This window comes from Pseudomonas hamedanensis (assembly GCF_014268595.2).
GTDB lineage: Bacteria > Pseudomonadota > Gammaproteobacteria > Pseudomonadales > Pseudomonadaceae > Aquipseudomonas > Aquipseudomonas hamedanensis.
In genome coordinates this window covers 2,553,675-2,610,870 of sequence record NZ_CP077091.1, presented here as the reverse complement: position 1 = coordinate 2,610,870, position 57,196 = coordinate 2,553,675, and the positions used below count along the sequence as shown (strand labels likewise).

General features: G+C 61.1%; 50 protein-coding genes (2 of these 50 only partly in view). 32 read left to right on the top strand and 18 right to left on the bottom strand.

Annotation, left to right across the window (positions count from 1 at the left end; all coding sequences use genetic code 11):
* Positions 1–1,633: the 5' portion of a hypothetical protein gene (locus HU739_RS11230; protein WP_186552001.1), read on the bottom strand. Its footprint begins 566 nt before the window's first position; 1,633 of the gene's 2,199 nt are visible here — the first part of the coding sequence; its start codon is at positions 1,631–1,633; its stop codon lies beyond the left edge, outside the window.
* A 193-nt stretch (positions 1,634–1,826) separates the two neighbouring features.
* Between HU739_RS11230 and HU739_RS11225 the strand changes: the two genes are divergently transcribed.
* Positions 1,827–2,723 (top strand): NAD(P)-dependent oxidoreductase, encoded by an 897-nt coding sequence (locus tag HU739_RS11225; protein ID WP_186552000.1) that lies wholly within the window; start codon positions 1,827–1,829, stop codon positions 2,721–2,723.
* Here the strand turns inward: HU739_RS11225 and HU739_RS11220 are convergent.
* Entirely contained in the window at positions 2,614–4,896 is a 2,283-nt protein-coding gene (locus tag HU739_RS11220) for a putative bifunctional diguanylate cyclase/phosphodiesterase (protein ID WP_186551999.1), read from the bottom strand. The genes HU739_RS11225 and HU739_RS11220 overlap by 110 nt on opposite strands.
* A gap of 150 nt (positions 4,897–5,046) precedes the next feature.
* On the bottom strand, positions 5,047–5,415 hold the full coding sequence (locus tag HU739_RS11215) for a YkgJ family cysteine cluster protein (protein ID WP_186551998.1): 369 nt from the start codon (positions 5,413–5,415) through the stop codon (positions 5,047–5,049).
* A gap of 301 nt (positions 5,416–5,716) precedes the next feature.
* On the opposite strand from HU739_RS11215, the gene HU739_RS11210 reads away from it, so the two are divergent.
* Positions 5,717–7,066 (top strand): spinster family MFS transporter, encoded by a 1,350-nt coding sequence (locus HU739_RS11210; RefSeq protein WP_186551997.1) that lies wholly within the window; start codon positions 5,717–5,719, stop codon positions 7,064–7,066.
* 164 nt (positions 7,067–7,230) lie between these two features.
* Here HU739_RS11210 and rapA read toward each other — a convergent pair whose 3' ends face one another.
* The gene (gene rapA / locus HU739_RS11205) at positions 7,231–10,077 is read right to left on the bottom strand and encodes an RNA polymerase-associated protein RapA (protein WP_186551996.1); all 2,847 of its coding nucleotides are present in this window, start codon (positions 10,075–10,077) and stop codon (positions 7,231–7,233) included.
* A gap of 240 nt (positions 10,078–10,317) precedes the next feature.
* On the opposite strand from rapA, the gene HU739_RS11200 reads away from it, so the two are divergent.
* From HU739_RS11200 to ccoM, 3 genes are all read left to right on the top strand, one after another.
* The gene (locus HU739_RS11200) at positions 10,318–10,659 is read left to right on the top strand and encodes an aspartate-semialdehyde dehydrogenase (RefSeq protein WP_085581675.1); all 342 of its coding nucleotides are present in this window, start codon (positions 10,318–10,320) and stop codon (positions 10,657–10,659) included.
* A 32-nt stretch (positions 10,660–10,691) separates the two neighbouring features.
* Complete coding sequence (locus HU739_RS11195; RefSeq protein WP_186552034.1) at positions 10,692–10,916, top strand: hypothetical protein; 225 nt, start codon at positions 10,692–10,694, stop codon at positions 10,914–10,916.
* A gap of 144 nt (positions 10,917–11,060) precedes the next feature.
* A complete protein-coding gene (gene ccoM / locus HU739_RS26920) occupies positions 11,061–11,174 on the top strand; it encodes a cytochrome c oxidase subunit CcoM (protein WP_016771346.1) in 114 nt (37 codons plus the stop codon).
* A gap of 1,034 nt (positions 11,175–12,208) precedes the next feature.
* Here ccoM and HU739_RS11190 read toward each other — a convergent pair.
* Positions 12,209–13,684: an inorganic phosphate transporter gene (locus HU739_RS11190; RefSeq protein WP_186552071.1), complete on the bottom strand. Its 1,476-nt coding sequence runs from the start codon at positions 13,682–13,684 to the stop codon at positions 12,209–12,211.
* A gap of 372 nt (positions 13,685–14,056) precedes the next feature.
* A complete protein-coding gene (locus HU739_RS11185; protein WP_008080067.1) occupies positions 14,057–14,257 on the bottom strand; it encodes a hypothetical protein in 201 nt (66 codons plus the stop codon).
* Between the two features lie 649 nt (positions 14,258–14,906).
* Between HU739_RS11185 and pcaR the strand changes: the two genes are divergently transcribed.
* From pcaR to pcaC, 11 genes are all read left to right on the top strand, one after another.
* On the top strand, positions 14,907–15,749 hold the full coding sequence (gene pcaR / locus HU739_RS11180; protein ID WP_186552072.1) for a pca regulon transcriptional regulator PcaR: 843 nt from the start codon (positions 14,907–14,909) through the stop codon (positions 15,747–15,749).
* Between the two features lie 291 nt (positions 15,750–16,040).
* Positions 16,041–17,387, top strand: coding sequence for an MFS transporter (locus tag HU739_RS11175; protein WP_186552073.1), 1,347 nt, complete (start codon positions 16,041–16,043; stop codon positions 17,385–17,387).
* A gap of 275 nt (positions 17,388–17,662) precedes the next feature.
* Positions 17,663–18,520, top strand: coding sequence for a CoA transferase subunit A (locus HU739_RS11170; protein ID WP_186552074.1), 858 nt, complete (start codon positions 17,663–17,665; stop codon positions 18,518–18,520).
* A complete protein-coding gene (locus HU739_RS11165) occupies positions 18,520–19,299 on the top strand; it encodes a CoA-transferase subunit beta (protein WP_186552075.1) in 780 nt (259 codons plus the stop codon). Before HU739_RS11170 ends, HU739_RS11165 begins: the two co-directional genes overlap by 1 nt.
* Entirely contained in the window at positions 19,296–20,501 is a 1,206-nt protein-coding gene (gene pcaF / locus HU739_RS11160) for a 3-oxoadipyl-CoA thiolase (RefSeq protein ID WP_186552076.1), read from the top strand. Before HU739_RS11165 ends, pcaF begins: the two co-directional genes overlap by 4 nt.
* 36 nt (positions 20,502–20,537) lie before the next feature.
* Positions 20,538–21,242 (top strand): protocatechuate 3,4-dioxygenase subunit beta, encoded by a 705-nt coding sequence (gene pcaH / locus HU739_RS11155; protein ID WP_186552077.1) that lies wholly within the window; start codon positions 20,538–20,540, stop codon positions 21,240–21,242.
* 1 nt (position 21,243) lies between these two features.
* Complete coding sequence (gene pcaG, locus HU739_RS11150; protein ID WP_186552078.1) at positions 21,244–21,810, top strand: protocatechuate 3,4-dioxygenase subunit alpha; 567 nt, start codon at positions 21,244–21,246, stop codon at positions 21,808–21,810.
* 252 nt (positions 21,811–22,062) lie between these two features.
* Positions 22,063–23,358: an MFS family transporter gene (locus tag HU739_RS11145; protein WP_186552079.1), complete on the top strand. Its 1,296-nt coding sequence runs from the start codon at positions 22,063–22,065 to the stop codon at positions 23,356–23,358.
* Positions 23,359–23,404: 46 nt separating this feature from the next.
* Positions 23,405–24,769, top strand: a complete 1,365-nt coding sequence (locus HU739_RS11140; RefSeq protein ID WP_186552080.1) for a 3-carboxy-cis,cis-muconate cycloisomerase — start codon at positions 23,405–23,407, stop codon at positions 24,767–24,769.
* An 11-nt stretch (positions 24,770–24,780) separates the two neighbouring features.
* Positions 24,781–25,572 (top strand): 3-oxoadipate enol-lactonase, encoded by a 792-nt coding sequence (pcaD, locus tag HU739_RS11135; RefSeq protein WP_186552081.1) that lies wholly within the window; start codon positions 24,781–24,783, stop codon positions 25,570–25,572.
* Between the two features lie 10 nt (positions 25,573–25,582).
* Positions 25,583–25,975 (top strand): 4-carboxymuconolactone decarboxylase, encoded by a 393-nt coding sequence (pcaC, locus tag HU739_RS11130; RefSeq protein ID WP_186552082.1) that lies wholly within the window; start codon positions 25,583–25,585, stop codon positions 25,973–25,975.
* Between the two features lie 105 nt (positions 25,976–26,080).
* Here the strand turns inward: pcaC and HU739_RS11125 are convergent, their stop codons facing one another.
* From HU739_RS11125 to emhA, 5 genes are all read right to left on the bottom strand, one after another.
* Positions 26,081–26,887: a methyltransferase domain-containing protein gene (locus tag HU739_RS11125; protein WP_186552083.1), complete on the bottom strand. Its 807-nt coding sequence runs from the start codon at positions 26,885–26,887 to the stop codon at positions 26,081–26,083.
* Between the two features lie 275 nt (positions 26,888–27,162).
* Positions 27,163–28,422, bottom strand: a complete 1,260-nt coding sequence (locus HU739_RS11120; protein WP_186552084.1) for an OprD family porin — start codon at positions 28,420–28,422, stop codon at positions 27,163–27,165.
* A gap of 413 nt (positions 28,423–28,835) precedes the next feature.
* A complete protein-coding gene (emhC, locus tag HU739_RS11115) occupies positions 28,836–30,296 on the bottom strand; it encodes an efflux RND transporter outer membrane subunit EmhC (protein WP_186552085.1) in 1,461 nt (486 codons plus the stop codon).
* Positions 30,293–33,457: an efflux RND transporter permease subunit EmhB gene (gene emhB / locus HU739_RS11110; RefSeq protein WP_186552086.1), complete on the bottom strand. Its 3,165-nt coding sequence runs from the start codon at positions 33,455–33,457 to the stop codon at positions 30,293–30,295. Before emhB ends, emhC begins: the two co-directional genes overlap by 4 nt.
* Positions 33,458–33,460: 3 nt before the next feature.
* Positions 33,461–34,618 (bottom strand): efflux RND transporter periplasmic adaptor subunit EmhA, encoded by a 1,158-nt coding sequence (emhA, locus tag HU739_RS11105; RefSeq protein ID WP_186552087.1) that lies wholly within the window; start codon positions 34,616–34,618, stop codon positions 33,461–33,463.
* Positions 34,619–34,884: 266 nt separating this feature from the next.
* On the opposite strand from emhA, the gene emhR reads away from it, so the two are divergent.
* Positions 34,885–35,517: an efflux system transcriptional repressor EmhR gene (gene emhR, locus HU739_RS11100; RefSeq protein ID WP_186552088.1), complete on the top strand. Its 633-nt coding sequence runs from the start codon at positions 34,885–34,887 to the stop codon at positions 35,515–35,517.
* A 211-nt stretch (positions 35,518–35,728) separates the two neighbouring features.
* On the opposite strand, the gene HU739_RS11095 is transcribed toward emhR, so the two are convergent.
* Genes HU739_RS11095 through HU739_RS11085 form a run of 3 tightly spaced genes read right to left on the bottom strand, consistent with a single transcriptional unit; the run spans position 35,729 to position 38,310 of the window.
* Positions 35,729–36,778: an alkene reductase gene (locus HU739_RS11095; RefSeq protein ID WP_186552089.1), complete on the bottom strand. Its 1,050-nt coding sequence runs from the start codon at positions 36,776–36,778 to the stop codon at positions 35,729–35,731.
* A 28-nt stretch (positions 36,779–36,806) separates the two neighbouring features.
* On the bottom strand, positions 36,807–37,973 hold the full coding sequence (locus HU739_RS11090; protein WP_186552090.1) for an MFS transporter: 1,167 nt from the start codon (positions 37,971–37,973) through the stop codon (positions 36,807–36,809).
* Positions 37,974–38,007: 34 nt separating this feature from the next.
* Entirely contained in the window at positions 38,008–38,310 is a 303-nt protein-coding gene (locus HU739_RS11085; protein WP_186552091.1) for an ArsR/SmtB family transcription factor, read from the bottom strand.
* 169 nt (positions 38,311–38,479) lie between these two features.
* Here HU739_RS11085 and HU739_RS11080 point away from each other — a divergent pair, with 169 nt between their 5' ends.
* On the top strand, positions 38,480–39,064 hold the full coding sequence (locus HU739_RS11080; RefSeq protein ID WP_186552092.1) for an acyl carrier protein phosphodiesterase: 585 nt from the start codon (positions 38,480–38,482) through the stop codon (positions 39,062–39,064).
* Between the two features lie 103 nt (positions 39,065–39,167).
* Here the strand turns inward: HU739_RS11080 and HU739_RS11075 are convergent, their stop codons facing one another.
* Positions 39,168–39,959, bottom strand: coding sequence for a lysophospholipid acyltransferase family protein (locus HU739_RS11075; protein WP_186552093.1), 792 nt, complete (start codon positions 39,957–39,959; stop codon positions 39,168–39,170).
* The gene (gene olsB / locus HU739_RS11070; protein ID WP_186552094.1) at positions 39,959–40,714 is read right to left on the bottom strand and encodes an L-ornithine N(alpha)-acyltransferase; all 756 of its coding nucleotides are present in this window, start codon (positions 40,712–40,714) and stop codon (positions 39,959–39,961) included. Before olsB ends, HU739_RS11075 begins: the two co-directional genes overlap by 1 nt.
* A 153-nt stretch (positions 40,715–40,867) precedes the next feature.
* Here olsB and HU739_RS11065 point away from each other — a divergent pair, with 153 nt between their 5' ends.
* The 5 genes from HU739_RS11065 (at position 40,868) to HU739_RS11045 (ending at position 45,267) form a co-directional block, all read left to right on the top strand.
* Positions 40,868–41,746, top strand: a complete 879-nt coding sequence (locus HU739_RS11065) for an acyl-CoA dehydrogenase middle domain-containing protein (RefSeq protein ID WP_186552095.1) — start codon at positions 40,868–40,870, stop codon at positions 41,744–41,746.
* A gap of 163 nt (positions 41,747–41,909) precedes the next feature.
* Positions 41,910–42,983 carry a serine hydrolase domain-containing protein gene (locus HU739_RS11060; RefSeq protein WP_186552096.1) on the top strand — a complete coding sequence of 358 codons (1,074 nt, stop codon included), beginning with the start codon at positions 41,910–41,912 and terminating at the stop codon, positions 42,981–42,983.
* The gene (locus HU739_RS11055) at positions 42,980–43,276 is read left to right on the top strand and encodes an amidase (RefSeq protein WP_186552097.1); all 297 of its coding nucleotides are present in this window, start codon (positions 42,980–42,982) and stop codon (positions 43,274–43,276) included. Before HU739_RS11060 ends, HU739_RS11055 begins: the two co-directional genes overlap by 4 nt.
* Positions 43,277–43,517: 241 nt before the next feature.
* A complete protein-coding gene (locus tag HU739_RS11050) occupies positions 43,518–44,108 on the top strand; it encodes a YceI family protein (protein ID WP_186552098.1) in 591 nt (196 codons plus the stop codon).
* A 1-nt stretch (position 44,109) separates the two neighbouring features.
* A complete protein-coding gene (locus HU739_RS11045) occupies positions 44,110–45,267 on the top strand; it encodes a phospholipase D-like domain-containing protein (RefSeq protein WP_186552099.1) in 1,158 nt (385 codons plus the stop codon).
* Positions 45,268–45,526: 259 nt separating this feature from the next.
* Here HU739_RS11045 and bglX read toward each other — a convergent pair whose 3' ends face one another.
* A complete protein-coding gene (bglX, locus tag HU739_RS11040; protein WP_186552100.1) occupies positions 45,527–47,818 on the bottom strand; it encodes a beta-glucosidase BglX in 2,292 nt (763 codons plus the stop codon).
* A 259-nt stretch (positions 47,819–48,077) separates the two neighbouring features.
* On the opposite strand from bglX, the gene HU739_RS11035 reads away from it, so the two are divergent.
* The 5 genes from HU739_RS11035 to HU739_RS11015 all read left to right on the top strand — a co-directional run bounded on the left by HU739_RS11035 (position 48,078) and on the right by HU739_RS11015 (position 52,155).
* A complete protein-coding gene (locus HU739_RS11035) occupies positions 48,078–48,686 on the top strand; it encodes a LemA family protein (protein ID WP_186552101.1) in 609 nt (202 codons plus the stop codon).
* Positions 48,687–48,699: 13 nt separating this feature from the next.
* On the top strand, positions 48,700–49,449 hold the full coding sequence (locus HU739_RS11030) for a TPM domain-containing protein (protein ID WP_186552102.1): 750 nt from the start codon (positions 48,700–48,702) through the stop codon (positions 49,447–49,449).
* A gap of 33 nt (positions 49,450–49,482) precedes the next feature.
* On the top strand, positions 49,483–50,100 hold the full coding sequence (locus HU739_RS11025; RefSeq protein WP_186552103.1) for a TPM domain-containing protein: 618 nt from the start codon (positions 49,483–49,485) through the stop codon (positions 50,098–50,100).
* A 256-nt stretch (positions 50,101–50,356) separates the two neighbouring features.
* Complete coding sequence (locus tag HU739_RS11020) at positions 50,357–51,583, top strand: class I SAM-dependent methyltransferase (RefSeq protein ID WP_186552104.1); 1,227 nt, start codon at positions 50,357–50,359, stop codon at positions 51,581–51,583.
* Between the two features lie 227 nt (positions 51,584–51,810).
* The gene (locus HU739_RS11015; RefSeq protein WP_186552105.1) at positions 51,811–52,155 is read left to right on the top strand and encodes a YegP family protein; all 345 of its coding nucleotides are present in this window, start codon (positions 51,811–51,813) and stop codon (positions 52,153–52,155) included.
* Positions 52,156–52,319: 164 nt separating this feature from the next.
* Here HU739_RS11015 and HU739_RS11010 read toward each other — a convergent pair whose 3' ends face one another.
* Positions 52,320–53,339 carry a DUF4917 family protein gene (locus tag HU739_RS11010; protein ID WP_186552106.1) on the bottom strand — a complete coding sequence of 340 codons (1,020 nt, stop codon included), beginning with the start codon at positions 53,337–53,339 and terminating at the stop codon, positions 52,320–52,322.
* Positions 53,340–53,494: 155 nt separating this feature from the next.
* On the opposite strand from HU739_RS11010, the gene yiaY reads away from it, so the two are divergent.
* The 4 genes from yiaY to HU739_RS10990 all read left to right on the top strand — a co-directional run.
* Positions 53,495–54,643, top strand: a complete 1,149-nt coding sequence (gene yiaY / locus HU739_RS11005; protein ID WP_186552107.1) for an L-threonine dehydrogenase — start codon at positions 53,495–53,497, stop codon at positions 54,641–54,643.
* Positions 54,644–54,712: 69 nt separating this feature from the next.
* A complete protein-coding gene (locus HU739_RS11000) occupies positions 54,713–55,639 on the top strand; it encodes a LysR family transcriptional regulator (RefSeq protein ID WP_217844313.1) in 927 nt (308 codons plus the stop codon).
* A 236-nt stretch (positions 55,640–55,875) separates the two neighbouring features.
* On the top strand, positions 55,876–57,069 hold the full coding sequence (locus HU739_RS10995) for a CaiB/BaiF CoA transferase family protein (RefSeq protein ID WP_186548962.1): 1,194 nt from the start codon (positions 55,876–55,878) through the stop codon (positions 57,067–57,069).
* Positions 57,066–57,196, top strand: partial view of a hydroxymethylglutaryl-CoA lyase gene (locus tag HU739_RS10990; RefSeq protein WP_186548960.1) — the beginning only. Its footprint extends 796 nt past the window's final position; the window shows 131 of its 927 coding nt (coding positions 1–131); its start codon is at positions 57,066–57,068; the stop codon falls past the right edge of the window. Before HU739_RS10995 ends, HU739_RS10990 begins: the two co-directional genes overlap by 4 nt.

The window sequence follows — 57,196 nt, the reverse complement described above, 5'->3', positions numbered from 1 at the left end:
CCACCGACGAGCAGTTCTTGAAGAAGTGCAGGTCGTGCAGTGCCGCCGCGTCGTAACCGGAATTCTTGTACTGCTCCAGCGAGGCGCGATAACGCTTGGATTCGATCGGCAACAAACTGATGCCTTCGATGGCTTGGGTAACCTTGTTGAAGTGCGGCAAGTCGATCGAGCGGAAGAACAGGTCATCGATGTTCAGACGCTGTGGCTCTTTATCGAAGACCTTGAACTTGTCGCTGCTCGGCGGCGGCGTTTCCGGCACCACCGATTCGGCGTAGGCAATCGCCACCGGGCCGGCCAAGCTCATGAACAGGTCGTTGGCATCCAGGCGAATGGTCTCGCCGATGTCGATGCCGGCGCGGCGGAAGTAGTTCTGGTCGTAGTCGGTGGTAACCGCCTGCGCCGTGAGAATGTTGAAGATCTGCTGCGAGATATACTGGTTGGCGTGCTTCTCCATCGCATTGACATCAATGTTCTGGATGTTGCCGTCATCGCTTTCTTCGGCGTAACGCATGATGTCGTTGGAGATCAGCATCATCGCGTTCCACGGGCGGATACGGCCCATGACGCTGGCTTCGCTGCTGTCTTCGTTGGCGAAGTTGTAGGAGAAGTCCCATTCCTCCGAAAGGTATTTGCACAGCAAACGCCCGGCGTTGATGTGCAGCGCCTCGGACATTTCGCTGCGGTGATCGGAAATATTCGGCAGCACGCAGATGCCGCTGGTGAAGATCGGCTCGAACACAAACGAATGACCGCTCTTGCCGTCGTGTTCATCCATCGGCTTGGTGTCGAACGTCTTGTTCATGTACGAGTGCTGCTGGGCCAGACCAAACTCCGAGGCCATGCCCGAACCGGTACCGCCGCCGGCACTGAAGATTGAAAAGTACAGGCGCGACTGGTTGGCTTTGATGCCGCAGCTGTCGATCAGGTACGAGTGGATCATTTTCCAGTCGGGGCTGGAGAAGCGCTGGGTGTCCTTATTGAGGATGATCTTCGCCAGGTACTGGCCGAGGATCGGCGCGTTACCGGCGCCACCGGCGTGGACTTCGGACAAGTCCATGATTTTCATTTTGCTGTAGTCGCGCAGGAAGCCGCTTTTCTCGCCCTTGCGCGAAAAACGGATGCGTCCGGCGATGTCCTTGTCGAGGTCGCCGAGCATCACCAGCGGTTCGACCAGAAACACCGGTTTGGTCGATTTGCTGGTGCCGATGCGCAGGTTGTTCTTGATCCACTGCGCCGGGCTGTAGCCCTTGTCGGCCAGACGCCGATCCGCCGGGCGGTCTTCGTTGTTGAATTCGTTGAGGTAGAACTTGCGCGCGTTGTACACCAGCTCCGCAACATCCAGGGCGATGTTGGAGCCGCAGCGACCGAGGCCGATCAGGCACACCGACGGAAATTCCTGATCGTTGTGCTGCTCGTTGTCGCCTTCCTGGTGAGGTGGGCGCGGGAACACCGAATCGCGCAGGCCGTCGAGGTTGTCGAGGATGCGGTCGGTGTTGGTTTCAGTGAAATACAGGTATTGCTGGGTCGACAGCGGGCGCGAGGGAGCCGATGGCCTGGACGGTGAAGCGCTGTTGGCGGCAGGATTCAGCGTCAGATCGGATACCGCCGTGGCGGGCTTGTTGTTAGAAGTCATTGCGCCATGCACCTGGACTGGGTTGGTTCGCCGACCAGTGCCGGTGAACCTCACGGAATAGGATCTCGCGTCTTTTGCGCGAATTAGGCCCGAGCGCCAGGGTGTTGGCCTGGGGTGATCGCTGGGCGGAATCCTTTCCTGATCGTTGATGAATCGGCCATTATTCGGCGATCTTTAATGGAAAAGAGGCAAAATGATGTCAACGCTACCTTCGTTGGGATTTGCCGGAATCGGCCTGATGGGCTTGCCCATGTGTCGACGGTTGTTGGCCGCGGGTTACCCGCTGGCCGTGTGGAATCGCAACCCGGACAAATGCGCGCCACTGGTTGAAGCTGGCGCCCGTCAAGTCGCGAGCCCCGCTGAACTGTGCGAGCACGCCGATATGGTCATGCTGTGTCTGGCCGATACCGCAGTGGTCCGTGAGGTGGTGTTTGGCGCTGGCGGTGTGGCTGAAGGGGCGAGAAAAGCTCAGTTACTGGTGGATTTTTCCAGCCTCGAACCGACCGCGACCCGCGAAATGGCCGCCGAGCTGGCCGAAAAAACCGGCATGCACTGGCTCGATTCGCCGGTGTCCGGCGGCGTGGTCGGTGCCGAAGCCGGCAGCCTGGCGATCATGGTCGGCGGTGCGGCGGAGCATCTTGAACGCGTGCGCCCGGTGTTGCTCACTCTCGGTCAGCGCGTCACGCACATGGGCGGCATTGGTGCCGGCCAGGTGACCAAGGCCTGCAATCAGATGATCGTCGCCTGCAATGCGCTGGTGATTGCCGAAGTGGTGGCGCTGGCTGAACAGGCAGGCGTCGATGCGCGCCTGATCGCCGAGGCGCTGGCCGGTGGCTTTGCCGATTCGAAACCCTTGCAGATCCTCGCCCCGCAAATGGCCGAGAGCCGTTTTGAGCCGATCAAGTGGCATGTGCGCACACTGCTCAAGGATCTCGACACGGCGGTGAAATTCTCTCGCGAGCAAGGCTCGGCCACGCCGATCAGCGGATTGGCCGCACAACTGATGCGCCTGCATGGGGCGCAGGGTTTTTTGGCGAAGGATCCAGCGACATTGGTGCAAATGTACCGTGCGCCAGACTCAACGGATTGACCGCGTGTGAAGGCTTGCGCTGGTTGATTTCCTCCAGCACCGGGCGCAATTCATCCAGCGGCACCGGGCGGCTGAGCAGGTAGCCCTGAATGAAATCGCAACCCGAGCGCTCGAGGAATTCGTATTGCTCCAGACTTTCCACGCCTTCGGTGACCACCTGCAAATGCAGGGTATGGGCCATGACGATAATTGCCTGAACGATTTCCATGTCGGCGGTGGCGGTGGGAATGTCGAGGATGAAAGAGCGGTCAATCTTCAGCGTATTGAGCGGCAGGCGTTTAAGGTAGGCCAGCGACGAGTAACCGGTGCCGAAGTCATCAATCGACAGCGACACGCCGAGGGCGCGGATCTGGCGCAACAGCACCAGAGTATTGGCGATATTGCCCATCAGGGCGTTCTCGGTGACTTCCAGCTCCAGCCGCTCCGGCGCGACGCCGGCAGTGCGCAACGCGCTTTCGATTTCGTCGGCCAGTTCCTCGCGGGCCAGGTTCAGCGGTGAGCAGTTCCAGGCGATTTTCAGGTCTTCGCAGCCATGGCGCGACAGCTCGCCCAGATCCTTGCAGGCCCGGCGCAGCACCCAGTTGTCCAGTTCGGCGATCAGGCCGTTGTTTTCGGCAATGCCGATAAAACGGTCCGGGGTCAGCAAGCCGTGGGTCGGATGTTGCCAGCGGATCAACGCTTCGAGCTTGGTCACGCGGCCGGTTTTCAGTTCAAAAATCGGCTGGTAATACAGCATCAGCGCGTGCTCTTCACGCAAGGCGTTACGCAATTCCTCTTCCAGTTGCAGCTCGAAGCTGGCGCGAGTCTTGAGGCTGGGACTGAAAAAGTGCAAACCGTTGCGCCCGGCGCCCTTGGATTGGTAGAGCGCGAGGTCGGCGTGCTTGAGCAACTCTTCGCAAGTGCTGCCATCGTGCGGAAACAGGCTGATGCCGATGCTGGTGGTCATCACCATCCGGCGCCCGGCCAGTTCAATGGGCTCTTTCATCTTGAGCATGATGCGCTGGGCCATGTTGCGCGCTTCCTCGCGGTCACGCAGGCTGATGAGGATGCAGAACTCGTCACCTCCGAACCTTGCGACCACGTCCTCATGGCTGCGCACCGAGCTTTTGATGTGACTGGCGATGACTTTGAGCAGCGCATCGCCGGCATCGTGGCCGAGGCTGTCGTTGATACGCTTGAAGTGGTCGATGTCGAGAAACATCACCGCCAGCATGCCGCCTTCGCTGGCTTTCTGGCTGAGCTTCTCGGCGAAGAGCTGATTGAAGCCACGGCGATTGATCAGGTTGGTCAGCGCGTCGTAGTTGGCCACTTGCTGCAACGACATGCGCGCCTGATCGAGCTGGCTGAGCAGGGCATTGACCCGGCGCAGGTCGTGTTCCTTGTTCTGCAGTTTTTTGTCGGCCATGGCGGCGCTGATGGCGCTGCCCAGAATCAGCAAGATGATCAACGCGACCGTCAGGCCCAGTTGCAGATGGCTGGTTTCCACGGCCATCGTCGGTGCGGCGCCGTCGGGCAGCACCAGTTGCAAGGCGGCCATGCCGGTGAAGTGCATGCTGATAATGCCGGCGCCGAGCATCAGCGCGGCGACGTATTTGAGCACCTGATGCGCCACGCCGCTGCCTTCACGCAGGTAGCCGGCCACCCACAACGCCGCAAAACTGGCGCCGACGGCGATCACGATCGACAGTCCGAATAGACTCGGTTGGTAATACGCCGTGGCGCTCGATTGCATGGCGGCCATGCCGACGTAATGCATGCTGGCGATCCCCAGGCCGATGACCACGGCAGTCCTCAGGCAACGCGCCAGACTCGGCTGCGCCACGCTCAGGGTGTGCATGGCCAGCGCCGAGGCGAGCAGGGCGATCAGCAGGGAAAACAGGGTGGTCGGCAGGTGGTAGTGGATCTCGATAGGGGCCTGAAACGCCAGCATGCCAATGAAATGCATGGCCCAGATCCCGCCGGCCAGGCAGGCGCCGCCGATCCAGCGCCAGACGCGTCGCGCGCCCGGGTTTTCGGCATGGCCGACCCGCTCGGCCATGTCCAGCGTGGCAAAACTGGCCGCGCACGCGACCAGATACGCCACCAGCACCAGCACGGGATCGTGGGTGCAATTGAGTATGACCTGTCCGCTCTCCGGCAGCTCGGTAACAAACTGCAAACCAAGCCACTCCATAGCGTGCCCCGTCTCGGATTCATCGGGCCGGTGCGTTCGTCAACGCCGGCGAATGCCTGGAGTATAGAGGCCGTTTCTGGGGCGCAAGGCGTAGTGGCACATTGGCGCGAATGATTTTGACATTAGCCTCATAGCGATTGGCGCTAAGGGTCAGGCAATACGTTCCAGAGGCAGGTCATTCCAGTGCGGCGGCAAGGGTGGCAGGCCGTGGGCGGCGCGGGCTTTGTCGCAGTCGCTGTTGTGTTCGCCGTTTTCCCATGAGGCCTCGAACTCGCGGCAGGGGCTGGAGCGCTGTTCATAGATCGTGCATTGCACGGCGCTACCGACCTCGCCCGCCAGCGATATGCAGCGCGTCGGCTTGCGGTCAGTGCCGATCATCGCTACCCGGCTCGGCGTGACTTGGGTCACCAGTTCATCGGGGACCGTACCGCCTGAGGATGAACACTCACCCCAGAAAAAAGACACGCGAAAATGGGAACAGCAGGCACCGCAATTCAGACACGGACTGGCTTCGGACATGGGCGGGGGTATCAAAGGGATTGATCGGAAGATCCGGACGGATCCGGCGGCCATTCTAGGCTTTGCCATGGCGTTGGGAAGGGGGGCGCGAAACTATTTTTTTGTGCCAGGGTTTTGCCGCAAAGCCCCCGGTTTTCGGGGGATTGCAGACTTATCAAGGGCTTACGTTTCGTTACAGTGCGATGGGCCGATATCAGGCTGACGAATGATGACAGACAGCCCTCGCGCGGCTGACTAGATTGCAGGTTCCGGGCTCGGATGCGTTGGCAGTGAAGCCCCATAACAATAAAGAGACGGACCCATGCAGAACTCGACCCAAGCGGCGAATGCCTGGCGCATTCTGTTCCTGCTGTTCCTCGCCAACCTGTTCAACTTCTTCGACCGCACGATCCCGGCGATCATCATCGAACCGATCCGCATGGAATGGCACCTCAGCGACTTTCAGCTGGGCATCATCGGTACCGCGTTCACCGTCGTTTACGCCATCGCCGGCCTGCCGCTGGGGCGCATGGCCGACACCGGTTCGCGCAGCAAGCTGATGGGCTGGGGCCTGGCGACGTGGAGCGCGCTGACCGCCGTCAACGGTCTGGTCGGCAGTTTCTGGAGCTTTTTGATCGTGCGCATGGGCATCGGCATTGGCGAGGCGAGTTATGCGCCGGCGGCCAACTCACTGATCGGCGACTTGTTTCCAGCCCACCGCAGGGCGCGAGCCATGGGCATTTTCATGCTTGGCCTGCCGCTGGGGCTGCTGCTGGCGTTCTTCACCATCGGTGCGATGGTCAAGGCGTTCGACAGCTGGCGGGCGCCGTTTTTCATTGCTGCGGTGCCGGGGCTGGTTCTCGCCATTTTCATGTTTTTCATCAAAGAACCAAAGCGCGGCGCGGCAGAAGCCGTGCAGGTCTCGCAAGAGAAGGTCGACAAGCCGATTCGCCGGGTACTCGCCGTGCCGACTTTTCTGTGGCTGGTGATGGCCGGGCTGTGTTTCAACTTCGCCACCTACGCCTGCAACTCGTTTCTGGTGCCGATGCTGCAACGTTACTTCCTGATGCCTTTGCAGGACGCGGCTGTGGCGACCGGGGTTATCGTCGGCGTGACCGGGCTGGTCGGGCTGACGCTCGGCGGCTGGATCGCCGACAAGATTCACCAGCGTTTCGCCAGTGGCCGGCTGTTGTTTGCCGCGTTCAGCCTGATTATCTCGACGCTGTGCACGGCGTGGGCGTTGCATGCCGGGCGTATTGAGATCGGCGTGTTCGTCGCGGTGTTCAGCGTTGGCTGGCTGTTCGCGTACAACTTTTACACCTGCGTGTACACGGCGATCCAGGACGTGGTCGAGCCGCGTTTGCGTGCCACGGCGATGGCGTTGTTCTTCGCCGGGCTGTATCTGCTCGGCGGTGGTTTGGGGCCGGTGGTGGTCGGTGGGTTGTCGGATCACTTCGCCCACACGGCGATGTTGTCGGCGGGGGCTGAGCAGATGACCGAAGCGTTCAAGGCCGTGGGTCTGCATGACGCGATGTACCTGATTCCGGTGGCGCTGTTTTTGACCATGGTCTTTCTGTTTCTGGCATCGCGGTGTTTTGTTCGCGATGCGCAGCGGATGAGGGATGGGTTGGTGGCGGTGGTTGAGCCAGAGGTTTCGGCGGCGACTGCTTAACGGCTATCGCGAGCAGGCTCATTCCTACAGGGGGAACGCTTTCCAACTGTAGGAGTGAGCCTGCTCGCGATAGGGTTATCAGCATCAGCTGATAAATAACTGACTTACAAAAAGGCCCGCATCACTGCGGGCCTCCTGGTTTTTCAACGGCGGAACAGGGCGGTTTAACCCGCCACCAACACCCGAATCGCTTCCAGGCGCAAAGCCGCTTTATCCAGCATCGCCAGACCCTGTTCACGCTGTGTACGCAGCGCTTCCAGTTCGCTGTCACGTACGCTCGGGTTGACCGCTTGCAAGGCGGTCAGGCGCGCCAGTTCTTCGTCGGTGTCGGCGGCCAGACGACGACGCGCTTCGGCCACGCGCTCGGCGTGACGCGGGGCGATCTTGTCTTCGCCGGCGTTGATCCGTGGCGTCAGCTGATCGCGCTGGGCCTGGATGAACTTGTTGGCGCTGGCACGCGGCACGCTTTCGAGCTGATCATTCAGGGTCTCAAACGAAACCCGTGGCGACAGGTCATTGCCATTGGCATCGAGCAGGCAGCGCAGCGCCGCCGGTGGCAAGTAGCGGCCCAGTTGCAGCGAACGCGGCGCGACCACTTCACTGACGTAAAGCAGTTCCAGCAATACGGTGCCCGGTTTCAGCGCCTTGTTCTTGATCAGCGCGACGGCGGTGTTGCCCATCGAGCCGGACAGCACCAGGTCCATGCCGCCCTGCACCATCGGGTGTTCCCAGGTGATGAACTGCATGTCTTCGCGCGACAGCGCCTGGTTACGGTCGTAGGTGATGGTCACGCCTTCGTCGTCGCCCAGCGGGAAACTGGCGTCGAGCATCTTCTCGCTCGGCTTGAGGATCAGGGCGTTTTCAGAATGGTCTTCGCTGTCGATGCCGAACGCGTCGAACAGGGTTTCCATATAGATCGGCAGGGCGAACTGGTCGTCCTGCTCGAGGATCGCCTCGACCAGCGCTTCACCTTCGCCAGCGCCGCCGGAATTGAGCTCCAGCAAACGGTCACGACCGGTGTGCAGCTCGGCTTCCAGGCGTTCACGCTCGGCGCGCGCTTCGTCGATCAGCGCTTGCCACTCGCCGTCGTCGGCTTCTTCGAGCAGCGGCAGCAGGCGCGGGCCGAACTGATGCTGCAAGGCGTTGCCGGTCGGGCAGGTGTTGAGGAACGCATTCAGCGCTTCGTGATACCACTGGAACAGGCGCGCTTGCGGGCTGGTTTCGAGGTACGGCACGTGCAGCTCGATGATGTGCTTCTGGCCAATCCGGTCGAGACGACCGATGCGCTGCTCGAGCAGGTCCGGGTGCGACGGCAGATCGAACAGCACCAGATGGTGAGCGAACTGGAAGTTGCGACCTTCACTGCCGATTTCCGAGCAGATCAGCACCTGCGCGCCAAACTCTTCGTCGGCGAAGTAGGCGGCGGCGCGGTCACGCTCGAGGATGTTCATGCCTTCGTGGAACACCGTGGCCGGGATGCCGGAACGCACGCGCAGGGCGTCTTCCAGGTCCATCGCGGTTTCGGCATGGGCGCAGATCACCAGCACTTTGGTGCGCTTGAGCATTTTCAGCTGATCGATCAGCCACTCGACGCGCGGGTCGAACTTCCACCAGCGCTCTTCTTCGCTGGCGTCCGGCTGGGCCTGGAAGCTGACTTCCGGGTACAGCTCGGCGTGTTCGCCCAGCGGCAGTTCGAGGTATTCGGCCGGGCACGGCAGCGGATACGGGTGCAGCTTGCGCTCCGGGAAACCCTGCACGGCGGCGCGGGTGTTACGGAACAGCACGCGGCCGGTGCCGTGGCGATCAAGCAGCTCACGTACGAGGCGGGCGCTGGCTTCGGTATCGCCATCATTGACCGCGGTCAGCAGGGCTTCGCCTTCATTGCCGAGGAAACCATGAATGGTCTTGTGCGCTTCGGCCGAGAGACGGCCCTTGTCGAGCAGCTCCTGGACGGCCTCGGCCACCGGGCGATAGTTGTCGCTCTCGGCGCGGAAGGCGGCCAGGTCATGGAAACGGTTCGGGTCGAGCAGGCGCAGACGGGCGAAGTGGCTGTCCTGGCCGAGTTGCTCTGGGGTGGCGGTGAGCAGCAGCACGCCCGGGATCACTTCAGCGAGTTGTTCGACCAGCGAATATTCCGCGCTGGCTTTTTCTTCGTGCCAGACCAGGTGATGCGCTTCGTCGACCACCAGCAGATCCCAGCCGGCGGCGAACAGCGCGTCCTGGGCCTTCTCATCGTCGACCAGCCATTCCAGCGCGACCAGCGCCAGTTGCGTGTCTTCGAACGGGTTGGTGGCATCGCTTTCGATGAAACGTTCTTCGTCGAACAGCGCGACTTGCAGATTGAAGCGGCGGCGCATTTCCACCAGCCACTGGTGCTGGAGGTTTTCCGGCACCAGGATCAGCACGCGGTTGGCGCGGCCCGAAAGCAGTTGGCGATGGATCACCAGACCGGCTTCGATGGTTTTCCCCAGGCCTACTTCGTCCGCCAGCAGTACCCGCGGCGCAATGCGGTCGGCGACTTCGCGGGCAATGTGCAACTGGTGCGCGATCGGTTGCGCACGCACGCCGCCCAAGCCCCACAGCGAGGACTGCAACTGGCGGCTGGTGTGTTCAAGGGTGTTGTAGCGCAGGGAGAACCACGGCAGCGGGTCGATCTGTCCGGCGAACAGACGGTCGCTGGCCAGACGGAACTGAATGAAGTTCGACAGCTGGGTTTCCGGCAGGGTAACGGCTTCGTTCTGGGCGTTGAGGCCGTGATAAACCATCAGTCCGTCGACATCGTCGACTTCCTGCACGGTCATCTTCCAGCCTTCGAAATGAGTAATGCTGTCGCCGGGCGAGAACCGCACGCGGGTCAGGGGCGCATTCCGTAGCGCGTACTGGCGGGTTTCGCCAGTGGCCGGGTAAAGCACGGTCAACAAGCGGCCGTCCTGTGCCAGAACGGTGCCTAAACCAAGCTCTGCTTCGCTGTCACTGATCCAGCGTTGCCCCGGTTGATACTGCTGCGCCATGCTGCCTGACTCCCACCTTGAAAAAGCGGGCTATCTTAACGGAATGCGGGCTTCAGGGCCAAAGGAATAGGAGCAGCGGCAAGCTTTTAGCTTCGAGCTGCAAGCTGAAACCGAGGCGTCATGTGTCGCTTTTTTAAAGCGGCAGGGCACCAGTCAGTGTCAACCGGGTCACAAGTTTGCGACAGGCGGCTCAAGGCGCCTGCACCCCAGCCGATAGCCTGCACACAGGAGACCCTTTATATGTTGCCACCGATGCTGCCCTTGAGCGCTGTGCCGATCACCTCCCAGCAGGATCCGATCCGCCAGCGGCCGGACATCCCGCCAGTGGTGCCGGTGCAGGAGAGCTCCAATGAAAGCACGATCGATCTGCAAAAGCGCGATCCCGAAGAGGATGGGCTGTTGCTGCGCGAGGAACAGCGCCGCCAGCAGGAGCGTGATCGCCGTCGTCGTGAGGCGGATGAAGACCCCGAAGAACACCTGGCCGTGCCCGGCACCGAGTTGAACGCTGACAACACCGTGCCGGTGGTGCCGCTGATGGAAGATCAGCCACGTCAGGGGTTGTGGGTCGATATCGAGATTTGAGCTGCGGCTGGTCAGCGGGCGCGTGAGGCGGCATGATTGGCGCAACTCTGCCGCTGATCGGCAGCTCTGATCTCTTTCGCGATGTGCCGGACGCCATGAGCCAAGACGACAAACTGATCGACCTCAGCACTGAACGCGCCAAGCGTGTGCATGACCTCAACGAGAAACGCTTGAACGAAGTGCGCAACGCCTTCGAGCAGGCTATGCCGTTGGGAAAAAGCAAAAAAAAGTCGAAGAACAAGCCGAAAAAGCGTTGATCTCCCGCTGCATTCGTTGATGCAGGTCAGTTATTTCCCCTCCTTTGTTCCCTTCGTTGCGGATATTGATCCCGGTCAATGTGTGCGCCTGTGTGTTTGCTAACTTGGCCCCATCGCAGCAAAGCAGGGGCCAGGAGGCCAGTCATGTTTTTCGATAACGTGGTGTTTGCCGGGGTTTTGACTGTAGGCCTCATGGTTCTGTTTTTTGCAGGGTTTGGATTTTTTATCTGGAAGGATGCGCATAAGCGGCGCAAGTGATTTCTTCTGGATTGATGAGCACGCAAGGCATTTTGGGGCGACTTCGGTTGCCCCTTTTTTTTGGGGCCGTGGCGGCCTTTGGGCCGACCAGGCTTTTGGGGTTTTGGGTGAATATCCGTTTTTGCGGTGCTGCGGCTGGCGGTTTCGCCCTTACGGCGAGGCACTTTTTCCAGACGCCGAAAAAGTACCCAAAAAGGCTTGCTCCTGCGTTCGGCCCTCGCAGGCTCGGGTTCCTTCGCTGCGGGATCGATCCGGGCGCAGCGGCTCCGGTTTGCTTCGCTGCACCTCCTTCCGCTGTGTCTGGCTGCGCCAGACGGTCGCTGCGCTCCCACGCCCGGATCAATCCCTCCACTCAGCCTTCCGAAGTCGCCCGTGGATCAAAAGCACTCGAGCTAACGCTCATTGTTGAGTGGGGCGGCTTCGCCGCGGGCAGCTGCGCTGCTTTGTTTTTCTGTGGGAGCGAGCCTGCTCGCGAAGGCGGCCTGACAGCCGACCTGTTCTCGCTGATGTACTCGATTCAACTGTAGGAGTGAGCCTGCTCGCGATGGCGGCCTGGTGGCCGACCAATTTCTATCAGATACACACGACCCAATTGTAGGAGCTGCCGAAGGCTGCGATCTTTTGATCTGGCTTCTGCTTCTGCTTCTGCTTCTGCTTCTGCTTTTGCTCTGGCTTTTGACCTTTAGCCCCATCGGCAGGCTTCGTTACGGGATCGATCCGGGCGTGGGAGCGCAGCGACCGTACGACGCAGTCGTACACAGCGGGAGGAGGTGCAGCGAAGCCAACCGGAGACGCTGCGCCCGGATTGATCCCGTAACGAAGGAACCCCGAGCCCCAGCGAGCGGGCCGTACGCCGGGGCAAAGCCTTTTGGGTTACCTTTTCGGCGTTTGGAAAAGGTGACTCGCTGTAAGAGCGAAACCATAAGAAGCCGTTACCGCAGCAACGGATATGCCCACAATTCCAATCTCAATCCCCAATAACAAAAAAGGCGTGATCCTCACGAATCACGCCTTTTCCATTCAACAGCAATAGATCAACTACCCAAAGCCTTCGAAGCCAGCCAGAACAACCCAGCCGACAGCGCCACAGTCGCCGGCAGGGTCAACACCCAAGCCAGCAGAATAGTCTTCACCGTACCACCTTGCAGGCCGCTCTTATTGGCAACCATGGTCCCGGCCACACCCGAAGACAACACGTGAGTGGTCGAAACCGGCAGGCTGAAAATATTGGCCATGCCAATCAAACTGGCGGTGGTGATCTGCGCCGACATGCCCTGTGAATAGGTCATGCCCTGCTTGCCGATCTTCTCGCCGATCGTCAGCACCACGCGCTTCCAGCCAACCATGGTACCCAGGCCCAGTGCCAGGGCGACCGCCAGAATCACCCAGAACGGTGCGTATTCGGTGGTGGTGGTCAGGTCTTTGCGCAGCTTGTCCAGGTCAGCCTTTTCACGGGCTTCCAGGCCAGGCAACTTGCCGACTTTCTTCGCCGTGTCGTCCAGGCAGAGCAGGTAGCGACGCACTTCGATGCGGCTTTCCGACGACAGCGAATGGTAGTCCGCTACGCCTTTAAGGGTGTGCAGCAGGGCGGAAATGGTCGGTTCGGTCTGCTGCGGATTGCAGCGGAATTTCTCCGGCAGGTCGCCTTCCACGCTCTTGCCCAGGGCCAGGAACTCGCCCAGCGAATCGGCGTTGCGCTGGTAGAACTGGCTCAGGTGCAGGGTCGCGTCGCGGGTGCGTTCGATCTGGTAGGTAGTGCTGTTCAGGTCGAGAACGAACTGCGCCGGCACGATACCGATCAGCACCAGCATGATCAGGCCGATACCTTTCTGACCATCGTTGGAACCGTGCACGAAGCTCACGGCCATCGCTGAGATGACCAGGACCAGGCGGTTCCAGAACGGCGGGTGCTTTTTGTCGTCGATCTTGCGGCGCTGTTCCGGCGTCTTGTGCATCTTCGACAGCGGGCGCCACCACTTCAGGCCGATCAGCACCAGCGCGGCAATCAGGAAGCCGGCCATTGGCGAGAACACTAGCGAGGCGCCGATATCCATTGCCTTGCGCCAGTTCACACCGTCGGCCAGCGGGATGTCGTTGATCAGGGCGTTGGCCAGGCCGACACCGAGGATCGAGCCGATCAGTGTGTGCGAGCTGGAAGCCGGGATACCGAAGTACCAGGTGCCAAGGTTCCAGGCGATTGCCGCGGCGAGCAACGAGAACACCATCGCCAGGCCATGGCCGGTGTTCACATTGATCAGCAGCTCAACCGGCAGCAGGTGGACGATGGCATACGCCACGCCCACGCCGCCCAGCAGAACGCCGAGGAAATTGAACACACCGGAAAAGAACACCGCCAGGTGCGGCGGCATGGCTTTGGTGTAGATAACAGTGGCTACCGCGTTAGCGGTGTCATGAAATCCATTGATGAACTCGAAGGCGAGGACAAACGTCAGGGCGAGCAAGAGGCTCACAAGCACCCAAGCATCCAGTCCGCTGAATAAATCGATCATGAAGGTTTTCTGACCCGGTCGTAAGGGGGCGCGATTATGCCAGAAAAGAGTGGAAATCGATGCCCTGTCTGCTCATCGGTCACACTCTTCTTCAATTTAATTTGTTGCAGGGCGTTAAAGCCAAGGGCGCTGCATGGTTTTCTAACTAATTGATAGCAAAGAGAAAAAATGTTTTTTATGAGGTTTTTTCAGGTGCGCTGACCCCTCAAACGCTTGTCTGAAATATCTCTGAAACCTGTAGGACGGTCGCTTTCAGTCTGCGCTGTGCAGAGATTGCCGCTGCCCGCGGGTAGCGGGCGCGCAAGGCATCGTCGTTGCACCGCGCTTGTAGCGGGTGTGGACGCCAACCTTCGAAAGATGCAAAAACCTGCTTCAAGGCTCTTCGGCTTTGAGTTCCTTTTCGATCTTTTCGATTTCCTGCTTGAAGACCTGATCCTGAACGGTGGGGCGTTTACGCCAGGCCTTGCGTTCCGGTTCGGGCTGAGCGGCGTAGGTGGTGACTTCCCCGCCGTAAACTTCCTTGTAACGTTGTTCCTGGCGCTCAAGTTCCGCGCGCAGTTCGTCTTTCGTCACAGTGCTACCTGTATGAGTTGGGATAAATGTCCGGTGATACGCGCTGCAACGAATTGATTGAGCGGCCTCGACGAACTCCCGACACCTGAACAGGCATTGGGGCAATCGGCGGGGCGATCAAGACTTCCGTGTTACAGGCGGCTACGACACCAGATTAAAACTGACGCAGCATCAGCTTCCTGTTTCGGCGAGCGTTGGCGTTGTGAAGGATCAAGAGTGCCAGGCGCTGGCCGGGGCCGACGGCGATTGAGATCGCCTCAGCGGGTGGCAACCGCACAGTAAGGCGAGGTTGCACTGAGGTGCATTATAGCGGCCGATTCAGGAATGACTATCTTTGCCAAGTTAAAAACGGTTCTGGATGTGTGATTGTTTTGTTACTCGCAAGTTTTACGGCGAGTTGAAACGCTAACAAACTGTTAGAGGACAGCGATCAGTTTTTGGCGCCATTTAGTCGAGCAACTAAGTCCAGCATCCGTTTTCTCATTGAAGTTACACAAGCGTCCTGATCGGCGGCTTGGGCCCGCTACGGGCGATTGCGATTATCGGTCGGCGGTTCGATAATCGCCCAATGTTGGCGGCTCAAGGCTTGCGCATCGGTCTGTGAGCCGTTTGTATGGCCATTGATCCGCGCCGGGTATAGGGACACGAAATGAACGATCAAATGCGCAACTCCTTCACCTCCGTGGCGCCGCCGATTGTGGCCTCGCCGGCCAAACGCATTCAGGCCCTGACCGGCGATCCTGATTTCATGACGTCGCTGGCACGGGGACTTGCGGTTGTTCAGGCGTTTCAGGAGCGCAAGCGTCACTTGACCATCGCGCAGATCAGCCATCGCACGGAAATTCCCCGCGCCGCCGTGCGCCGTTGCCTGCACACGCTGATCAAGCTCGGTTACGCCACCACCGACGGTCGCACCTATTCATTGCTGCCCAAGGTGCTGACCCTCGGCCACGCATATCTGTCGTCGACGCCGCTGGCGGTGTCCGCCCAGCCCTACCTCGACCGCATGAGCGAGCAACTGCACGAAGCCTGCAACATGGCCACGCTTGAGGGCGACGACATTCTCTATATCGCCCGTTCGGCGACCACCCAGCGTCTGATTTCGGTGGACCTGTCGGTGGGCGGACGCCTGCCGGCCTATTGCACGTCGATGGGGCGGATCCTGCTGGCGGCGCTGGACGATACTTCGCTCGGTGAATACCTTGAGCACGCTGAACTCGTCGCCAAGACCAGCCGCACGATTCATACCCCCGATGCCTTGCTCGAATGCCTGCAGCAAGTGCGGCAGCAAGGCTGGTGCATCGTCGATCAGGAGCTGGAGCAGGGCCTGCGCTCGATTGCCGTGCCGGTCTACGATGCCTCGGGGCAAGTGGTCGCGGCGCTCAACGTCAGTACCCATGCCGGCCGGGTCAGTCGTACCGAACTGGAGCAGCGCTTCCTGCCGGGCCTGTTGAGCGCCAGCCGCGACCTCAGCGCGCAGTTGTTCGCCTGATGAAGCTGTTCGATAAACGCACAGTGTTGCGTTTATCGAATTGACGCTAAAACCCTCGGATCATTAATGTCGCGGCAGCGTCATCCGGCGTTGACCGCCCGTGTCAGCCCGGACTGCCGACCCCGATAATAATGACAAGAGGCACCCCCATGCGCATTTCCCCCGACTGTCTCCGCTCTGCGCCCTGTTGCCGGCTACAGCGCAACGTCTGACCGCAACCTTCTATTCTTGTGACCGTGCCGGGCTTCGGCCGGCCGCCGTTCGACTGCGTTTTTGCGTGGAATAAAAATAATGAACCAGCCTCAGTCCGCTGTGGGTAACTGCCTCGATGTGCAGACCTTTATCAACGCCCAACCGATCTCGCGCTATCAGTGGCGGGTGGTGATCCTGTGTTTTCTGATTGTGTTTCTCGATGGACTCGATACCGCGGCGATGGGCTTTATTGCCCCGGCGCTGTCGCAGGACTGGGGCATTGACCGTGCCAGTTTGGGACCGGTGATGAGTGCCGCGCTGATCGGCATGGTCTTCGGTGCTCTCGGTTCCGGCCCGCTGGCTGACCGCTTCGGGCGCAAAGTGGTGCTCGTCGGCGCGGTGGTGCTGTTCGGCGCCTTCAGCCTGGCGTCGGCGTACAGCACCAACGTCGAACAATTACTGGTGCTGCGCTTTCTGACCGGCCTTGGCCTCGGAGCGGGGATGCCCAACGCAACAACGCTGTTGTCGGAATACACCCCGGAGCGCAAGAAATCCCTGCTGGTGACCAGCATGTTCTGCGGCTTCAACCTGGGCATGGCCGGCGGCGGGTTCATCTCGGCGAAGCTGATTCCAGCGTTCGGCTGGCACAGCCTGTTACTGATCGGCGGGGTGCTGCCACTGATGCTCGCAGTGGTGCTGCTGTTCTGGCTGCCGGAGTCGGCGCGCTATCTGGTCGTGCGCAACCGCGGCACCGATAAAGTGCGCAAGACCCTGGCGCCCATTGATCCGCTTGTGGTCGCCCAAGCCTCCAGTTTCAGCGTGCCGGAACAGCAAACCGTGAAGGCGCGCAACGTCTTCGCGGTGATCTTCTCCGGTACTTACAGCGCCGGCACCCTGCTGTTGTGGCTGACCTATTTCATGGGCCTGGTGATCGTGTACCTGCTGACCAGTTGGCTGCCTACGCTGATGCGCGACAGTGGCGCCAGCATGGAACAGTCCGCGTTCATCGGAGCACTGTTTCAGTTCGGTGGCGTATTGAGCGCGGTCGCGGTGGGCTGGGCAATGGATCGCTTCAATCCGCACAAGGTCATCGGCATTTTCTACCTGCTGGCCGGGGTGTTTGCCTACGCAGTGGGGCAGAGCCTGGGCAACATTACGCTGTTGGCGACCCTGGTGCTGGTGGCGGGCATGTGCGTCAACGGTGCGCAATCGGCGATGCCGTCGCTGGCGGCGCGGTTTTATCCGACCCAGGGGCGGGCGACCGGGGTGTCGTGGATGCTCGGGATTGGCCGCTTCGGCGCGATTCTCGGGGCGTGGATGGGCGCGACCCTGTTGGGTCTGGGCTGGGATTTCGAGCAGGTGCTGACGGCTTTGGTGATCCCGGCCGGTTTGGCGACGGCGGCGGTGTTAGTGAAGGGCATGGTCAGACATGCAGATGCCACCTGAATCCACCAGCATGATCGTTCCCACGCTCTGCGTGGGAATGCCTCAACGGACGCTCTGCGTTCGGCTCTTCAGGGACGCGGAGCGTCCCGGGCTGCATTCCCACGCGGAGCGTGGGAACGATCATTAGGGGAGCAACAATCCGTTCGATAAACGAACACTCAGTCGATTATCGGATTGTTTGGCCAATTTCCCGCGCTTAATCTTCAGTGACTCCGGCGCTGAACCTCGCGCCTTTTTATCACTGGCGATTCAATACCAAAACGGGAGCCCGCTCCATGGCTGAGATCCTTTCGCTGCACGACGCGGTGAAGCAATTCGTCAACGACGGCGACACCGTCGCCCTCGAAGGCTTCACTCACCTGATCCCTACGGCAGCGGGTCATGAAATCATTCGTCAAGGCAAGAAAGATCTGACCCTGGTGCGGATGACGCCTGACCTGATCTACGACCAACTGATCGGCGCCGGGTGCGCGCGCAAATTGATTTTCTCCTGGGGCGGCAACCCCGGCGTGGGTTCGCTGCACCGTCTGCGCGACGCGGTCGAGAAGCAATGGCCGCAGCCGCTGGAAATCGAAGAACACAGCCACGCCGACCTCGCCAACGCCTACGTCGCCGGCGCTTCCGGCCTGCCGTTCGCGGTACTGCGTGCTTATGCCGGCTCTGATCTGCCGAAGGTCAATCCGTTGATCAAAACCGTGACCTGCCCGTTCACCGGCGAAGTGCTGGCGGCGGTGCCTTCGGTGCGCCCGGACGTCACGGTGATCCATGCGCAGAAAGCCGACCGCAAGGGCAACGTGCTGCTCTGGGGCATTCTCGGCGTGCAGAAAGAAGCCGCGCTGGCGGCCAAGCGCTGCATCGTCACGGTTGAGGAAATCGTCGACGACCTCAACGCACCGATGAACGCATGTGTGCTGCCGACCTGGGCGCTGAGCGCAGTCTGCCACGTGCCGGGCGGCGCGCATCCGTCCTATGCCCACGGCTACACCGAGCGTGACAATCGGTTTTATCAGGCGTGGGACCCGATCGCTCGCGACCGTGAGACGTTTACTGCGTGGATCAACGAATACATCCATGGCTGCGCTGACTTCAGCGAGTTCCAGGCCAAGTTGGCCGCTGCCTCGGAGGCCAAGTAATGACTTATACCACCAACGAAATGATGACCGTCGCTGCGGCCCGCCGCCTGAAAAACGGCTCGGTGTGCTTCGTCGGCATCGGCCTGCCATCGAAAGCTGCCAACCTTGCGCGACTGACCTCGTCGCCGGACGTGGTGTTGATCTACGAATCCGGCCCGATTGGCGCCAAGCCGAGCGTACTGCCGCTGTCCATCGGTGACGGCGAGTTGGCCGAGACCGCCGACACCGTGGTGCCGACCGGTGAGATTTTTCGCTACTGGCTGCAGGGCGGGCGCATCGACGTCGGTTTTCTCGGCGCCGCGCAGGTTGACCGTTTTGGCAACATCAACACCACCGTGGTCGGCGACTATCACGCGCCGAAAGTACGCCTGCCGGGTGCCGGTGGCGCGCCGGAGATTGCCGGTTCGGCGAAAAGCGTGCTGATCATCCTCAAACAGTCGGCGCGTTCGTTTGTCGACAAACTCGATTTCATCACCTCGGTCGGTCATGGCGAGGGCGGCGATTCGCGCAAGCGTCTGGGCCTGCCGGGCGCCGGTCCGGTGGGGATCATCACTGACCTGTGCATCATGGAGCCGGAGGAGGGCACTCACGAATTCGTCGTCACTGCGTTGCATCCGGGCGTGACCCGTGAGCAAGTGGTGGCCGCCACTGGTTGGGCGATTCGCTTTGCCGATACGGTTGAAACCACCGCTGAGCCGACCGAAGTCGAGCTGACGGCGCTGCGTGATCTTGAAGCGCGCACCGCTGCCGCCCACGGTCAGACACCGGGAGAAGCATGATGCGTGACGTGTATATCTGCGACGCGATTCGCACCCCCATCGGCCGTTTCGGCGGCGGACTGTCCGCCGTGCGCGCCGACGATTTGGCCGCCGTGCCGATCAAGGCGCTGATGGAACGTAATCCAGCGGTGGACTGGACGGCCATCGACGAAGTCTTTCTTGGCTGCGCCAATCAGGCCGGTGAAGACAACCGCAACGTTGCGCGCATGGCGCTGTTGCTCGCCGGCCTGCCTGCCAGTGTGCCGGGTGTGACCCTCAATCGCCTCTGCGCTTCGGGCATGGATGCGATCGGCACGGCGTTTCGCGCCATCGCCAGCGGCGAGATGGAGCTGGCGATTGCCGGCGGCGTCGAGTCGATGTCCCGCGCGCCGTTCGTGATGGGCAAGGCCGATGCGGCGTTTTCGCGCAACATGAAACTGGAAGACACCACCATCGGCTGGCGTTTCATCAACCCGCTGATGAAGGCGCAGTACGGCGTCGATGCCATGCCGCAAACCGCTGACAACGTCGCCGACGACTACAAGGTATCGCGCGAGGATCAGGACGCCTTTGCCCTGCGCAGTCAGCAGCGTACCGCCGCCGCCCAGGCCGCTGGCTACTTCGCTGAAGAAATCGTTGAAGTGCGCATCGCGCATAAGAAAGGCGAAACCGTGGTCAGCCAGGACGAACATCCGCGCGCTGACACCACCCTTGAAGCGCTGAGCAAACTGAAACCGGTCAACGGCGCCGACAAAACCGTCACCGCCGGGAATGCCTCGGGTGTTAACGATGGCGCCGCGGCACTGATTCTCGCTTCAGCCGAAGCAGTAAAAAAACACGGCCTGACCGCCCGTGCCAAAGTGCTCGGCATGGCCAGCGCCGGTGTGGCGCCGCGGGTGATGGGCATCGGCCCGGTGCCGGCGGTGCGCAGGTTGACCGAACGCCTTGGCGTGGCGGTCAGCGATTTCGACGTGATCGAACTCAACGAGGCGTTTGCCAGCCAGGGTCTGGCGGTGTTGCGCGAGTTGGGTCTGGCCGACGATGCGCCACAGGTCAACCCGAACGGTGGCGCGATTGCCTTGGGCCACCCGCTGGGCATGAGCGGGGCGCGGCTGGTGCTGACAGCCCTGCATCATCTGGAAAAAACCGGTGGCAAGAAAGGTCTGGCGACCATGTGCGTCGGTGTCGGCCAAGGTCTGGCCCTGGCCATCGAACGCGTCTGACGCGCTGCGACACTTATAAGAACAGAGGAAAGCGAAATGACTGACAAGCCTGGTTACCGTCGCCCACAGGCAGGCACTCAGCCTGACTACCTGCACCCGACCTATCAATCCACCAACCTGCGCTCGCCGTCCAAGCCTTTGGTGTATCTGCCCCATTCACTCTCGGAAATCACCGGGCCAACCATTGGCGCCGAGCACGTCACCGAGAAGGACAACGACCTGACCGCCCAGCACGACGGTGAACCGTTAGGCGAGCGCATCATTATTCATGGTCGCGTACTCGACGAAAACGGTCTGCCGGTGCCGGGGATTCTGGTGGAGATCTGGCAGGCGAACGCCGCCGGCCGCTACAACCACGCGCGCGATCTGCACGACGCGCCGCTGGACCCGAATTTTACCGGCACCGGCCGAACCGTTACCGATGCCGACGGCTGGTATCAGTTCCAGACCATCAAGCCCGGCGCCTATCCGTGGGGCAATCACCACAATGCGTGGCGCCCGGCGCACATCCATTTTTCCCTGTTCGGGCCGAGCATCCTCACGCGTCTGGTCACGCAAATGTATTTCCCCGGTGATCCGTTGCTGGCCTATGACCCGATCTACAACTGCGTGCCGGACACTTCGGCCAAGGAACGCCTGATCGCCAGTTTCGATCTGGAAAAAACCATTCCGTCCTACGCCCTCGGTTACCGCTGGGACATCGTGCTGCGCGGCCGTGATGCCACGCCGATGGAGAAATAAGATGACCCTGACTGCGACTACCTCCCACACCGTCGGGCCGTATTACCACATCGGCCTGACCTGGCTGAATCGCGAAGCCCTCGCCAACGAGCTGACCCTGGGCGAGCGCGTGGCGATCACCGGCCAGGTGGTGGACGGCAACGGCGATATCGTCAGCGACGCCATGCTTGAAGTCTGGCAGGCCAACGCCGCCGGCAAATACGACCACCCGGAAGATCAGCAAGACAAACCGCTCGACCCGAATTTCGAAGGTTTTGGCCGGATCCCTGTGGACGCCGAAGGGCGCTTCCGTTTCACCACGATCAAACCCGGCACTGTGCAAGGGGTCAAAGGCTCGACCCAGGCGCCGCACCTGGTGGTGCTGGTGTTCGCCCGGGGTCTGGTCAAGCACCTGCTGACGCGGATCTACTTTGAGGGTGAGCCGGCGAACGTGGATGACCCGTTGCTGGAATGCGTGCCGGCAGAACGTCGCCAGACCTTGCTGGCCAAAGCGGATGCTTCGGGCGTGTATCAGTGGAATGTGATTCTGCAGGGCACTGATGCCGAGACGGTGTTCTTTGATTATTGATCGGTGCATCAGTGGCCAGCGATCACTGTGGTGAGGGGATTTATCCCCGCTGGGCTGCGAAGCGGCCCCAAAACCAGTCGGCGCGGTATTTCAGGTGAACCGCGTGTATCTGATTTGCGAGTGCTTCGCACTCGAGCGGGGATAAATCCCCTCGCCACAAGGGCTGATCCGGCCTGTGTGATGAGCCAATGTGGAACGGGACTGTTGCAAAGTGTGTCTAGACTGTGACCGTCCCTTTCGAGTGAAAAGACAATGACCACCACCACTTCCCATTACACCGGCGAAGAGCGCAGCAAGCGCATCTTCGCCATTGTCGGCGCCTCGTCCGGCAATCTGGTCGAATGGTTCGACTTCTATGTCTATGCCTTCTGCGCGATCTATTTCGCCCCGGCGTTTTTCCCCTCCGATAACCCGACCGTGCAACTGGTCAATACCGCCGGTGTGTTTGCCGCTGGCTTCCTGATGCGGCCGATTGGCGGCTGGATCTTCGGCCGGGTCGCCGACAAGCACGGGCGCAAGAATTCGATGCTCATCTCGATTCTGATGATGTGCTTTGGCTCGCTGTTGATCGCCTGCCTGCCGACCTACAAGGACATTGGGGTCTGGGCGCCGGTCCTGCTGCTTTTCGCACGTCTGTTGCAAGGGTTGTCGGTGGGTGGCGAATACGGCACCACCGCGACCTACATGAGTGAGGTGGCGCTCAAGGGCCAGCGCGGCTTCTTCGCCTCGTTCCAGTACGTGACGTTGATCGGCGGACAACTGCTGGCGGTGTCGCTGGTGGTGGTGCTGCAACAGTTCCTCACCGAAGAAGACCTGCGGGCCTACGGCTGGCGGATTCCGTTCGTGGTCGGTGCGGTGGCGGCGCTGATTTCGCTGTTCCTGCGGCGTTCGCTGAAAGAAACCACCAACAAGGAAACCCGCGAACACAAAGACGCCGGCAGCATCGCGGCACTGTTTCGCGATCACAAAGCCGCGTTCATCACGGTACTCGGCTACACCGCGGGCGGGTCGCTGATTTTCTACACCTTCACCACCTACATGCAGAAATACCTGGTCAACACCGCCGGCATGCACGCCAAGACCGCCAGCTACATCATGACCGGCGCGCTGTTTCTGTACATGTGCATGCAGCCGCTGTTCGGCATGCTCGCCGACAAGATCGGCCGACGTAATTCGATGCTCTGGTTTGGCGCCCTCGGCACGCTGTTCACCGTGCCGATCCTGCTCAGTTTGAAAAGCATCAGCAGCCCGTTTCTGGCGTTCGTGCTGATCACGCTGGCGCTGGCAATTGTCAGTTTCTACACCTCGATCAGCGGGTTGGTGAAAGCCGAAATGTTCCCGCCTGAGGTGCGCGCCCTCGGTGTCGGTCTGGCCTATGCGGTGGCCAACGCGATCTTTGGCGGTTCAGCGGAGTTCGTCGCCCTGAGCCTGAAAAATATCGGCATGGAAAACTCGTTCTATTGGTACGTCACGGCGATGATGGCGGTGGCGTTCCTGTTCAGCCTGCGCCTGCCGAAACAGGCGGCGTATTTGCACCACGATCTCTAACCTCCAGTGCGCGGGCCGGCATGGCCCGCGCCGGCAAGGACTGTTTATGACTCAGCGACCGGGCAATCAATTGTTCGATGCCTATTTCACCGCTCGCGATATGCGCGAGGTGTTCTGCGATCAGGGCCGCGTGCAGGCAATGCTCGACTTCGAAGCGGCGCTGGCCCGGGCCGAGGCGCGTATTGGCCTGATTCCTTTATCAGCGGTGGCACCGATTGCGGCGGCGTGCGACGCCGGTCTGTATGACTTCGCGGCGCTGGGCGAGACGATTGCCAGCGCCGGCAACTCGGCGATTCCACTGGTCAAGGCGTTGGGTAGACAGATTGCGTCTAGCGACGCCGAAGCCGAGCGCTATGTGCATCTGGGCGCGACCAGTCAGGACGTAATGGATTCCGGGCTGGTGCTGCAATTGCGTCAGGCGTTGGCGCTGATCGAAAGCGATCTGGCGCAACTGGCCGATTCGCTGGCCACCCAGGCACAACGGTTCGCCACCACGCCGTTGGCCGGACGAACCTGGCTGCAACACGCGACGCCAGTTACCCTCGGCATGAAAATCGCCGGCTGGCTGGGTGCTGTGACGCGCAGCCGTCAGCGTCTGCGGGAACTGAAACCGCGGCTGCTGGTGCTGCAATTCGGTGGCGCCTCCGGCACGCTCGCGGCGCTGGGTGAGCAGGCCTTGCCAATCGCGCAAGCCTTGGCCGAAGAGCTGCAATTGAGCCTGCCGGAACAACCGTGGCACACCCAGCGCGATTGCATCGTCGAATTCGGCGCCGTGCTTGGCCTGATCGCCGGCAGCCTCGGCAAGCTCGGCCGCGACATCAGCCTGTTGATGCAGACCGAAGCGGCGGAAGTGTTCGAGCCGGCGGCGCCGGGCAAGGGCGGGTCATCGACCATGCCGCACAAACGCAACCCGGTGGGCGCGGCGGTATTGATCGGCGCGGCGACCCGGGTGCCGGGGCTGGTGTCGACGCTGTTCAGTGCGATGCCGCAGGAACACGAGCGCAGCCTCGGTCTGTGGCATGCCGAATGGGAAACCCTGCCGGAGATTTGCTGCCTGGTCTCGGGTTCGCTGCAACAGGCGCGCTTGCTTGCCGATGGCCTGGAAGTCGACGCCGCACGCATGACCCGTAACCTCGAATTGACTCAAGGGCTGGTGCTGGCCGAAGCGGTGAGCATTGTCCTTGCACAACGGGTGGGTCGCGACACCGCGCATCATCTGCTGGAACAGTGCTGCAAACGCGCGGTGGCCGAGCAGCGTCACTTGCGCGCGGTGCTCGGTGACGAGCCGCAAGTCACCGCCGAACTCAGCGAGGCTGAACTCGACGATCTTCTCAACCCCGCGCACTACCTCGGCCAGGCCCACGTCTGGGTCGAGCGCGCGGTGGCCGAACACAACGCTTTGACTGTCTGAAGGAGAAGGCTGTGGCTTTCGTTCACCTCGCCGATGGCGAACTGCACTACCAAATCGATGGCCCGGACGATGCGCCGGTGCTGGTGCTGTCCAACTCGCTGGGCACCGACCTGCACATGTGGGACGCGCAGATGCCGGCGTTCACCGAGCATTTTCGCGTGCTGCGTTTCGACACCCGCGGCCACGGCCGATCGCTGGTCACCGAAGGGCCGTACAGCATTGAGCAACTGGGCCACGACGTGCTCGGTCTGCTCGATGCGCTGCACATCGAGCGTGCACATTTCTGCGGACTGTCGATGGGCGGGCTGATCGGTCAGTGGCTGGGAATCAACGCTGGCCATCGTCTGCACAAGCTGATCGTCTGCAACACAGCGGCGAAAATAGGTGATCCGTCGGTGTGGAATCCGCGCATTGAAACGGTATTGCGCGACGGCCCGGCGGCGATGGTCGCGCTGCGTGACGCCTCGATTGCGCGCTGGTTCACCCCGGACTTCTCGGCAGCGCATCCGGCAGCGGCAAAGAAGATCACCGATATGCTTGCAGCGACTGACCCACAAGGCTATGCCGCCAACTGTGCAGCGGTGCGCGACGCGGATTTCCGTGAGCAACTGGCTTCGATCAACGTGCCATTGCTGGTGATTGCCGGCAGCGAAGATGCGGTGACGCCACCGTCCGGTGGGCATTTCATTCGCGACCACGTGCGCGGCGCCGAGTACGCCGAGTTCTACGCGGCGCACCTGTCCAACGTGCAGGCCGGCGCCGGGTTCAGCGACCGTGTGCTGGCGTTTTTGCAGGCTCAGTGAGGAAGATTTTGTGGACGAAAAACAACGTTACGACGAAGGCATGCGAGTGCGCCGCGCGGTATTGGGCGACGCCCATGTCGATCGCAGCCTGACCACCCTGACCGAATTCAACTCGGAGTTCCAGGAGATGATCACCCGCCACGCCTGGGGTGACATCTGGACCCGCCCGGGTCTGCCCCGGCATACCCGCAGCCTGATCACCATTGCCATGCTGATCGGCATGAACCGCGAGGGTGAACTGAAACTGCACCTGCGCGCAGCGGCCAACAACGGCGTGAGCCGGGGCGAGATCAAGGAAGTGATCATGCAGAGCGCGATCTACTGCGGGATCCCGGCGGCGAATGCGACGTTTCATCTGGCCGAATCGGTGTGGGATGAATTGGGTGTTGAATCCCGGGATTGATGGTGTCTGAGCTGATGCTATCGCGAGCAGGCTCACTCCTACAGGGAAACGCATTCCAAATGTAGGAGTGAGCCTGCTCGCGATAGCGGTAGTGGATGCGACAAATCAAACCGTGGCGACAATAAATATCCGCTTGAACGCAAACAACGTGCAGCCGTCGCCCTCTGGCGGGTAATGCTCATGCACCCGCATCAGGTAGTGATAGATAAACCGCGCCTGTTGCGCTGAATCCAGCGCCTGCATCACCGGCCGCAGCGCCGAGACCTTGACCCAGTCATACACCGGCGACTTGCCGTTCACCACTTGCAACTGCTCGGTCTCCCAAATGTCCAGCGACGTGGTCAGCGGGGCGAGCAACCGGTAGTAATCCTCCAGTGTCAGCAACGGCCGCGAAGCCATGCGCTGGCGCAGTTCAGGCGTGGCTAATGGTGTTCCGCCGGGGCCTGCGTCTTCCAGTGTTTCGAGCATCAAGCGATACCACAACGCGTCGCGCCAGTCCGGCATGTGCGCTGCGAGGCAACCGCCAGGACTCAGATGCCCGAGCAGGCGCGGCAGCAACCTTTCATGGCCATCGAGGAAATGCAGCACCGCGGCGGCAAACAGCAAATCCGCTGGCTGCTCCGGTTGCCAGGCCAGCAGATCACATTGCTTCCACAGCGCCTTTATCGGCAGGCCGCGGGCCTCGTCGAGCATCCGCGCCGAGCTGTCGATGCCCTGCAATTGCGCACGCGGCCAGCGCTTGGCCAATAATTGCGTGGCGATGCCTGTGCCGCAGCCCAGATCGTAGATGCGCTTGGGGTTTTGCACATCGACACGGTCGAGCAATTCGTTGACCGGGCGTTGCCTGAGTCGGGAAAACTGTTGGTACGCCTTGGCGTCCCAGTCGGGTGCTGAGGTGAGTCGGTTGATCATGAGGTGGTCCTCCGGTGATCAATGGTGTCTTCCGATGACAACCTGGTGCACAGCTGGGGACCGACAACGAAACGGAAGCGGGAAGGGTGGGGCGCCTGATTCCTTCAGGTCTTGGAACTCTATACGGCGCCCTGTGAGGCGCAACAAATCCAGACCAATGGCACAAATCCCCTGTAGGAGTGAGCCTGCTCGCGATAGCATTAGGTCAATCATTACGAATGTGACTGATCTACCGCTATCGCGAGCAGGCTCACTCCTACAGATGAAATCGTGGTTTACAGAAGGCTGATCGGGTAACTGACGATCAACCGGTTTTCATCAAACTCGTTGTTGCTGAAGTCCCGGCGCAGGGTCGAATTGCGCCATCTGACGTTGAGGTTCTTCAGCGTGCCGCTCTGCACGGTATAGCCCAGTTCTGACTCGCGGCCCCATTCCTTGCCGTCGGTGAGGGTCCCGGTGTGCACGTTGTCGCCGCTGATGTAGCGGTTCATCAGCGTCAGGCCGGGAATGCCCATGGCGGCAAAGTTGTAGTCGTGGCGCAACTGCCAGGAACGTTCCTGCGCATTGTCATAGCTGGCGTTGTAGCTATCGTTGGCCAGAGTGCCGCCGCTGGTGCCGTTGACGCGCATCCACGCGCTGTCGCCGGTGAGTTTCTGCAGGCCGACGTAGAAGGTGTTGCCGCCGTACCTGGCCGAGAACATTCCGGACCAGGTCTTGTTGTCGAGATCGCCGGCGCGGGCACTGCCATCTTCCTTGCCGTAAAAGAAGCCGAGGTTGGCGCCCAGCGTCCAGTCGCCAAGCGGCTGGCTGTGGATCAGATTGATGTACTGCTGGCTGTAGATGTCTTTGAGTTCGGCGTTCCACAGGCCGATCTGCGTGCGTTTGTCATTGAAGACGTATTCGCCGCCCTGAAAGTTGAACCGGTCAGAGGTGAACGCGGCTTTGCCGGTCATCGACATGTCGCTCATGCTGCTGTCGTCGCGCGGGCTGTTGGCGCGGAACTGGCCACCATAAAGGGTCAGCCCGTCGATTTCCTTCGAGGTGATCTGGCCGCCGCGAAAGGTCTGCGGCAATGAACGGCCGTCGTCGGAGCGCAGAATCGGCAACACCGGCATCCACTCACCGACCTTGATTTCGGTTTCGGACAACTTTGCCTTGAAGGCAACGTTGGTGCGACCGAAGTTGTCCGCCGGACGGCCGTCGCGGTCCAGCGGCAACAGCTGCGTGCCGCCGGTGCCCTTGCCGCCATCAAGCTTCACCGAATACAGCCCCAACACATCCATGCCGAAACCGACGGAGCCCTGGGTGAACCCGGATTTGGCGTCAAGGATGAAACTCTGCGTCCATTCCTCAGCCTTGCCTTGGGCTTTGGTCGGATTGGTGAAATTGCGGTTGATGTAGAAGTTGCGCAAGTTGAGGTTGACCTTGGCGCCTTCAACGAAACCGGCTTCTTCGGCGCTCGCTGGCAGGGCCAGACCGGCGATGGCCAAAGCAACCAGGCCGGGCAGTGCATAAGGCACAGGGAAAACTGTCATGGACGTGGTCTCTCTTGTTTTTTTAGGGCGAACGGCTGCGCTGTCACCGTTTTCAGGGCGTTGACAGGGATTGCTATGGAGGGTGAAGCGGCGGCAGTCAGCCGGGCGGGGCAGGGCGCTGGGGCATGGTGTCGAACCTTGTTGTTATTGGTTTTCTGAGGCGAATGGTGAAGGGCTTGTGTGTTCGGGTTCAATTGTTGAAAGCGGGTTTTGGGCGGTTATCGAACGCAAGATTCAACGGAGTTTTTAGCGACTGAGATGGCCTCATCGCGAGCAGGCTCACTCCTACATTTGGAATGCGTTCCCTTGTAGGAGTGAGCCTGCTCGCGATGGCGCCGGTGCAGGCGCCACATCTTTTTTGCCAGCCAACAAAAAGCCCACCAAAAGGTGGGCTTGATGTTTTCAACTGATGATCAGAACAACTTCATCTTCGGCGCTTCTTCTTTCACTGGCTCGTTCTGCGCGGTCTGCGCATTCCAGCCGCCACCCAGGGCCTTGTACAGGTTGACCGCACTGGTCAGCTGCGCGAGGCGGTCGGTGATCAGCGCTTGCTGCGCGCTGAACAGCTGACGCTGGGCATCGAGGAAGGTCAGGTTGCTGTCGACGCCGATGCGATAGCGGCGTTCGGCCAGGCGGTAGTAATCCTGGTTGGCCTGAACGAAGTCACGCTGCGCTTGCAATTGCTCGGTGTAGGTCTGACGTGCGGCCAGGCCGTCGGCGACTTCCTGGAAGGCCGTTTGAATGGACTTCTCGTAGTTCGCCACGCCAATGTCCTTCTGGATCTTGGCGTAGTCGAGGCTGGCGCGCAGGCTGCCGGCGTTGAAGATCGGCAGGTTGATCTGCGGCTGGAACAGCCACGTTCCCGAGCCACCCTTGAACAGACCGGACAGGTCCGGGCTCAGCGTGCCCGCGTTGGCGGTCAGGCTGATGCTCGGGAAAAACGCGGCACGGGCTGCGCCGATATTGGCGTTAGCCGCTTTCAGGTTGTGCTCGGCTTGCAGAATGTCCGGACGACGTTGCAGCAGATCCGAAGGCAGACCGGCCGGCACGTCGCTGAGCAGATCGTCCGACAACGGTTTGGCCGCTTGCAGGTTGGCCGGAATGCCGGTGCCGAGCAGCAGGGTCAGGCTGTTTTCGTCTTGCGCCACCTGGCGGGTATACCGCGCCAGTTGCGCCCGGGCGTTTTCCACCGAGGTCCGCGACTGCGCCAGATCCAGCGCCGAGGCCACACCGACTTCGTTGCTGCGGCTGGTCAGCTTGTAGCTTTCTTCGAAGGCACCGAGGGTGTCCTGGGTCAGCTTGAGCAGTTCCTTGTCCGCTTGCCAGGTCAGGTAAGCGTTGGCGACGTTGGCGACCAGACTGATCTGGGTGCTGCGCCGCGCTTCTTCGGTGGCGAAGTATTGTTGCAGCGCTTGCTCGCTCAGGCTACGAACGCGACCGAACAGGTCGAGCTCGTAGGCGCTGACGCCCACAGTCGCCGAGTAGGAACTGCTGATGCTCGACTCACCGGTTTGCGAGGCGCGGGCCGGCAGGCGCTGGCGGCTGCCGGAACCGTTCGCCGACACCGCCGGGAACAGGTCGGCACGCTGGATGCGGTACTGCGCCGCGTAGGCGTCGATGTTCAGCGCCGCGACACGCAGGTCGCGGTTGTTTTCCAGTGCGACCTGAATCAATTGCTGCAGCGCCGGGTCATGGAAAAACTGCTGCCAGCCCTGCTCGGCAGCGGCTTGTGCCGGTGCCTGGGTCGGCGAATACGCCGGCCCTTGCGGGTACTGGCCTGCGACCGGAGCCTCAGGCTGCTGATAATCAGGTATCAGCGAGCAACCGCTCAGCACGAAGGCGGCGACTGCGATGGAGAGTAGCGACTTGCTCATTGGCCAGCCTCTTTAGGAGTTTCTTGAGTGTCATCCACGTGGGCGTTTTTACGTTGGCCCATGGACGAAACCGTGACAAAGAACAGTGGGACCCAGAAGATCGCCAGGATCGTGGCCGTGAGCATACCGCCAATCACGCCGGTACCGATCGCATGTTGACTGCCTGAACCGGCGCCGGTGGAGATCGCCAACGGTACAACACCGAGGACGAAGGCCAGCGACGTCATGATGATCGGACGCAGACGCATGCGGCAGGCTTCGATCGCCGCCTCACGCAGGGTGCGTCCCTGTTCGTGCAATTCCTTGGCGAATTCGACAATCAGAATGGCGTTTTTAGCCGCCAGACCGATGGTCGTCAACAGGCCCACCTGGAAGTACACGTCGTTGGACAGGCCGCGCAGACTGGTGGCCATCAACGCACCGATGATCCCCAGCGGTACCACGAGCATGACCGCGATCGGAATCGACCAGCTCTCGTACAGCGCCGCCAGGCACAGGAACACCATCAGCAGCGACAGGGCGTACAGCGCTGGCGCTTGCGAGCCGGACAGACGCTCCTCGTAGGACAGACCGGTCCAGGAGATACCGACACCGGCCGGCAGCTTCTTGGCAATCGCCTCGACTTCGGCCATCGCTTCACCGGTGGAGTAGCCCGGCGCCGGAGCCCCGAGAATCTCGACTGCTTCCACACCGTTGTAGCGCGCCAGTTTCGGTGAGCCGTAGACCCATTCGCCCTTGGCAAACGCCGAGAACGGAACCATGGTGCCTTCGGCGTTACGCACGTACCACTTCTTCAGGTCTTCGGGGCTCATGCGCGAGTCCGGCTGGCCCTGCACGTACACTTTCTTCACGCGACCACGGTCGATGAAGTCGTTGACGTAGCTACTGCCCAGCGCGATCGACAGGGTGTTGTTGATATCGCTGATGGTGATGCCGAGGGCGCTGGCCTTCTCGTCGTCGATTTCCAGCTGGAACTGCGGCTCGTCGTTCAGGCCGTTCGGCCGCACCTGCGTCAGCACCTTGCTCTGTGCTGCCATGCCGAGGAACTGGTTGCGTGCCTCCATCAGTTTTTCGTGACCGATACCGGCGCGGTCCTGCAGGAACACGTCGAAACCGGTGGCGTTACCCAATTCCAGTACCGCTGGCGGGGCGAACGCAAACACCATCGCATCGCGGAAACTGAAGAAGTGTTGCTGGGCACGGGCCGCGAGCTTGAACACGCTGTTGTCAGCGTTACGCTCGCCCCACGGCTTGAGCATGATGAACGCCATACCCGAACTCTGACCACGGCCGGCGAAGTTGAAGCCGGTCACGGTGAACACCGACGCCACTGCGTCCGCCTCACCGCCGTCCTTGTTGGGACGCAGCAGGTACTCACGCATTTCATCCACGACCACCTGCGTACGCTCGGCACTCGAACCTGCCGGGGTCTGCACCTGAGCGAACAGAACGCCCTGGTCTTCTTCTGGAAGGAACGCGGTCGGGATGCGGGTGAACAGCCAGATCATGCCGACCACGATCAACAGATAAGCCAGCAGGTACGGCACCTTGCGGGTCAGCATGTTGCCGACGCCACGCTCGTAACTCTGCACGCCACGGTCGAAGTTGCGGTTGAACCAGCCGAAGAAACCTTTCTTCGGGGTGCCGTGCTCGCCTTTCGGAATCGGCTTGAGCATGGTCGCGCACAGCGCCGGGGTGAAGATCAGGGCAACCAGTACCGACAGGGCCATGGCCGAAACGATGGTGATCGAGAACTGCTTGTAGATCACCCCGGTGGAGCCGCTGAAGAACGCCATCGGCAGCAGTACCGCCGACAGCACCAGGGCGATACCGACCAGGGCTCCCTGGATCTGGCCCATGGATTTTTTCGTGGCTTCCTTCGGTGACAAGCCTTCTTCGCTCATCACCCGTTCGACGTTTTCCACCACAACGATGGCGTCGTCCACCAGCAGACCGATGGCCAGCACCATGCCGAACATGGTCAGGGTGTTGATGCTGAAACCGGCGGCGGCGAGGATACCGAACGTACCGAGCAATACCACCGGCACGGTCATCGTGGTGATGACGGTGGCGCGGAAGTTCTGCAGGAACAGGAACATCACCAGGAACACCAGCGCGATCGCTTCGACCAGCGTGTGCACCACGCCTTTGATCGACTCGGTCACCACTGGCGTGGTGTCGTACGGGAACACCACTTCCATGCCTTGCGGGAAGAACGGCTTGAGGCTGTCGATGGTGTTACGCAGGGCCTTGGCCGTGTCGAGGGCGTTGGCACCGTTGGCCAGTTTCACCGCCAGACCGGACGCCGGGCTGCCGTTGAACTGGGCGCTGATCGCGTAGTTCTCACCGCCGAGGCCAACTTCAGCCACGTCTTTGAGGCGAACCTGCGAGCCGTCCTTGTTGACCTTGAGCAGGATTTCCTTGAACTGCTCGGCCGTCTGCAGACGGGTCTTGCCGATGATCGTCGCGTTCAGTTGCTGGCCCTTGACGGCAGGCAAGCCACCGAGCTGACCGGATGAAACCTGAACGTTCTGCGCCGCGATGGCGGTTCTGACGTCGACCGGGGTCAGGTTGAAGTTGTTCAACTTGGCCGGGTCCAGCCAGATGCGCATCGCGTACTGGGCACCGAAGACCTGGAAGTCACCGACACCGGCGGTCCGCGAGATCGGGTCCTGCATGTTCGACACGATGTAGTTGGACAGGTCGTCCTTGGTCATGCTGCCGTCACGCGATACCACGCCGATCACCAGCAGGAAGTTTTTCACTGCCTTGGTCACGCGGATACCTTGTTGCTGCACTTCCTGGGGCAACAGCGGGGTGGCCAGGTTCAGCTTGTTCTGGACCTGGACCTGCGCGGTGTCAGAGTTGGTGCCTTGCTCGAAGGTCGCGGTGATGGTCATGCTGCCGTCGGAGTTACTTTCCGAGGACACATAACGCAGGTTGTCGATACCGTTGAGTTGCTGCTCGATCACCTGGACCACGGTGTCCTGCACGGTTTGCGCGGACGCACCCGGGTAGGTCACGGAGATCGCAATGGCCGGCGGTGCAATGCTCGGGTATTGGTTGATCGGCAATTTCAGGATCGAAAGCGCGCCGACCAGCATGATCACCAGGGCTATTACCCAGGCGAAAATCGGACGGTCGATGAAGAATTTTGACATGAGTTACTCCCCTTGGCCGCCGGCGGCTTTATCAGCTGCCTGAGCGGGGGCCGGGTTCTTGGTGCCGACGTTGGTCGCTTCGGTCGCTTTGACCTCAACGCCCGGTTTGACGTACTGCAAGCCTTCGGTGATCAGACGATCGCCGGCCTTCAGGCCGTCTTCGATCAGCCACTGGCTGCCGACGGTGCGGCTGGCCTTGAGCTGACGCAGCTCGACCTTGTTGTCGGCGCCGACGACCAGTGCGGTCGGGGTACCTTTGAGGTCGCGGGTCACGCCTTGCTGAGGCGCGAGGATCGCGGCGCTGTTAACACCAGCCTGCAACTGGGCGTGCACAAACATGCCCGGCAGCAGGGTGTGATCCGGGTTCGGGAACACGGCGCGCAAAGTCACCGAACCGGTGGTCTGGTCAACCGAGACTTCGGAGAACTCCAGCTTGCCGTCGAGCTTGTACTGACTGCCGTCTTCCAGGGTCAGCTTGACCTTGGCGGCGTTGTCGCCAGCCTTTTGCAGACGGCCGCTTTCCAGTTCGCGGCGCAGCTCCAGCAGTTCCACCGACGACTGGGTCACGTCGACGTAGATCGGATCGAGCTGCTGGATCACGGCCATGGCATCGGCCTGGCCGTTGCTGACCAGCGCGCCTTCGGTCACCGAAGAGCGGCCGATACGACCGGAAATCGGCGCATAAACCTTGGTGTAACGGACATTGATCTGCGCACTCTGCAGTGACGCTTCCGACTCCATCCGATTGGCCACGGCAGTGTCGTATTCCTGACGGCTGACGGCTTGCTCATCGACCAGTTGCTTATAGCGGTCGGAAATCGACTTGGTCGAACGCAGGTTGGCCTCGGCGCTTTTCAGGGTCGCTTCATAGACCGACGGATCGATCTGATACAGCTGCTGGCCGGCTTTGACGTCGCCGCCTTCCTTGAACAGACGCTTGAGAATGATGCCGTTGACCTGCGGACGCACTTCGGCGATGCGGAACGCACTGGTGCGGCCCGGCAGTTCCGAGGTGAGCGTGAAAGCTTGTGGTTGCAGAGTGACGACGCCGACCTGAGGAGGCGGAGCGGCCGGGGCCGCTTCTTCCTTTTTACATCCGCTGAGCAGCGATGCCAGGGCGACGGCAGTGACCAGGGCGGTAACAGCTGGCTTGAATTGCATGTAGATCCTCGGGTCAGGCGCGCGAAAAGCGCACAAGAAGTGTGGAAAAGTAAAAATCGGGCACCGGGTGGATAAGTAGCTTGCTAAGGAATATACTTACGTTCATGGTTGTTTGTAAATACCTGCGCCGCGTACCCACCCTGTTACAAAAGTCGTCGCAAGGTTTGAAATTGTAGGCCGGGGAGTCGATTCATGAGAGATCGCCCCCTCTTTATTCAGCGGATATTCAGCCATCCCTGAAACGTCCTGTTTGAGGTTTTACTGCCATGGTCCGTCGTACCAAAGAGGAAGCTCAAGAAACCCGCAGCCAGATTCTGGAAGCGGCTGAGAAGGCCTTTTATGAAAGGGGGGTCGCCCGCACCACCCTGGCGGACATCGCGACCTTGGCCGGTGTCACGCGCGGTGCCATCTACTGGCATTTCAGCAACAAGGCCGATCTGGTCCAGGCCATGCTCGACAGTCTGCATGAGCCGCTGGATGAATTGGCCAAGGCCAGTGAAAGCGAGGACGAACTCGATCCATTGGGCTGTATGCGCAAATTGCTGATTCATTTGTTTCATCAAGTTGCGCTGGACCCGAAAACCCGGCGCATCAACGAAATTCTGTTTCATAAATGCGAGTTCACCGATGAAATGTGCGATCTGCGCCAGCAGCGCCGGACAGCCAGCCTCGACTGCAATGTGCGCATCGGCCTGACCCTGCGTAATGCGGTGAATCGCGGCCAGTTGCCGACAGATCTCGACACCGCCCGCGCGGCCATCAGTATTCACGCCTACATCGATGGCCTTTTATATGGCTGGCTGCTGGCACCGGACGGCTTTGACCTGCATACAGAAGCTGAACGCTGGGTCGACACCGGGCTGGACATGCTGCGCCTGAGCCCCAGCCTGCGCAAATGAAACAAAATGCGCAATTGGCCATGGGGATGTCAATCAGCCGGTATGGCCATTGATCGCGGCGCAGAGTTTAAACGTAGCGAGCCAGGCATTTTGTAGGGAAATTGTGTCGCCCTTGTGAAACCGTGTTTCGCCGCTTGCCCTCATCCTCCGGCAACAACAAAAAGCCCCCGACTCTCACAAGTCGGGGGCTTTTGCGTTTCCAGGGTATGGCTTACAGCGTCGGATAGTCGATGTAACCCACCGGACCCTTGCCGTAGAAGGTTTCCGGATGCGGCTCGTTCAGCGGCGCATCAGCCTTCAGGCGTGCCGGCAGATCCGGGTTGGCAATGAACGGCACGCCGAACGCCACTGCGTCAGCCTTGCCTGCGGCCAGCCAGGCGTTGGCGCTTTCTTTGGTGAATTTTTCGTTGGCAATGTAAGGGCCACCGAACGCTTCTTTCAGCTGTGGGCCGAGGCTGTCGGCGCCTTCTTTCTCGCGCGAGCAGATGAAGGCGATACCGCGCTTGCCCAGTTCACGGGCGACGTAAGTGAAGGTCTCGGCGAGGTTGTCATCGCCCATGTCGTGGGAATCGGCACGCGGTGCCAGGTGCACACCCACGCGGCCGGCGCCCCAGACTTCGATCGCGGCATCCGTCACTTCCAGCAGCAGGCGCGCACGGTTTTCCAGCGAGCCGCCGTAGTGGTCGGTGCGTTGGTTAGTGCTGCTTTGCAGGAACTGATCGAGCAGGTAACCGTTGGCGCCGTGGATTTCCACGCCGTCGAAACCGGCGGCCTTGGCGTTCTCGGCACCGGTGCGGTAGGCGTCGACGATGTCGGCGATTTCAGCGGTTTCCAGCGCGCGCGGCGTCGGATAGTCGGCCAGTGGGCGCACCAGGCTAACGTGGCCCTTTGGCTGGATGGCGCTTGGCGCGACCGGTGCTTCACCGTTCAAGTACGAAGGGTGAGAAATGCGGCCAACGTGCCACAGTTGCAGGAAGATCTTGCCGCCGGCAGCGTGAATCGCCTTGGTGACGTTGGCCCAGCCACGCACTTGATCGTTGGACCAGATGCCCGGGGTGTCCGGGTAGCCGACGCCCATCGGCGTTACCGACGTGGCTTCGCTGAGGATCAGGCCAGCCGAGGCGCGTTGTACGTAGTATTCAGCCATCAGCGCGTTGGGAACACGGCCTTCGTCGGCGCGGCAGCGGGTCAGCGGGGCCATGATGATGCGGTTGCTCAGCTCGATGTCGCCGAGTTTGATGGGATCGAAAATAGTCGCCATGTCTATAAGCCTCTTGAAGGGAAGTTGATCAGTTGGAAGCAGGGGCCAGCTCGGCATTGCCGTTCTGGCGGAAGGTAATCAGGGTCACCAGCAGCGCGAGCACGGCCAGCGCGGCGGCTGCGAGCGGCACGCGGGTCAGGCCGTAGCCGTGGGCGATGACGCTGCCACCGACCCAGGCGCCGAGGGCGTTGCCGACGTTGAAAGCGCCGATGTTCAGGGTCGAGACCAGGTTGGGTGCAGCCTTGCCGAAGGTCACCACGTTGACTTGCAGCGCCGGCACGGCGGCGAAACATGCGGTGGCCCAGAGGAACAGGGTGATTTCAGTCGGGATCAGCGCGACGCTGGTCCAGCTCAGCACGGTGGAGACCACGGCCATGGCAATGAACACGCCGATCAGCGTGGCGGCCATGCCTTTGTCCGCGAGCTTGCCGCCGATGATGTTGCCGACGGTCAGGCCCAGGCCGATCAGCATCAGCGTCCAGGTCACGCCACGCGGCGAGACGCCGGTGACTTCGCCGAGCAGCGGCGCAACGTAAGTGAACAGGGTGAACACCGAGGCGGCGAACAGCGCGGTCATGCTCAGCGACAGCCAGATGCCGGCGCCTTTGAGGGCGGCGAGTTCGGCGCGCATGTCGAGTTTTTCTTCGTCACGCTTGGCCGGCAGGAAACGGATCAGGCCGATCAGCGCGATCACACCAATCGCAGTCACCGCCCAGAAGGTCGAACGCCATCCGGCTTCCTGACCCAACGCCGTGCCCAGCGGTACGCCCAATACGTTGGCCAGAGTCAGGCCGGTGAACATCAAGGCCACCGCCGAAGCACGTTTGTTCGGCGCGACCAGACCGGCCGCCACCACCGAACCGATGCCGAAGAACGCGCCGTGACACAGAGCGGTGACCACGCGGGCAAACATCAGCACGTTGTAATCGCTGGCGATGGCGCAGAGCAGGTTGCCGACAATAAAGATGCCCATCAATGCCACCAAGGCTGCCTTGCGCGGCAGCTTCGCAGTGGCCAGCGCCATGAACGGTGCGCCGATGGCCACGCCGAGGGCGTAACCGGTAACCAGCCAGCCGGCACCGGGAATCGACACACCGAGGTCGGCCGCCACATCGGGCAGCAGGCCCATGATGACGAATTCGGTGGTACCGATGGCGAAGGCGCTCAGGGCCAGGATGAGGAGCGAGAGGGGCATGCGGGGTTCCTTGTCGGCTGGCTGACGTTAAGGGTCAGAGCTCTTTACTGAGGGTGTTGAGGAACGCCTGGATGACGTCCTCGTTACGTCTGAAAAAATGCCACTGCCCGGCCTTCTGGCTGCTGATCAGCCCGGCCCGTTGCAGCGTTGCCAGGTGCGCCGACACGGTCGATTGCGACAGGCCGCAGCGTTGATCGATCTGCCCGGCACAGATGCCGTATTCGTGGTTGTGCAACTGCTCGGGAAACTCGGCTTTGGGATTCTTCAGCCAGTTGAGGATGTCTCGCCGTACTGGGTGCGCCAGGGCTTTTATTATTTCGTCGAGGTCGAGGTTCATGGCTTGGGCTCGTGTTGGCAGTGGCGATATATCGCGATGAGGCGAACTTTAAATCGTTAGATCGCGATATACCAATATGAAATCGGTCTGACGGACTAATAAATCGCTATATCGGGTTATAACGATATTGAGGTGATAGCAGGGCGGACGCAGTGCTAAGCTGCGCCCCATGAACTATCTCGCACATTTGCACCTCGGTGGCCAGCGCCCCGGCCAGCTGCTCGGCAGCCTGTATGGCGACTTCGTCAAAGGGCGCCTGCAAGGGCAGTTTGCCCCGGAGATCGAGGCGGCGATTCAACTGCATCGGCGCATTGACGTGTTCACCGACCGTCATCCGTTGGTGGACATCGCCCTGGGACGTTTTTCGCAGACCCGGCGACGCTACGCCGGGATCGTCCTCGATGTGTTTTTCGATCACTGCCTGGCGCGGGATTGGTCGAGCTATGCCGATCGGCCGCTGGAGCTGTTCACCGCTGACGTGTATCAGGTGCTGTCTCGCGAACGGCAATTGCCCGAACGGCTGGCGAAGATCGCGCCGCACATGGTTGCCAACGACTGGCTGGGGTCGTATCGCGAGTTTGAAGTGCTGGAACAGGTGCTGCGTGGAATCTCGCGACGGTTGACCAGGCCTGAAGAGCTGGCGGGGGCGATGGAGGAATTGCGGCGGTTGTATGAACCGCTGAGCGAAGACTTCAGTCTGTTCTACCCGCAACTACAGGATTTCGCACAAAACGCGAAACCACCGAAAATCTAATTGTAGGAGTGAGCCTGCTCGCGATAGCGGTCTGTCAGTCACAGTTGCATCGACTGATAGACCGCTATCGCGAGCAGGCTCACTCCTACAGGGGATCTGTGTTTCAGGCAGCGATTGCCGGGCGCATCGGCGCTTGTCGGGTGTCGGGAACCGATCCAAACAACGCCTTCTGCACCGCCTGCTGCGCCTCGAACGCCAGCGCTGCACGCTCACGGCCCTGACACGCGATCGGTTTGAGCAAATGTACTTCGACATCGCCGCAATCGTTGCTGAACAACCGCATCAAGTGCGAGAGCAAATCATCGTCGCCAATGAACGGCGCCAGCCCATCGATTTCGCCATCACGCAGATAACGGATCGCTACCGGTTGCAGCAACACCTCGGAATCAATCGCGGCCGACAGCAAGCGACCATGAAAAGTGCGCAGCGAGCGGCCGTCGGTGGTGGTGCCTTCGGGGAACATCAGCAAGGCGTGATCGGTTTGCAGGTGACGGGTCATCTGTTTGCGGATCAACTGGCTGTCGCCGGCGCCGCGACGGATGAACAGGCTGCCGGCCTTGGCCGCGAGCCAGCCGGCCACCGGCCAGGTGCGCACTTCGGCCTTGGACAGAAACGACAGCGGCGTGAGCATGCCCAGCAGCGGAATGTCGGTCCACGACACGTGATTGCTGACCCACAGCATCGGCTGCTTCGGCAGCTCGCCGTGCACCGTCACGCGAAAGGGCAGGGCGTTGCCCAGGCGCGCCATGAAGAAGCGCGACCAGCGCTGGCGACGCTCCATCGAGTGTGCCAGACCGATCCGTTCGAACACACCGAAGACGCTGGCCATGGTCAGCCCCAGCGTCACCACCAGCAGCACTCGCGCGATTCGCGCGTACACCCGCAGCCGGCTCATCACACGGCCGCCTTGAAGTGCTTGGCGTAGCGCGGGCAGAGTTCGTCGCGCTTGAGCAGGATGAACACGTCGGCGACCTGGAAGTCTTCGTCCCAGCACGGCTCGCCGCAGATCTTCGCGCCCAGGCGCATGTACGCCTTGAGCAGCGGCGGCATTTCGGCGATCACGTTCGATGGAATATCCAGTGTCGGCAGCGGATTTTTTGGCTCGGCGCGCAGGTGTTCGGTACACAGGTAACGCTCGCGCAGACGCTGCATGATCGCGTGGGCCTGAATGCCGCCGTCCTGCATCGGAATGCTCGCGCAGCCCATCAGATAGCTGTAGCCACCCTGATTGAGCACTTCGGCCAGTTCGCCCCAGAGCACGGCGATGGTGCCGCCGTTGCGATAGGCCGGGTCGACGCAGGTGCGGCCGATCTCCAGGATCGGGCCTTGCAGATGCGCGAGGCCGTGCAGGCTGAATTCTTCTTCACTGTAGAACTTGCCGAGGCTGCTGGCAGCGGTATGATCGAGCAGACGCGTGGTCGCCACCAGGCGCCCGGTGTTCAGGTCACGCACGCCGATGTGGCTGCAGTGAACATCATAATCATCCATGTCCAGACCCAGCTCCGCGCCTTTGAGTTTGGCGTTGAACTCGCCGCTAAAGACGTTGAAGCGCAGGGCCTGGGCTTGCTGCAAGGCTTCGGCGCCAACCAGGCGTTCGGCTTGCAGGCGGCGTTCATTGCCGGTGTCGCTGATGCGGGCGATTTGCGTCATGTGAATCTCCGTACGGGCCTTGAACCCGTCGTGGGTTGCAGCCGATCGACTTTCTTTATGCAGCCGTGTTGTGCAAAGTCAGGCTATGTAGCCCCGGTGTCATCGCCATGAACGTTCGGTGATGCTTATATGACAGCCCAAAAGGAGCCGCTTATGCCCTGGTCAGATTTACTGCACCGCCGAGAACGCTTGCCTGTCGTTGCCGACCTGGCCGAGGGTTTTGCAACGTTGTTGCAGGCGTTGGGCAGCGTCACGCCTTTCGAATTGGCGGTCGCGGGCGGTCGGCGCATGGCGACACCAGGGCTGGCGTTTCTGGTCGGTTATCAGGCAGCGTTGCGCATGTTGTGGCCGAGCGCGCCGCTGAGCCTCGGTGCCTTGTGTGCGACCGAACAGCGCAGCCTGCGCCCGGCGGACATGCAGACGCGGTTGGCCGATTTGCGCTTGAGCGGGCGCAAGGATTTTGTCACCGCCGGCGACGCGGCGGACTGGCTGCTGATTGCAGCGCGCAGCGAATCACCCGGCGAAGCGCCGCGCCTGAGTCTGGCGGTGGTCTATCCCGGCGAGCCTGGCGTGAAGGTGGAAAAGCTGCCGGCGTTGCCGTTGATGCCGGACATCAGCCATGGGCGGCTGCACCTCGATGGCGCGCTGTGCGAATTGCTCGCCGGCGATGGCTGGGACGCTTACGTCAAACCGTTTCGAACCCTTGAAGATGTTTACGTGCTCAGTGCCATGACCGCGTGGTTGTACGGTGTCGGCCAGGACAGCGACTGGCCGCAGGCATTGCAACTGCGTTTGCTGGCGCTGCTGGCCGGGTGTGCCGAGGCGAGTCGGCAACCGCCGAACAATCCGGCCGGGCATGTGCTTTTGGGTGGGTTGTTTGCGCAGTTTGAAGCGCTGGAGGGGGAGGTGATTCAGGCGCTGGCCGAGGGCCCGGCGGAGTGGGCGCAGATGTGGCAGCGGGACAAGGGCGTGATGCAATTGGCGACGGGGGCGAGGGCCAAGCGGCTGACCAAGGCTTTGGCAGTGACCTGAAGGGCCGCATCGCGAGCAGGCTCACTCCTACAGGGGACCGCATTTCTTTCAGTTGAAATACGATGAACTGTAGGAGTGAGCCTGCTCGCGATAGCAATATATGAAACGCCACCAACCTGTCATGAATCCCGCCTCTCAGCAGACCAACCCCAGAGCCTCAACCATGTTCAAAGGTCTGTCCCTGTTCCTGCTGCTGATCAGCCTCACCGCCCAGGCCGAACAATGGCCCGGCGAGCAATGGTCGGTCGGTCCGCAGATCACTGCCGTTACCGATCTGGAAAACTACGCCTTCCCAACCCGTGATGAATCCACCCGCCAAGGCATCCGCACCGACGCCTTGCTGATCATCCGCGACGGCCAGATTATCTACGAACGCTACGCCGGCCCGACCACCGAACAGACCCCGCACCTGACTTGGTCGATCAGCAAAAGCCTGTTGGCTACCGTCCTCGGTATGGCCTACGGCGAAGGCCTGTTCAAACTCGACGATCCTGCGCTGAAATTTTACCCGACGCTGGAAAAACACCCAGCGATCACCCTTGCCAATCTGCTGAATTGGGCCTCGGGTCTGGACTGGCAGGAAGACTACGAATACGCCCCGCTGAAATCCTCGGTGGTGGCGATGCTCTACACCCGTGGCCATCGCGACATGGCCGGATTTACCGCCGAGCACGACGCCTACGCCGCGCCGGGGCAAGCTTTTCGTTATTCCAGCGGCGATAGCAATTTGCTCGCCGCCGCGCTGAAGACCATGGTCGGCCCGCAGCGTTATCCAGACTATCCATGGACAGCGCTGTTCGAGCCGCTGGGCATTCGCCACGCCGTTTGGGAAACCGATGCAAACGGCACTTTTGTCGCCTCGTCTTATGCTTATCTCACCGCACGTAATCTGGCGCGGGTCGGTCTGTTGATGGCGCGGGGCGGACGCTGGAATGATCGGCAGTTGCTGCCCAAGGATTGGGTCGCGTTCAACCTCAAACCTTTTGCCGGTTACAAGGCGCATCAGGACGCAGCGGTGCCAGGCGGCCATTGGTGGCTCAACCGTCCTGTCGAGGGCGCATCATCACCGTGGCCCGACGCACCGCCCGACGCCTTCGCTGCTCTCGGCCATTGGGGCCAGGCGCTGTACGTGATTCCCAGCGAGAAACTGGTGATTGTGCGTTACGGCGATGATCGCGACGGCAGCTACAAGCACAACGAACTGCTCAAGCGCGTGTTGCAGGCGGTGCGGCCATGAAGCGGTTTCTGTTGCTGCTGCTGGTGGCGCTGCTCGGCTGGAGCTTTTATGAGCGCGAGAACCTTTGGGCCTTCCCGGACATCATCAGCGCCTACACCGCCAAGGAATATTGCTCGTGCCGTTATGTGATGAACAACGACGCCGAGTATTGCCGTGGTTACGTGCAGCAGTGGCTGCCCATCAGCAGCTTCAGCGATGAAGCGTCCAGCAAAACCGTCAGCGTCAGCGGCATGGGCCGCAGCAACAGCGCGCAGTGGCTGAGCGAACGGCAAGGCTGCCGCCTTAATCCCTGACCACACCCGTTCTCCCTGCAAACAAACTCCCCCTGTGGGAGCGGGCTTGCTCGCGAAGGCGTCATGTCAGCCTGAACAGTTGTTACCTGATACACCGCTTTCGCGAGCAAGCCCGCTCCCACAGTTGCAATGCATTCCCCTGCAGCCGCTGTCACAGGCTGTGATCTTTTGCTCTGGATGTTTGCAATAACCCCATGGGCGGTTAAGGTTCGTGCAGGTTTATCACCCCCACGAGTCTTCAATGTTCAACCGCTCCCTCGATAAGATTTGCGCCAGTCTGCTACTGGCCGCCGCTGCCTTACCGGCACACGCCAATTGGTATCTGGACGGCGAGTCTTCACGGCTGTCATTCGTCAGCACGAAAAACGCCAACGTGTCCGAAGTGCAGCGCTTTCTGGTGCTGCACGGCAAAGTCGACCCCAACGGTCGCGCCGAAGTCGAAGTCGAGCTGGACTCGATCAACAGCGGCATCCCGCTGCGCGATGAGCGCATGCGCAAGGAGCTGTTCCAGATCGAGCAATTCCCCGACGCAACCATCACCACCCAGATCGACCTGCGTCCGATCAACGATCTGGCCCCCGGTGCGCAGCTGGAGTTGCGCCTGCCACTGACCGTCAATCTGCACGGCAAACAGCACGAATACCCGGCCGAGTTGCTGGCTACGCGCCTGGATGACCGGCGCTTTCAAGTGGTGACGCTGGAGCCGCTGGTGATCAATGCCGAGGATTTCGACCTCGCGCCAGGTCTGGAGAGTCTGCGTAAACTGGCCGGGCTGTCGGCCATCAGTCTGTCGGTGCCGGTGGGTGCGGTGCTGATCTTCACGGCGCGCTGACGTGCGCGGTGCAGTGTTCCCTTGGCGCGACGGCAACCGTTTCGAATTGCTGATCGACGGCCCGCAGTTTTTTCCGCGAATGCTCGAGCACATCGCTGGCGCCAAAGAGCAGATCGAACTGGAGCTGTACCTGGTCGAGGCCGGCGCCTGTGCCGACACCATCGTCCAGGCGCTGGTGCTGGCGGCCGAGCGCGGCGTGCGCGTGCGTTGCCTGTTTGATGATTACGGCAGCCTCGCATTCACCCTCACATTGCGTCAGCGCCTGATGCAGGCAGGGGTGGAGCTGCGTTTCTACAATCGCTTGAGCTGGCGGCGCTGGGTCGGCAATTTCTATCGGGATCACCGCAAATTGCTCCTGGTCGATCAGTGCCTGGCGGTGGTGGGCGGCACCGGCGTTACCGATGAGTTCTGGACGCCGGGCTTTGATGTCAGCGAGTGGCACGAAGTGATGGTCGAGATCCGCGGCCCGTTGGTGATCGATTGGCAATTGCTGTTTGATCGGCAATGGATCGCCAACCGCTACCGCCGCGCCTGGCGCCCGGCGGCGCATTTCGGTTTGCCGCGCTTACCGCGAGTCCCGGACAAAGGCGAGGGCATGGGCCGCGTGGCTTACGCCGATGCCCGTCAGCACCGCGATATTTTGCAGTCGCTGTTTCGCGCATTGAACAGCGGCCAGCAACGCATCTGGATGGCCACCCCGTATTTCCTGCCGACCTGGAAAATCCGCCGCTCCCTGCGCAAGGCCGCTGCCCGCGGCGTCGACGTGCGTTTGCTGCTGACCGGGCCGCGCACCGATCATCCGTCGGTGCGTTACGCCGGCCATCGTTATTACCCGCGCCTGCTCAAGGCCGGGGTGCAGATCTTTGAATACCAGCCGTGCTTTCTGCACTTGAAAATGGTGCTGGTGGACGATTGGGTGAGCATCGGTTCCTGCAACTTCGATCACTGGAATCTGCGCTTCAATCTGGAGGCAAATCTGGAGGCGTTGGATCCGCCCCTGACGGCGGCGGTCGAGGCGAGCTTCGTCAAGGATTTCGCCCTGAGTCAGCAGGTGAGTCTGGAAGAGTGGCGGCGCCGGCCGTTGTGGCGGCGGGTCAAGCAGCGGGTGTGGGGATGGGTGGATCGGCTGGTGGTCAACATCCTCGATAAACGCGGGTAAACCGATTGTCAAAGCAGGCGAGCCTATGATTGTTCCCATGCTCCGCGTGGGAATGCCTCTAGGGACGCTCCGCGTCCAGTGACGCGGAGCGTCACGGGCTGCATTCCCACGCAGAGCGTGGGAACGATCAAAAGTGGTGAGTTCCCAATGTGGGAGGGGGCTTGCTCCCGAATGCGGAGTGTCATTCAGCATGGATTTAGCTGATGCACCGCCTTCGGGAGCAAGCCCCCTCCCACATGGTTTTGTGTTGTTCCCAGGATTACAGCAGTTCAAAACTCTGCTGCGTCACCGCCTGTGAATCCAGGCCGATCTGCACGTTGAACTTGCCCGGTTCTGCCGCGTACTTGAGCTGGGCGTTGTAGAACTTCAGGTCATCCTCGGTGATGGTGAAGTGCACGACTTTCTGTTCGCCGGCCTTGAGCATGATTTTCTGGAAGTTCTTCAGTTCTTTCACCGGGCGGATCATCGAACCGGTGACGTCCTGAATGTACAACTGCACCACGGTTTCGCCATCACGCTTGCCGGTGTTCTTGACCATGACGCTGGCGTCGAGCTTGCCGGTGGCGTTCAGGGTAGTCGACGACAGCGCCATGTCGCTCAGGGCGAAGGTGGTGTAGCTCAGGCCATAACCGAACGGAAACAGCGGGCCGGTCGTGTCATCGAAGTACTGCGAAGTGTAGTTGCCCGGCTTGCCCGGGGTGAACGGCCGGCCAATGCTCAGGTGATTGTAGTAAGTCGGAATCTGGCCCACGGAGCGCGGGAAGGTCACCGGCAGTTTGCCCGACGGGTTGTAGTCACCGAACAGCACGTCGGCAATGGCGTTGCCGCCCTCGGTGCCGCTGAACCAGGTTTCCAGAATGGCGTCGGCGGACTGGTTCTCTTCAAGAATGGTCAGCGGGCGGCCATTCATCAACACCAACACCAGCGGCTTGCCGGTGGCTTTCAGCGCGCGGATCAGCTCGCGCTGAGTTTCCGGGATGTTCAAGTCGGTACGGCTGGAGGATTCGTGAGACATGCCACGGGACTCGCCAACGGCAGCCACGATCACATCAGCGTCTTTCGCGGCTTTCACTGCTTCGTCGATCAGCACGCTGGCCGGGCGTGGGTCATCGACGACTTCCGGCGCATCGAAGTTGAGGAAGTTCAGGTAGTCGAGGACCTTCTTGTCGCCGGTGATGTTGGCGCCACGGGCGTAGATCAGGTTGGCCTTGTCGTCGATCAGCGAACGCATGCCATCAAACAGCGTGACCGATTGTGCCGGGCGACCGGCGGCCGCCCAACTGCCCATCATGTCGATCGGCGCCTTGGCCAACGGGCCGACCAGCGCGACTTTCGCGGTTTTCTTCAGCGGCAGGGTTTCATTCTGGTTCTTCAGCAGCACCAGGCTGCGACGCGCTACGTCGCGCGCCTCGGCGCGGTGCAGGCGGCTCTCGGCGTAGGTGTCGGCCGGATCATCCTCGGCCTTGCCGATGCGCAGGTACGGGTCCTTGAACAAGCCCATGTCGTACTTGGCTGCGAGCACCTCGCGCACGGCGTTGTCGATGTCCTTCTGCTCGATGTCACCGGACTTGAGCAGCCCCGGCAATTCTTTGCCATAGAGGGTGTCGTTCATGCTCATGTCGATGCCGGCCTTGATCGCCAGCTTCGCGGCTTCCCGACCGTCGCGGGCGACGCCGTGCTTGACCAGTTCAAAAATGGCGCCGTGGTCGCTGACCGCCAGGCCCTTGAAGCCCCAGTCCTTGCGCAGCAGGTCGTTCATCAGCCAGGTGTTGGCCGTGGCCGGAATGCCGTTGATCGAATTCAACGCCACCATCACGCCACCGGCGCCGGCATCGATCGCGGCGCGGTAGGGCGGCAGGTAATCCTGGTACATCTTCACCGGGCTCATGTCGACGGTGTTGTAGTCGCGACCGCCTTCAACCGCGCCGTACAGGGCGAAGTGCTTGACGCTGGCCATGATGCTGTCGGCCGCGCTCGGGGTCTGGCCCTGATAGGCCTTGACCATGACGCTGGCAATGCGCGAGGTCAGGTAAGTATCTTCACCAAAACCTTCGGAACTGCGGCCCCAGCGCGGATCGCGGGAGATATCGACCATCGGCGCAAAGGTGATGTCGAGGCTGTCGGCGGCGGCTTCTTTGGCGGCAACACGACCGGACTGGCCGATGGCGTCCATGTCCCAGCTTGACGCGAGGGCCAGTGGAATCGGGAAAATCGTACGGTGACCGTGGATCACGTCGTACGCAAAAAACATCGGGATCTTCAGGCGACTGCGCATGGCCGCGTCCTGCATCGGACGGTTTTCGGCACGGGTGATCGAGTTGAAGGTGCCGCCGATGTTGCCGGCGGCAATTTCCTTGCGGATCAGCTCACGGGGCATTTCCGGGCCGATGCTGATCAGGCGCAACTGGCCGATTTTTTCATCGAGGGTCATCTGCTTCATCAGGTTGCTGATGAAGGCGTCCTTATTTTCCAGAGGAACCGGGGTCGTGGCGGCCAGTACCTGATGACTGGCCAGGCTGACGAGCAGGCCCAGCAAACACAGCTTCTTCATGAATTTCTTCTCAAGGGCCCAAACGGTGATGTAACACCGGCCAGCCAAAATGTAGGGAGCGACTATTGTTGTTCGGGTGCCGGCGCAAAATAGCCGAGCCAAAAAACCACCGCCGACAGCGGCGGGGTGAAGGTGAAGGGCACTTTTTAGCCCATTCACCCGTCGCATGCCAGTGGCGGCGCCGATTATGCCCCAACCGCCGGCCGGGAATGTCCAGCGCTCGGTTTTTAAATCAAATGTGCCATGGAGCATTACTGCAATGACTATCAGTCCAACCAATCGTTCACGGTTACAGATCGCGACTTTGCTGGTGTTCGCCACGCTGTTGACCGCGTGCGGCATCAACAATATCCCGACCCTCGACGAACAGGCGAAAGCCGCGTGGGGCCAGGTGCAGAACCAGTACCAGCGCCGTGCCGACCTGATCCCCAATCTGGTGGAAACGGTGAAAGGCTATGCGGCCCACGAACAGGAAACGCTGACCGCTGTGATTGAGGCGCGAGCCAAGGCGACCTCTATTCAGGTCGATGCCAGCACCCTCGACAATCCCGAGAAGCTCAAGCAGTTCCAGCAGGCCCAGGATCAACTGACCGGTGCGTTGAGCCGCTTGATGGTGGTCTCCGAGCGCTATCCGGACCTGAAGGCCAACCAGAACTTCCTGGCCCTGCAATCGCAACTCGAAGGCACGGAAAACCGCATTGCCGTGGCGCGTCGCGATTTCATTCTGGCAGTGCAGAAATACAACACCGAGATCCGCACCTTCCCCGGTCGCCTGTGGCACAGCGTGATGTATAGCGATCTGCCGATGCGCGAAACCTTCGAAGCCACCACGCCCGGCGCGGAAAAGGCCCCGGAAGTGAAGTTCTGACTCGAGGTTGCCCATGCGTGTGTTGAAACTGGGCCTGGTGCTGATGCTGTGGCTGTTCGCCGTCAGCGCCCAGGCCGAATTGACGTTCCCGGCGCTGAGCGGGCGCGTGGTCGATCAGGCGCAGATGCTCGAGCCGTCGGTGCGCGCGCAACTGAGCCAGCAATTGCAGGCCCACGAACAGGCCACTGGCGAGCAATTGGTGGTGGTCACGGTGCCGGACCTGCAAGGCACCCCCATCGAGGATTTTGGCGTTCAACTGGGGCGGCATTGGGGCATCGGCCAAAAGGACAAAAACAACGGCGCCCTGCTGATTGTCGCCCGTGACGAGCGCAAACTGCGCATCGAAGTCGGTTATGGTCTGGAGGACCGGCTGACCGATGCGCAATCGTCGGTGATCATTCATCAGGTCATCACGCCGGCGTTCAAGGCCGGCAATTTCAACAAAGGCATCAGCGACGGCGTCGCGGCGATGCTCGTGGTGCTGGGCGGCAATCCACTCGATGAGCCGTCGACCGTTTATGAATCCAGCGGCGACCCGGCCGATGATTTCATCTCGCGGCACCCGGCGCTGTTCATGTTTTTGGTGATGTTGTTCATCCTGACGGTGTTTGTCTGCCAGATGCTCGGTATCCTGCCTGCCGGTCGTGGCGGCTCCGGGGGAGGGGGCGGCTTCGGCGGTGGCGGTTTTGGCGGCGGCGGTGGCGGGGGCTTCAGCGGCGGCGGGGGCAGTTTTGGCGGCGGCGGTTCGTCCGGCGGCTGGTGACATCAAAAGAATAATGAGCAGGCACTTTTCGACATGGCATTACTGACTGAACACGAACAACGCAAAGTCGCCGAGGCGATTGCCCGGGTCGAGCGCGACACCGACGCCGAACTGGTCACGGTACTCGCTGCCCGCGCCGACGACTATGCGTACATTCCGCTGCTGTGGGCCAGCCTGTTGGCGCTGGTGTTGCCCGGCATCGTCCATTACCTCACGGGCTGGCTGACCCTGCGCAGCCTGCTGCTGGTGCAGTGGGGCATGTTCATCGTCCTCTGCCTGTTGTTCCGCCTGCCGAAAATTACCACCCACCTGGTTCCGCGCCGCGTACGCCATTGGCGCGCATCGAACCTGGCGCGGCGGCAGTTCCTTGAACAGAACCTGCACCACACCGCTGGCGGTACCGGCATGCTGATTTTTGTCTGCGAGGCTGAGCGGTATGTCGAGATTCTCGTGGATGAGGGGATTTCCAAGCGGCTGGATAACAGCAACTGGGACGCGATTGTCGCAGCGTTTACCGAACAGGTCCGGCAGGGCCGCACGCTGGAAGGGTTTGTGACGTGTGTGGAGGCGTGTGGTGAGTTGTTGAAGGTGCACGTGCCGGTGACGCAGGTGCGCAATGAGTTACCGAATCGGTTGGTCGTCCTCGGCTGATTTTCCCGGACTCAGCAATTCCTTGTGGCGAGGGGATTTATCCCCGTTGGGCTGCGAAGCGGCCCCATGCGGTGTATCAGTGAAACCCAGTATTCAGGTGTGGCGACTGCTCTGCAGCCGAACGGGGATAAATCCCCTCGCCACAGGGTTCGGTGTCATGGATTTTGCCGTTGGGTAAATAAGAGGGTGTCCCCAACTCCCATCCCCCCTAAAATACCCGCCATTCCCGATTCCGCCCGTCCGAGGCCGCTTGTCCATGCCCGTTTCCGCTTCTTCCGCGCCGCCCGCCAAACCGGCCGCCGATCACCACGCCCAGTTCATCGAACTGCTGCAAACCAGCCTCGACGACGGCGGTTTCATCAAAATGGTGCTAGCCAAATATGTTGGTGAAGAGGCGGATCTGCAGCGGATCATCATCAAGCCGGTGACGGTCAAGGCGCAGCCGTGCCTGTCCTTCGTCTACCGCTACAAGACCCGCGACATCACCAAGAATCTGGCGTTGAGCGAAGGCGTGGCGACGATTGCCGGGCTGGTGCCGGAGGCCTTTAAAAATGCGCATTTACTGGCCGTGAGCGATGAAGCCCAGCTCGAATACAGCAAAAAGGGCAAATCTTCGCTGTTCAAAAGCAAACCTCAGCAATTGCGCGAAGCACCGTCCGCCGAGCACAACCGCGAGAAGAACCGTTTTCTCGAACTGAGCCGCCCCTTCCTCAAAGACCTCGGCGTGACCAATGCGCAGCACGAGCTGATCCCGGCGATGTCGCGCAAATGGAAGCAGATCAACAAATTCATCGAAGTGTTCAGCCACGCGCTGACCTCGTCGCCACTGGCGCTGGACAAACCGGTGCGGGTTGCGGATTTCGGCTCGGGCAAGGGCTATTTGACGTTCGCCATTCACGACTATCTGCGCAACACCCTCAAGGCCGAGGGCGAAGTCACCGGTGTCGAGCTGCGCGAAGAAATGGTCAACCTGTGCAACGCGGCGGCGGCAAAGCTGGAGCACCCGGGCCTGGTGTTCAAGTGCGGCGATGTGCGCACGGTGGCGCCGAGTGAACTGGACGTGATGATCGCGCTGCACGCCTGCGATATCGCCACGGACTACGCGATCCACACGGGCATCCGTTCGGGCGCGTCGATCATCATGTGCTCGCCGTGCTGTCACAAGCAGATCCGCTTGCAGATCCAGAGCCCGGCGCTGCTCAAGCCGATGCTGCAATACGGCCTGCACCTGGGCCAGCAGGCGGAAATGGTCACCGACAGCCTGCGCGCACTGTTCCTTGAAGCCTGCGGGTACGAGACCAAGGTGTTCGAGTTCATTTCGCTGGAACACACCAACAAGAACAAGATGATTCTCGCCGTGAAACGCGCCGATCCGGTCGATCCGACGCAGCTGCTGACGAAAATCGAGGAACTGAAGGCGTTCTACCAGATCAGCGAACATTGCTTGGAAACCCTTCTGCGCGCCGACGGCTATCTGGCCTGATTCACCGCCGAACCGTGTGGGAGGGGGCTTGCTCCCGAATGCAGCATGTCAGCCAACGAAGATGCTGGATGTGATGCCGCCTTCGGGAGCAAGCCCCCTCCCACATTTGAAATGCAACTCTCTGTGGGAGCGAGCCTGCTCGCGAAGAGGCCGGTACAGGCGACAGATAGCCCGGACTGGTCTTTACTCTGAAGCGCGAAACCTCTCATTCGCCAGGAGAAACCAGCATGTCCGGATGGTACGAAGTAAGTAAAAGCGGCAACGGCCAATTCAGGTTCGTGTTGAAAGCGGCCAATGCCGAAACGATTCTGACCAGCGAGCTGTACACCACGCGCGCGGCGGCCGATGGCGGTATTGCCTCGGTGCAGACCAACAGCGCGGTCGATGAACGTTACGAGAAAAAGTCGACCAAGGATGGCCATCCTTACTTCAATCTGAAGGCGGCCAACCACGAGGTCATCGGCAGCAGCGAGGCGTATTCATCGCAGGCGGCGTGCGATAAAGGCATCGCCAGCGTGAAGGCGAACGGTGCGACGAAGACGATCAAGGACAAGACGCTGCCGGTGCTCTGAGTCCACCACTTCCCTTGTAGGAGTGAGCCTGCTCGCGATAAAGCCATCAGATCAGCACAGGTGTCGCCTGCCGGACCGCTATCGCGAGCAGGCTCACTCCTACAGATGCAATGCATTCCATTGTGGGAGCGAGCCTGCTCGCGAAGGCGCCAGTCCGGCCAACATCAAACCTCAACCGGCACGGACAACTTCGGATCGCCCAGCGCATGGCTCTTGGCGTCAAAGAACCGCAACTCGACCCCGGTACCGTCGAACACGTTGCTGTAATGGCGCTTCTGATGCTGAATGAACGCCGCACTGCGCGGGTAAATCGAGATCGCCACGCTCGCCGGTTTGGCCAGGCGCAGCGCGCGGACGATGTGCGCATCCTGCTCGCCAAGCGCATGGCCGAAGACGCACAGGTTGCCGCCGTGTCCCAACAACTGCTCATAACAGAACGACAGATAATCCGAGCCGCGGATGGTCTTGAGCTTGTCGGCACTGGGCCCTTCGGTGACGAACAGCGGCACGTCATCCAGCGTCTTGAGGGTGTTGTTGATCGCAAAGCTGCCGAGCAGCGTGCCCTCGGTGGAAGTCAGTTTGCGCGCGGTGCCATCCTGATTGCGTACCAGATGCAGGCCGCCGTGCAGGTACAGCAGGCGTGGTTTGTTCGTGTCCGTCTGGGTTAAATCGAAACTCGCGTTCGCACCGTTGAACAGGTCGTCGATGGCCTCGCTCTGGTGTTGCAGCGCCCAGTAATTGAGCAGATCGTAATTGGTGGTGAGCACCGTGCGATAGCGCGCCAGTTCTTCGTTCAGCGTCGCCAATGTCGAAGCTTTCACCAGTCGCCACGGAATGTGCACCGCGTGCACAGTGTTGATCAGTGCTTCCTTGATCGCGTAGTAACGGTTGCGCGGTGCCGCCGAGCTGACGGCCAGGGCCTTGTTGACCCGACTGGTGGTTTTCAGCGCGCCCAGTACTTGCTCGAAGCTGCGCGTCTGCAATGCATCGAATACCGCCAGTTCCGACGGACTCAGGGGTTTCTCTTCAACAGTGCGGGCGTTTTCGAACAGCGAGTCGTAGCCGAAGTCATCCCACACCGCGCGGCTGGCGCCGTTGCCCACCAGCAAAGCGCTGAAGTCGGTTGCTGTGCGCAGGGCGTTCCAGTCTTCGAGGTTGGCGTCGACATTGAGGAAATCGGTCATTACGTGGGCGGTCTCAAAACGAAGGGCAGATGGACGGCGACTTTATCACGAGCCGCCATTGAGCCAGATCAACATCCGTCGTGACTGATCGGTCGATGCTGTGCCTGTCCGCCGGCTAGCAGCAGTCGAACCGGCCCCCGTCAGGAGATGCGCGCATGACCAGCACCTTTTTTATCCCGGCCGTCAACATCATGGGCAACGGCTGCCTCGACGAAGCCATGATTGCGATCCGTAACTACGGTTTCCACAAGGCGCTGATCGTGACCGACTTCGGCCTGGCGAAAGCCGGAGTCGCCGCCAGGATCGCGGAGAAACTGGCGATGCAGGACATCGACTCGGTGATTTTCGACGGTGCCAAACCGAACCCGAGCATCGCCAATGTCGAGATGGGGCTGGGGCTGCTCAAGGAGAGTCGCTGCGATTTCGTCGTGTCGCTGGGCGGCGGCTCGCCCCACGATTGCGCCAAAGGCATCGCCCTGTGCGCGACCAATGGTGGGCAGATTCGCGATTACGAGGGCGTCGATCAATCGAGCCAACCGCAACTGCCGCTGATTGCCATCAATACCACCGCCGGCACCGCCAGCGAGATGACCCGCTTCTGCATCATCACCGACGAATCGCGCCACGTGAAAATGGCCATCGTCGACCGCAATGTCACGCCGCTGCTGTCAGTCAACGACCCGCAATTGATGGTCGCCATGCCCAAGGGGCTGACCGCCGCCACCGGCATGGACGCCCTGACGCACGCCATCGAAGCCTACGTCTCGACCGCCGCCAACCCCATCACCGATGCCTGCGCCTTGAAGGCCATGACGCTGATCAGCAACAACCTGCGCCTGGCAGTGCGCGACGGCAGCGACCTCGCAGCGCGAGAGAACATGGCCTATGCGCAGTTCCTCGCGGGTATGGCGTTCAACAACGCGTCCCTCGGATTTGTTCACGCGATGGCGCACCAGTTGGGCGGCTTTTATGACCTGCCACACGGCGTGTGCAACGCCGTGCTGCTGCCCCATGTCCAAACGTTCAACGCGTCGGTCTGTGCCGACCGACTGACCGACGTCGCCCACGCCATGGGCGCTGACATCCGCGGCTTCAGTGCCGAAGAGGGCGCGCAAGCGGCGATCAACGCCATCCGCAGCCTGGCCAAAGACGTCGAGATCCCCGGCGGCTTGCGCGAGCTGGGCGCCAAGCTCAGTGACATCCCGGTACTCGCCGCCAATGCCTTGAAGGACGCCTGCGGACTGACCAATCCACGGGCGGCGGATCAGCGCCAGATCGAGGAGATTTTCCGCAACGCGTTTTGAGACCGGCACAGCGCGAACGAACGGCGTTATCCTCGCCGTTCGTTCGCGCCACTACCGCCGAGTCTTTCCATGCTGCAAAAAAGCCTGATCCGCCGCCTCGACCTGATCACTCTGCAACTGTTCGTCGCCGTCCACGAAGAAGGCACGCTGACCCGTGCGGCTGCGCGCGAAGCCATCGCCGTGTCGGCAGCGAGCAAGCGCCTGATGGAATTGGAGCAGGCGCTGGGCATCGCTCTGTTCGTGCGTCAGGCCAAAGGCATGCTCCTCACGCCGGCCGGTGAAACGCTGCTGCACCATGCGCGACAGATGCTTTTCAACGTGGAGAAGATGGGCCTGGAACTGGGCGAGCACAGCCACGGTGTGCGCGGTTATGTGCGCATGCTGGCCAATCTTTCAGCGATCATTCAGTTTCTGCCCGAAGACTTGCGCGACTTCTCGGCGCAGCATTCGCAGGTCAAGACCGACCTTGAAGAGCGCCCCAGTGCCGGGGTGATTCAGGGTGTACTCGATGGCGTCGCGGACCTCGGCATCTGCTCCGACGACAGCGATACCAAAGGCCTGCACAGCGCGTTGTATCGCCAGGACAAACTGGTGGTGGTGATGCTGCCCGAGCATCCGTTGGCTACGCGCGAATCGGTGGCCTTCGGCGAAACCCTCGGTAGCGACTACGTTGGTTTGCACGCGGCCAGTTCGATCAACATGCGCACCCACGCGGCGGCACGGCAGGCCGGCAAGGTCCTGCGCATTCGCATTCATGTGCCGGGATTCGATGCGGTCTGCCGGATGGTTCAGGCGAACATGGGCATCGGCATTCTGCCGCAGCGTGCCTACGAGTTGTTCGGTCAGGCGCTGGGGTTGCGGGCGGTGCCGCTGACGGATGCCTGGGCGGATCGAACCTTGATCATAGTGGTGCGCGATGAGGCGGGGTTGTCGCCGGTGAGCCGGATGTTGTTTGAGCATTTGCGAGCACAAGGCTCTTGGATCTCGATTGATTGAGCCGGCCTCATCGCGAGCAGGCTCACTCCTACAGGGGGGCTGTGCTGGACTTGAATCTGTGGGCCACGCAAAACCTGTAGGAGTGAGCCTGCTCGCGATGGCTGACCTGAGGTCACCGAAAATTTCGCCGGAGCATTCGCATTTCGCGAACGCCCATTGCCGAGAGACGGCTGGATTCGCCGATCATCGTTCCTCTAGCCTTGGCGACATATTCCAAGAACAAGAGGTACCCCGCGATGACTGCCCCTTTAAGTGCAATCAAAGTGATCGAGATCGGCACCCTGATCGCCGCGCCGTTTGCCGCGCGCATGCTTGCCGAGTTCGGCGCCGAGGTGATCAAGATCGAAGCCATGGGCCAGGGCGACCCGTTGCGCAAATGGCGCAAGCTGCACGAAGGCACGTCGCTGTGGTGGTACCTGCAATCGCGCAACAAGAAATCCCTCGCACTCAATCTCAAATCTGCTGAAGGCATCGAACTGGTCAAGCAACTGGCCGGCGACGCCGACGTGATCATCGAAAATCTGCGCCCTGGCGCGTTGGAAAAGCTCGGTCTGGGTTGGGACGTGCTGCATGCCTTGAATCCGAACCTGACCCTCGTGCGTATCTCTGGCTACGGCCAGACCGGCCCGTACCGCGACCGTCCCGGTTTCGGCGCCATTGGCGAGGCCATGGGCGGCATTCGCTACACCACCGGCAACCCCGGTTCGCCACCCGCACGGGTCGGCGTCAGCCTCGGCGATTCGCTGGCCTCGCTGCACGCGGTGATCGGTGCGTTGATGTCGCTGTTGCGGGTCAAGACCGGGCAGGGCGGCGGACAGATTGTCGATGTATCGCTGGCCGAAAGCGTATTCAACGTCATGGAAAGTCTGGTCCCGGAATACGACATGCTCGGCCATGTCCGCGAACGCAGCGGCGGCGCTTTGCCGGGCATCGCGCCCTCCAATACTTACCTCACTGCTGACGGCGCCTACGTGGTGATCGCCGGCAACAGTGACCCGATCTACAAGCGTCTGATGCACGCCATTGGCCGCGCTGACCTGGCCGAGGCAGAAGAATTCGCCCACAACGACGGGCGTGCGGCGAAGAGCGGCTTGCTCGATGCGGCCATCACCCACTGGACCAGCAGCCTGCCGATCGACGAGGTACTGGCCGCCCTCGAAGCCGCTGAGGTGCCGGCCGGGCGCATCTACTCGGTGGCTGACATCGTCGCCGATCCGCACTATCAGGCGCGGGACATGCTGCTCAATGCCGAGTTGCCCGGCGGCGCAACGGTGAAAATGCCCGGCATCGTTCCCAAACTCTCGGAAACGCCCGGCGCAGTGAACTGGTCCGGGCCGACACTGGGCCAGCACACTGACGCCATTCTCGCCAATCTTGGCCTGACTGAACGCGACATCGAACGCCTGAAAAGCCAAGGGGTGGTGCAATGATCACAGACTATTCGCACAAACTCATCGTCCAGGAGGTCTCACCGCGCGATGGCTTGCAGATCGAGCCGACGTGGGTTGAAACCGCTGACAAGATCGCCTTGATCAATCAACTGTCACAGGCCGGATT

What these genes read in the sequence shown, in the direction of transcription:
- HU739_RS11010 (WP_186552106.1), bottom strand. Translation starts at nt 53,339, where the DNA reads ATGACCGATTTCCTCAATGTCGACGCCAACCTCGAAGACTGGAACGCC.
- HU739_RS11170 (WP_186552074.1), top strand. Translation starts at nt 17,663, where the DNA reads ATGGCTGAGATCCTTTCGCTGCACGACGCGGTGAAGCAATTCGTCAAC.
- HU739_RS11120 (WP_186552084.1), bottom strand. Translation starts at nt 28,422, where the DNA reads ATGACAGTTTTCCCTGTGCCTTATGCACTGCCCGGCCTGGTTGCTTTG.
- HU739_RS11200 (WP_085581675.1), top strand. Translation starts at nt 10,318, where the DNA reads ATGTTGCCACCGATGCTGCCCTTGAGCGCTGTGCCGATCACCTCCCAG.
- HU739_RS11165 (WP_186552075.1), top strand. Translation starts at nt 18,520, where the DNA reads ATGACTTATACCACCAACGAAATGATGACCGTCGCTGCGGCCCGCCGC.
- emhB (WP_186552086.1), bottom strand. Translation starts at nt 33,457, where the DNA reads ATGTCAAAATTCTTCATCGACCGTCCGATTTTCGCCTGGGTAATAGCC.
- olsB (WP_186552094.1), bottom strand. Translation starts at nt 40,714, where the DNA reads ATGACGCAAATCGCCCGCATCAGCGACACCGGCAATGAACGCCGCCTG.
- HU739_RS11015 (WP_186552105.1), top strand. Translation starts at nt 51,811, where the DNA reads ATGTCCGGATGGTACGAAGTAAGTAAAAGCGGCAACGGCCAATTCAGG.
- HU739_RS10995 (WP_186548962.1), top strand. Translation starts at nt 55,876, where the DNA reads ATGACTGCCCCTTTAAGTGCAATCAAAGTGATCGAGATCGGCACCCTG.
- HU739_RS11080 (WP_186552092.1), top strand. Translation starts at nt 38,480, where the DNA reads ATGAACTATCTCGCACATTTGCACCTCGGTGGCCAGCGCCCCGGCCAG.
- yiaY (WP_186552107.1), top strand. Translation starts at nt 53,495, where the DNA reads ATGACCAGCACCTTTTTTATCCCGGCCGTCAACATCATGGGCAACGGC.
- HU739_RS11055 (WP_186552097.1), top strand. Translation starts at nt 42,980, where the DNA reads ATGAAGCGGTTTCTGTTGCTGCTGCTGGTGGCGCTGCTCGGCTGGAGC.
- HU739_RS11030 (WP_186552102.1), top strand. Translation starts at nt 48,700, where the DNA reads ATGCGTGTGTTGAAACTGGGCCTGGTGCTGATGCTGTGGCTGTTCGCC.
- HU739_RS11075 (WP_186552093.1), bottom strand. Translation starts at nt 39,959, where the DNA reads ATGAGCCGGCTGCGGGTGTACGCGCGAATCGCGCGAGTGCTGCTGGTG.
- HU739_RS11195 (WP_186552034.1), top strand. Translation starts at nt 10,692, where the DNA reads ATGATTGGCGCAACTCTGCCGCTGATCGGCAGCTCTGATCTCTTTCGC.
- HU739_RS11220 (WP_186551999.1), bottom strand. Translation starts at nt 4,896, where the DNA reads ATGGAGTGGCTTGGTTTGCAGTTTGTTACCGAGCTGCCGGAGAGCGGA.
- ccoM (WP_016771346.1), top strand. Translation starts at nt 11,061, where the DNA reads ATGTTTTTCGATAACGTGGTGTTTGCCGGGGTTTTGACTGTAGGCCTC.
- HU739_RS11125 (WP_186552083.1), bottom strand. Translation starts at nt 26,887, where the DNA reads ATGATCAACCGACTCACCTCAGCACCCGACTGGGACGCCAAGGCGTAC.
- pcaG (WP_186552078.1), top strand. Translation starts at nt 21,244, where the DNA reads ATGACCCTGACTGCGACTACCTCCCACACCGTCGGGCCGTATTACCAC.
- HU739_RS11175 (WP_186552073.1), top strand. Translation starts at nt 16,041, where the DNA reads ATGAACCAGCCTCAGTCCGCTGTGGGTAACTGCCTCGATGTGCAGACC.
- HU739_RS11050 (WP_186552098.1), top strand. Translation starts at nt 43,518, where the DNA reads ATGTTCAACCGCTCCCTCGATAAGATTTGCGCCAGTCTGCTACTGGCC.
- HU739_RS11095 (WP_186552089.1), bottom strand. Translation starts at nt 36,778, where the DNA reads ATGGCGACTATTTTCGATCCCATCAAACTCGGCGACATCGAGCTGAGC.
- pcaH (WP_186552077.1), top strand. Translation starts at nt 20,538, where the DNA reads ATGACTGACAAGCCTGGTTACCGTCGCCCACAGGCAGGCACTCAGCCT.
- HU739_RS11140 (WP_186552080.1), top strand. Translation starts at nt 23,405, where the DNA reads ATGACTCAGCGACCGGGCAATCAATTGTTCGATGCCTATTTCACCGCT.
- HU739_RS11085 (WP_186552091.1), bottom strand. Translation starts at nt 38,310, where the DNA reads ATGAACCTCGACCTCGACGAAATAATAAAAGCCCTGGCGCACCCAGTA.
- HU739_RS11145 (WP_186552079.1), top strand. Translation starts at nt 22,063, where the DNA reads ATGACCACCACCACTTCCCATTACACCGGCGAAGAGCGCAGCAAGCGC.
- pcaF (WP_186552076.1), top strand. Translation starts at nt 19,296, where the DNA reads ATGATGCGTGACGTGTATATCTGCGACGCGATTCGCACCCCCATCGGC.
- bglX (WP_186552100.1), bottom strand. Translation starts at nt 47,818, where the DNA reads ATGAAGAAGCTGTGTTTGCTGGGCCTGCTCGTCAGCCTGGCCAGTCAT.
- HU739_RS11210 (WP_186551997.1), top strand. Translation starts at nt 5,717, where the DNA reads ATGCAGAACTCGACCCAAGCGGCGAATGCCTGGCGCATTCTGTTCCTG.
- HU739_RS11190 (WP_186552071.1), bottom strand. Translation starts at nt 13,684, where the DNA reads ATGATCGATTTATTCAGCGGACTGGATGCTTGGGTGCTTGTGAGCCTC.
- emhC (WP_186552085.1), bottom strand. Translation starts at nt 30,296, where the DNA reads ATGAGCAAGTCGCTACTCTCCATCGCAGTCGCCGCCTTCGTGCTGAGC.
- HU739_RS11000 (WP_217844313.1), top strand. Translation starts at nt 54,713, where the DNA reads ATGCTGCAAAAAAGCCTGATCCGCCGCCTCGACCTGATCACTCTGCAA.
- HU739_RS11025 (WP_186552103.1), top strand. Translation starts at nt 49,483, where the DNA reads ATGGCATTACTGACTGAACACGAACAACGCAAAGTCGCCGAGGCGATT.
- HU739_RS11060 (WP_186552096.1), top strand. Translation starts at nt 41,910, where the DNA reads ATGTTCAAAGGTCTGTCCCTGTTCCTGCTGCTGATCAGCCTCACCGCC.
- HU739_RS11090 (WP_186552090.1), bottom strand. Translation starts at nt 37,973, where the DNA reads ATGCCCCTCTCGCTCCTCATCCTGGCCCTGAGCGCCTTCGCCATCGGT.
- emhA (WP_186552087.1), bottom strand. Translation starts at nt 34,618, where the DNA reads ATGCAATTCAAGCCAGCTGTTACCGCCCTGGTCACTGCCGTCGCCCTG.
- HU739_RS11035 (WP_186552101.1), top strand. Translation starts at nt 48,078, where the DNA reads ATGACTATCAGTCCAACCAATCGTTCACGGTTACAGATCGCGACTTTG.
- pcaR (WP_186552072.1), top strand. Translation starts at nt 14,907, where the DNA reads ATGAACGATCAAATGCGCAACTCCTTCACCTCCGTGGCGCCGCCGATT.
- HU739_RS11225 (WP_186552000.1), top strand. Translation starts at nt 1,827, where the DNA reads ATGATGTCAACGCTACCTTCGTTGGGATTTGCCGGAATCGGCCTGATG.
- emhR (WP_186552088.1), top strand. Translation starts at nt 34,885, where the DNA reads ATGGTCCGTCGTACCAAAGAGGAAGCTCAAGAAACCCGCAGCCAGATT.
- HU739_RS11065 (WP_186552095.1), top strand. Translation starts at nt 40,868, where the DNA reads ATGCCCTGGTCAGATTTACTGCACCGCCGAGAACGCTTGCCTGTCGTT.
- rapA (WP_186551996.1), bottom strand. Translation starts at nt 10,077, where the DNA reads ATGGCGCAGCAGTATCAACCGGGGCAACGCTGGATCAGTGACAGCGAA.
- HU739_RS11215 (WP_186551998.1), bottom strand. Translation starts at nt 5,415, where the DNA reads ATGTCCGAAGCCAGTCCGTGTCTGAATTGCGGTGCCTGCTGTTCCCAT.
- HU739_RS11020 (WP_186552104.1), top strand. Translation starts at nt 50,357, where the DNA reads ATGCCCGTTTCCGCTTCTTCCGCGCCGCCCGCCAAACCGGCCGCCGAT.